This is a genomic window from Spongiactinospora sp. 9N601 (genome assembly GCF_044326295.1).
Taxonomy (GTDB): Bacteria; Actinomycetota; Actinomycetes; order Streptosporangiales; family Streptosporangiaceae; genus Spongiactinospora; species Spongiactinospora gelatinilytica.
The window spans coordinates 169,168-226,838 of sequence record NZ_JBIRBB010000011.1; the positions used below are offsets into that span (position 1 = coordinate 169,168).

At 72.7% G+C, this 57,671-nt stretch carries 48 protein-coding genes and 1 CRISPR repeat array (2 of these 49 only partly in view); of the genes, 27 read left to right on the forward strand and 21 right to left on the reverse strand.

Annotation, left to right across the window (positions count from 1 at the left end):
* Window positions 1-179: the 3' portion of a TetR/AcrR family transcriptional regulator gene (locus ACH34R_RS26525; protein WP_397564231.1), read on the forward strand. Its footprint begins 445 nt before the window's first position; 179 of the gene's 624 nt are visible here — the last part of the coding sequence; its start codon lies off the left edge, out of view; it ends in the stop codon at window positions 177-179.
* Window positions 180-251: 72 nt separating this feature from the next.
* Here ACH34R_RS26525 and ACH34R_RS26530 read toward each other — a convergent pair whose 3' ends face one another.
* From ACH34R_RS26530 to ACH34R_RS26540, 3 genes are all read right to left on the reverse strand, one after another.
* Window positions 252-2,849 (reverse strand): ATP-dependent Clp protease ATP-binding subunit, encoded by a 2,598-nt coding sequence (locus ACH34R_RS26530; RefSeq protein ID WP_397564232.1) that lies wholly within the window; start codon window positions 2,847-2,849, stop codon window positions 252-254.
* Between the two features lie 114 nt (window positions 2,850-2,963).
* Window positions 2,964-3,932, reverse strand: coding sequence for an aldo/keto reductase (locus ACH34R_RS26535; RefSeq protein WP_397564233.1), 969 nt, complete (start codon window positions 3,930-3,932; stop codon window positions 2,964-2,966).
* Between the two features lie 59 nt (window positions 3,933-3,991).
* Complete coding sequence (locus ACH34R_RS26540) at window positions 3,992-4,921, reverse strand: adenylate/guanylate cyclase domain-containing protein (RefSeq protein ID WP_397564234.1); 930 nt, start codon at window positions 4,919-4,921, stop codon at window positions 3,992-3,994.
* 212 nt (window positions 4,922-5,133) lie between these two features.
* Here ACH34R_RS26540 and ACH34R_RS26545 point away from each other — a divergent pair, with 212 nt between their 5' ends.
* The 4 genes from ACH34R_RS26545 (at window position 5,134) to ACH34R_RS26560 (ending at window position 9,013) form a co-directional block, all read left to right on the forward strand.
* Entirely contained in the window at window positions 5,134-6,093 is a 960-nt protein-coding gene (locus tag ACH34R_RS26545; RefSeq protein ID WP_397564235.1) for a hypothetical protein, read from the forward strand.
* Between the two features lie 52 nt (window positions 6,094-6,145).
* On the forward strand, window positions 6,146-7,363 hold the full coding sequence (locus tag ACH34R_RS26550) for an amidohydrolase family protein (RefSeq protein ID WP_397564236.1): 1,218 nt from the start codon (window positions 6,146-6,148) through the stop codon (window positions 7,361-7,363).
* 70 nt (window positions 7,364-7,433) lie between these two features.
* Window positions 7,434-7,967: a ferritin-like domain-containing protein gene (locus ACH34R_RS26555; protein WP_397564237.1), complete on the forward strand. Its 534-nt coding sequence runs from the start codon at window positions 7,434-7,436 to the stop codon at window positions 7,965-7,967.
* A gap of 80 nt (window positions 7,968-8,047) precedes the next feature.
* On the forward strand, window positions 8,048-9,013 hold the full coding sequence (locus ACH34R_RS26560; protein ID WP_397564238.1) for a TIGR03557 family F420-dependent LLM class oxidoreductase: 966 nt from the start codon (window positions 8,048-8,050) through the stop codon (window positions 9,011-9,013).
* A gap of 41 nt (window positions 9,014-9,054) precedes the next feature.
* Here the strand turns inward: ACH34R_RS26560 and selA are convergent, their stop codons facing one another.
* The 7 genes from selA to ACH34R_RS26595 form a co-directional block, all read right to left on the reverse strand.
* A complete protein-coding gene (gene selA / locus ACH34R_RS26565; protein ID WP_397564239.1) occupies window positions 9,055-10,338 on the reverse strand; it encodes an L-seryl-tRNA(Sec) selenium transferase in 1,284 nt (427 codons plus the stop codon).
* A 130-nt stretch (window positions 10,339-10,468) separates the two neighbouring features.
* On the reverse strand, window positions 10,469-10,720 hold the full coding sequence (locus tag ACH34R_RS26570; RefSeq protein ID WP_397564240.1) for a phosphopantetheine-binding protein: 252 nt from the start codon (window positions 10,718-10,720) through the stop codon (window positions 10,469-10,471).
* The gene (locus ACH34R_RS26575) at window positions 10,717-12,453 is read right to left on the reverse strand and encodes an acyl-CoA dehydrogenase family protein (RefSeq protein ID WP_397564347.1); all 1,737 of its coding nucleotides are present in this window, start codon (window positions 12,451-12,453) and stop codon (window positions 10,717-10,719) included. Before ACH34R_RS26575 ends, ACH34R_RS26570 begins: the two co-directional genes overlap by 4 nt.
* Window positions 12,365-13,189, reverse strand: coding sequence for a thioesterase II family protein (locus tag ACH34R_RS26580; RefSeq protein WP_397564241.1), 825 nt, complete (start codon window positions 13,187-13,189; stop codon window positions 12,365-12,367). Before ACH34R_RS26580 ends, ACH34R_RS26575 begins: the two co-directional genes overlap by 89 nt.
* Window positions 13,186-16,086, reverse strand: coding sequence for a type I polyketide synthase (locus ACH34R_RS26585; RefSeq protein ID WP_397564242.1), 2,901 nt, complete (start codon window positions 16,084-16,086; stop codon window positions 13,186-13,188). Before ACH34R_RS26585 ends, ACH34R_RS26580 begins: the two co-directional genes overlap by 4 nt.
* Window positions 16,083-17,351: an MFS transporter gene (locus tag ACH34R_RS26590; RefSeq protein ID WP_397564243.1), complete on the reverse strand. Its 1,269-nt coding sequence runs from the start codon at window positions 17,349-17,351 to the stop codon at window positions 16,083-16,085. Before ACH34R_RS26590 ends, ACH34R_RS26585 begins: the two co-directional genes overlap by 4 nt.
* A gap of 78 nt (window positions 17,352-17,429) precedes the next feature.
* A complete protein-coding gene (locus tag ACH34R_RS26595; protein WP_397564244.1) occupies window positions 17,430-20,669 on the reverse strand; it encodes an amino acid adenylation domain-containing protein in 3,240 nt (1,079 codons plus the stop codon).
* 475 nt (window positions 20,670-21,144) lie between these two features.
* On the opposite strand from ACH34R_RS26595, the gene ACH34R_RS26600 reads away from it, so the two are divergent.
* Genes ACH34R_RS26600 through ACH34R_RS26670 form a run of 15 tightly spaced genes read left to right on the forward strand, consistent with a single transcriptional unit; the run spans window position 21,145 to window position 34,268 of the window.
* A complete protein-coding gene (locus ACH34R_RS26600; RefSeq protein WP_397564245.1) occupies window positions 21,145-21,444 on the forward strand; it encodes an acyl carrier protein in 300 nt (99 codons plus the stop codon).
* A gap of 14 nt (window positions 21,445-21,458) precedes the next feature.
* Complete coding sequence (locus ACH34R_RS26605; protein ID WP_397564246.1) at window positions 21,459-22,859, forward strand: aminotransferase class III-fold pyridoxal phosphate-dependent enzyme; 1,401 nt, start codon at window positions 21,459-21,461, stop codon at window positions 22,857-22,859.
* Window positions 22,856-23,320, forward strand: coding sequence for an acyl-CoA thioesterase (locus ACH34R_RS26610; RefSeq protein ID WP_397564247.1), 465 nt, complete (start codon window positions 22,856-22,858; stop codon window positions 23,318-23,320). Before ACH34R_RS26605 ends, ACH34R_RS26610 begins: the two co-directional genes overlap by 4 nt.
* Window positions 23,307-23,828: a 3-hydroxyacyl-ACP dehydratase FabZ family protein gene (locus ACH34R_RS26615; RefSeq protein WP_397564248.1), complete on the forward strand. Its 522-nt coding sequence runs from the start codon at window positions 23,307-23,309 to the stop codon at window positions 23,826-23,828. Before ACH34R_RS26610 ends, ACH34R_RS26615 begins: the two co-directional genes overlap by 14 nt.
* Entirely contained in the window at window positions 23,825-24,988 is a 1,164-nt protein-coding gene (locus ACH34R_RS26620; RefSeq protein WP_397564249.1) for a beta-ketoacyl-[acyl-carrier-protein] synthase family protein, read from the forward strand. The genes ACH34R_RS26615 and ACH34R_RS26620 overlap by 4 nt, the downstream gene beginning before the upstream one ends.
* A complete protein-coding gene (locus tag ACH34R_RS26625; protein WP_397564250.1) occupies window positions 24,985-25,524 on the forward strand; it encodes a hypothetical protein in 540 nt (179 codons plus the stop codon). The genes ACH34R_RS26620 and ACH34R_RS26625 overlap by 4 nt, the downstream gene beginning before the upstream one ends.
* Entirely contained in the window at window positions 25,521-26,909 is a 1,389-nt protein-coding gene (locus tag ACH34R_RS26630) for a class I adenylate-forming enzyme family protein (RefSeq protein ID WP_397564251.1), read from the forward strand. The genes ACH34R_RS26625 and ACH34R_RS26630 overlap by 4 nt, the downstream gene beginning before the upstream one ends.
* A 26-nt stretch (window positions 26,910-26,935) precedes the next feature.
* Window positions 26,936-28,501 (forward strand): amino acid adenylation domain-containing protein, encoded by a 1,566-nt coding sequence (locus ACH34R_RS26635; RefSeq protein ID WP_397564252.1) that lies wholly within the window; start codon window positions 26,936-26,938, stop codon window positions 28,499-28,501.
* A gap of 9 nt (window positions 28,502-28,510) precedes the next feature.
* On the forward strand, window positions 28,511-29,197 hold the full coding sequence (locus tag ACH34R_RS26640; RefSeq protein ID WP_397564253.1) for a class I SAM-dependent methyltransferase: 687 nt from the start codon (window positions 28,511-28,513) through the stop codon (window positions 29,195-29,197).
* Window positions 29,198-29,206: 9 nt separating this feature from the next.
* A complete protein-coding gene (locus ACH34R_RS26645; RefSeq protein ID WP_397564254.1) occupies window positions 29,207-30,499 on the forward strand; it encodes a diaminopimelate decarboxylase family protein in 1,293 nt (430 codons plus the stop codon).
* A complete protein-coding gene (locus ACH34R_RS26650; RefSeq protein ID WP_397564255.1) occupies window positions 30,496-30,867 on the forward strand; it encodes a hypothetical protein in 372 nt (123 codons plus the stop codon). Before ACH34R_RS26645 ends, ACH34R_RS26650 begins: the two co-directional genes overlap by 4 nt.
* Window positions 30,854-31,681: a 2,3,4,5-tetrahydropyridine-2,6-dicarboxylate N-succinyltransferase gene (locus tag ACH34R_RS26655; protein ID WP_397564256.1), complete on the forward strand. Its 828-nt coding sequence runs from the start codon at window positions 30,854-30,856 to the stop codon at window positions 31,679-31,681. The genes ACH34R_RS26650 and ACH34R_RS26655 overlap by 14 nt, the downstream gene beginning before the upstream one ends.
* Window positions 31,678-32,748: a saccharopine dehydrogenase gene (locus ACH34R_RS26660; RefSeq protein WP_397564257.1), complete on the forward strand. Its 1,071-nt coding sequence runs from the start codon at window positions 31,678-31,680 to the stop codon at window positions 32,746-32,748. The genes ACH34R_RS26655 and ACH34R_RS26660 overlap by 4 nt, the downstream gene beginning before the upstream one ends.
* Window positions 32,741-33,889 (forward strand): saccharopine dehydrogenase C-terminal domain-containing protein, encoded by a 1,149-nt coding sequence (locus ACH34R_RS26665; RefSeq protein ID WP_397564258.1) that lies wholly within the window; start codon window positions 32,741-32,743, stop codon window positions 33,887-33,889. The genes ACH34R_RS26660 and ACH34R_RS26665 overlap by 8 nt, the downstream gene beginning before the upstream one ends.
* A 13-nt stretch (window positions 33,890-33,902) precedes the next feature.
* A complete protein-coding gene (locus ACH34R_RS26670) occupies window positions 33,903-34,268 on the forward strand; it encodes an ectoine synthase (RefSeq protein ID WP_397564259.1) in 366 nt (121 codons plus the stop codon).
* 15 nt (window positions 34,269-34,283) lie between these two features.
* On the opposite strand, the gene nrfD is transcribed toward ACH34R_RS26670, so the two are convergent.
* Genes nrfD through fdh form a run of 3 tightly spaced genes read right to left on the reverse strand, consistent with a single transcriptional unit; the run spans window position 34,284 to window position 39,155 of the window.
* A complete protein-coding gene (nrfD, locus tag ACH34R_RS26675) occupies window positions 34,284-35,219 on the reverse strand; it encodes an NrfD/PsrC family molybdoenzyme membrane anchor subunit (protein ID WP_397564260.1) in 936 nt (311 codons plus the stop codon).
* Window positions 35,216-35,980, reverse strand: coding sequence for a 4Fe-4S dicluster domain-containing protein (locus ACH34R_RS26680; protein ID WP_397564261.1), 765 nt, complete (start codon window positions 35,978-35,980; stop codon window positions 35,216-35,218). The genes nrfD and ACH34R_RS26680 overlap by 4 nt, the downstream gene beginning before the upstream one ends.
* Window positions 35,973-39,155: a formate dehydrogenase gene (gene fdh, locus ACH34R_RS26685; RefSeq protein ID WP_397564262.1), complete on the reverse strand. Its 3,183-nt coding sequence runs from the start codon at window positions 39,153-39,155 to the stop codon at window positions 35,973-35,975. Before fdh ends, ACH34R_RS26680 begins: the two co-directional genes overlap by 8 nt.
* A gap of 170 nt (window positions 39,156-39,325) precedes the next feature.
* Here fdh and ACH34R_RS26690 point away from each other — a divergent pair, with 170 nt between their 5' ends.
* The 5 genes from ACH34R_RS26690 to ACH34R_RS26710 all read left to right on the forward strand — a co-directional run bounded on the left by ACH34R_RS26690 (window position 39,326) and on the right by ACH34R_RS26710 (window position 44,012).
* Window positions 39,326-40,573: a hypothetical protein gene (locus tag ACH34R_RS26690; RefSeq protein ID WP_397564263.1), complete on the forward strand. Its 1,248-nt coding sequence runs from the start codon at window positions 39,326-39,328 to the stop codon at window positions 40,571-40,573.
* A gap of 179 nt (window positions 40,574-40,752) precedes the next feature.
* The gene (locus ACH34R_RS26695; protein ID WP_397564264.1) at window positions 40,753-40,932 is read left to right on the forward strand and encodes a hypothetical protein; all 180 of its coding nucleotides are present in this window, start codon (window positions 40,753-40,755) and stop codon (window positions 40,930-40,932) included.
* Window positions 40,933-41,071: 139 nt separating this feature from the next.
* The gene (locus ACH34R_RS26700) at window positions 41,072-41,935 is read left to right on the forward strand and encodes a GNAT family N-acetyltransferase (protein ID WP_397564265.1); all 864 of its coding nucleotides are present in this window, start codon (window positions 41,072-41,074) and stop codon (window positions 41,933-41,935) included.
* Between the two features lie 90 nt (window positions 41,936-42,025).
* On the forward strand, window positions 42,026-42,940 hold the full coding sequence (gene murQ, locus ACH34R_RS26705) for an N-acetylmuramic acid 6-phosphate etherase (protein ID WP_397564266.1): 915 nt from the start codon (window positions 42,026-42,028) through the stop codon (window positions 42,938-42,940).
* Entirely contained in the window at window positions 42,933-44,012 is a 1,080-nt protein-coding gene (locus ACH34R_RS26710) for a serine hydrolase domain-containing protein (RefSeq protein ID WP_397564267.1), read from the forward strand. The genes murQ and ACH34R_RS26710 overlap by 8 nt, the downstream gene beginning before the upstream one ends.
* Before the next feature lie 1,448 nt (window positions 44,013-45,460).
* Here ACH34R_RS26710 and ACH34R_RS26715 read toward each other — a convergent pair.
* The 4 genes from ACH34R_RS26715 to ACH34R_RS26730 form a co-directional block, all read right to left on the reverse strand.
* Window positions 45,461-46,348, reverse strand: coding sequence for a phosphotransferase (locus ACH34R_RS26715; RefSeq protein WP_397564268.1), 888 nt, complete (start codon window positions 46,346-46,348; stop codon window positions 45,461-45,463).
* Between the two features lies 1 nt (window position 46,349).
* The gene (locus ACH34R_RS26720; RefSeq protein WP_397564269.1) at window positions 46,350-46,781 is read right to left on the reverse strand and encodes a glycine-rich domain-containing protein; all 432 of its coding nucleotides are present in this window, start codon (window positions 46,779-46,781) and stop codon (window positions 46,350-46,352) included.
* Between the two features lie 46 nt (window positions 46,782-46,827).
* Window positions 46,828-47,061, reverse strand: coding sequence for a hypothetical protein (locus ACH34R_RS26725; protein WP_397564270.1), 234 nt, complete (start codon window positions 47,059-47,061; stop codon window positions 46,828-46,830).
* Window positions 47,062-47,311: 250 nt separating this feature from the next.
* Window positions 47,312-47,638, reverse strand: a complete 327-nt coding sequence (locus ACH34R_RS26730; RefSeq protein WP_397564271.1) for a hypothetical protein — start codon at window positions 47,636-47,638, stop codon at window positions 47,312-47,314.
* A gap of 173 nt (window positions 47,639-47,811) precedes the next feature.
* On the opposite strand from ACH34R_RS26730, the gene ACH34R_RS26735 reads away from it, so the two are divergent.
* The gene (locus ACH34R_RS26735; RefSeq protein ID WP_397564272.1) at window positions 47,812-49,155 is read left to right on the forward strand and encodes a hypothetical protein; all 1,344 of its coding nucleotides are present in this window, start codon (window positions 47,812-47,814) and stop codon (window positions 49,153-49,155) included.
* A 728-nt stretch (window positions 49,156-49,883) separates the two neighbouring features.
* Window positions 49,884-50,216: direct repeats of the CRISPR family, unit length 28 nt; unit sequence GGACCATCCCCGCGCGTGTGGGGAGCAC.
* 222 nt (window positions 50,217-50,438) lie between these two features.
* On the opposite strand, the gene ACH34R_RS26740 is transcribed toward ACH34R_RS26735, so the two are convergent.
* Window positions 50,439-51,128, reverse strand: coding sequence for a class I SAM-dependent methyltransferase (locus ACH34R_RS26740; RefSeq protein WP_397564273.1), 690 nt, complete (start codon window positions 51,126-51,128; stop codon window positions 50,439-50,441).
* Between the two features lie 1,167 nt (window positions 51,129-52,295).
* Between ACH34R_RS26740 and ACH34R_RS26745 the strand changes: the two genes are divergently transcribed.
* Window positions 52,296-55,394: a S8 family peptidase gene (locus tag ACH34R_RS26745; RefSeq protein ID WP_397564274.1), complete on the forward strand. Its 3,099-nt coding sequence runs from the start codon at window positions 52,296-52,298 to the stop codon at window positions 55,392-55,394.
* Window positions 55,395-55,449: 55 nt separating this feature from the next.
* On the opposite strand, the gene ACH34R_RS26750 is transcribed toward ACH34R_RS26745, so the two are convergent.
* The 3 genes from ACH34R_RS26750 to ACH34R_RS26760 form a co-directional block, all read right to left on the reverse strand.
* Entirely contained in the window at window positions 55,450-56,910 is a 1,461-nt protein-coding gene (locus ACH34R_RS26750; RefSeq protein WP_397564275.1) for a glycoside hydrolase family 3 protein, read from the reverse strand.
* A 129-nt stretch (window positions 56,911-57,039) separates the two neighbouring features.
* Window positions 57,040-57,420 (reverse strand): RidA family protein, encoded by a 381-nt coding sequence (locus ACH34R_RS26755; RefSeq protein ID WP_397564276.1) that lies wholly within the window; start codon window positions 57,418-57,420, stop codon window positions 57,040-57,042.
* Between the two features lie 7 nt (window positions 57,421-57,427).
* Window positions 57,428-57,671 carry the 3' portion of an ABC transporter ATP-binding protein gene (locus ACH34R_RS26760; protein ID WP_397564277.1) on the reverse strand. The gene runs 878 nt beyond the window's last position, so 244 of the gene's 1,122 nt are visible here — the last part of the coding sequence; the start codon falls outside the window, past its right edge — the gene reads right to left on this strand; the stop codon is at window positions 57,428-57,430.

Here is a 57,671-nt window from a genome sequence, read left to right on the forward strand (position 1 = left end):
TCCTCCTGGCCGAGTTGCGGCCGGGCCGCGAGCCCGCCTACCTGGCCGACGCCCTGCTGGCCCCGGTCGCGGCCGGCCTGATCGCCTACAACCTGCGTGAGCGGGGTGCGGGCATGGACGCCGTCCACGCGGGCCTGGACGCCCTGCTGGACGGCCTCGATCCCGAAGGACGCTCCTGACCTGACCCGCCTGGCGTCCCCGCCTGCCGGGCCCTCTGCGCACGGCAGACGGGGACGCCTCCCCGCGGACGGCTACAGGTAGAACCCCGAGGCGTCGCGGCGGCGCTCCTCCTCCTTGGCGCGACCCAGCTCGGGCCGGTGCTCCGGGGTGGCTCTGGCCTGCGGCTCCTGACCCTCGCCGGGGGCGGACTCGGTCCCTTCCAGCACGGTGAACGCCAGGTCGTGCTCGCGCACGCCGAGATGCACCCGCTGGCCGGGCCGCAGCGTGCCGTTCAGCAGCATCCGCGACAGCGTGTTGTCCACCTTGCGCTGGATGACCCGGCGCAGCGGCCGGGCGCCGAACTCGGGCTGGTAGCCCTGCCTGGCCAGCCAGTCGATCGCCACCGGGTCGATCTCCATCCCGATGTCCTGGGCGTGCAGGCGGCGCCTGCTCTCCTCCAGCAGCAGGCCGGTGATCTGCCGCAACTGGACGTCGTCCAGGCTGCGGAAGATGATGATCTCGTCGATCCGGTTCAGGAACTCCGGCCGGAACGCGTGCCGCAGCAGCCGGCTCAGGTGGCCGCGCAGCTCGGCCGCCGCCTCGCCGGGATGGGCCATGATCACATCTGCGCCGAGGTTCGAGGTCATGATCAGCACGGTGTTCTTGAAGTCCGCCGTACGGCCCTGCGCGTCGGTGAGCCGCCCGTCGTCCATGACCTGGAGCAGCAGGTTGAACACGTCGGCGTGGGCCTTTTCGATCTCGTCCAGCAGCACCACCGAGTAGGGCCGCCGCCGCACCGTCTCGGTGAGCTGCCCGGCCTCCTCGTACCCCACGTACCCCGGCGGCGCGCCGACCAGCCGGGACACCGTGTGCCGCTCCTGGAACTCGCTCATGTCGAACCGGACCATCCGGTCCTGGTCACCGAACAGCGCCTCGGCCAGCGCGCGGGCCAGTTCGGTCTTGCCCACGCCGGTCGGGCCGAGGAAGAGGAAGGACCCGATCGGCCGGTTCGGGTCGCCGAGCCCGGCGCGCGAGCGCCGCACCGCCTCGGCCACCGCCTCCACGGCCTCGTCCTGGCCGACGACGCGCTGGTGCAGCCGTTCCTCCAGGGCCAGCAGCCGGTCCTTCTCCTCCTGGGTGAGCCGGGCGACCGGAATCCCGGTGGCCCGCGAGACGACCGCGGCGATCTCCTCCGCGGTGACCTCCGGCACCCCCTGCTGCTCGTCCTGGGAGTCGTCGATCTGCCGGCGCAGGTCGGCGATCTCGTCCCGTAGCTCCCTGGCCCGCTCGTAGTCCTCGCCGGAGACCGCCTGGTCCTTCTCGCGCAGCAGGCCCTCGACGCGTTCCTCCAGCTCGCGGGTGCCGCCCGGCGTCGTCTTGGTGCGCAGCGCGACCCGCGCGCCGGCCTGGTCCATCAGGTCGATGGCCTTGTCCGGCAGGAAGCGGCCGGTCAGGTACCGGTCGGACAGCTCGGCCGCGGCCACCAGGCACTCGTCGGTGAAACGCACCTGGTGGTGGGCCTCGTACCGATCGCGCAGCCCGCGCAGGATCGCGATGGTGTCCTCCACCGCCGGCTCCGGCACGAAAATCGGCTGGAACCGCCGCTCCAGCGCCGCGTCCTTCTCGATGTAGCGGCGGTACTCGTCCAGCGTCGTCGCGCCGATGACGTGCAGCTCACCGCGTGCCAGGGCGGGCTTGAGCATGTTGGAGGCGTCGATGGCCCCCTCCGCGCCGCCCGCGCCGACCACCGTGTGCAACTCGTCGATGAACACGATCAGGTCGTCGGCGTTGTCGCGGATCTCGTCCACGACGTTCTTCATCCGCTCCTCGAACTCGCCGCGGAACTTGGTGCCGGCCACCATCCCGGCCAGGTCCACCTGCATCACCCGCTTGCCCGCGAGCGTCTTCGGCACCTCGCCGTCCACGATGCGCTGCGCGAGCCCCTCGACGATGGCGGTCTTGCCGACGCCGGGCTCGCCGAGCAGCACCGGGTTGTTCTTGGTGCGCCGGGACAGCACCTCCACGGTCTGGGCGATCTCCTCGTCCCTGCCGATGACCGGGTCGATCCCGCCGTCCCTGGCCGTCTGGCACAGGTCGCGGCCGTACTGGTCGAGCGTGGGCGTGCTGCTCGGCCGGGGAGCGGCCGGGGCCTCGCCCCGCTCGACCGCCTCCGCGCCCAGGGACTGCGGGGTGACCCGCGCGTCGCGCAGCAGGCGACCGGCCGTCGAGTCGGGGTTGGCCGACAGGGCCACCAGCAGGTGCTGCGCCCCGATGTAGGACGCGCCCGAGGCCCTGGCGATGTCGCGCGCCGCCAGCAGGGCCCGCTTGGCGGCCGGGGCCAGCGGCATCGGCCCCTGCCGGGGCTCGCCCCGCTCGACCTGCCGCGAGATCGCCTCCGCGAGCGCGTCCGGGTCGGCCCCGGCCCGCGAAAGCAGGCCGCGCGTCGAATCCAGCCTGGTCGCGGCCCACAGCAGGTGCTCGGTGTCGAGGTACTGCGCGCCCTGCTCGGACGCCTCGTGCACCGCCTGGCGGAGCAGGTCGACGGCGTCCTCGCTGAGCAGGCGGCCGATGTCCACTCGCCGCCGGGACTCCGCCCCGGCCTGCTCCGGCGGTCCGAGCCCGCCGAAGAACCTCGCCAGCAACTCGTCCAGCGGGCTGTAGCCGTACGGCCAGAAGTCACCGCTTGTCATCGTCGTTCCCCCTCGGGCGCGGCGGGCGCCCAGCTACGTCGATGTCGTCTCGCTTGTCCGGCTGAACCACCCGCCTACCCGTGACCGCCCGGCATAACCGCCGGGCGGGTCCTTTCAGTCGGGACGGGGGCCGGTCACCGGGCTCGCCGCGCTCGCGATCCGGTCGATCTCGGCGAGGTCGTCGCCGGTCAGCTCCAGGTCCACCGCGCCGGCGCTCTCCTTGAGGTGGGCGTGCCGGCGCGAGCCGACGATCGCCGCGTCCACCGCCGGCGCGGCGAGCACCCATGCCACGGCGAGCTGCCCGACCGTCGCCCCCTTGCGCCGGGCGAACTCCCGCAGCAGGCCGACCACCGCGAGGTTGCGGCGGAAGGTCTCGCCGGTGAAGTCGGGGCTGACCGAGCGCCAGTCGTCGGCGGGGAAGGTCGTGTACTCGTCGAAGGCCCCGCCGAGCAGGCCGTGCGCCAGCGGGCCGTACGCGAGCACGCCGATGCCGCGCTCCGCGCAGTACGGCAGGACGTCGGTCTCGATGTCCCGCTCGAACAGGTGGTACGGCGGCTGCAAGGTCTCCACCCGCAGCGTCTCCCCGAACTCCCGCATCTCCTCGACGTCGAAGTTGGACACCCCGGCGTGCCGGATCAGCCCCTCCCGGATCATGTCGCCGAGCGCGGCGGCGGTGTCGGCGAGTGGCGTGCGAGGGTCGGGCCAGTGGATCTGGTACAGGTCGATGTGGTCGATTCCGAGCGCGGACAGGCTCTGCTCCACCTCCTGGCGCAGCCAGGCCGGGCTGGAGTCGCGGGACAGCACCCCGCCGTCCTCGCGCAGCCCGCCCTTGGTGGCGATCACCACGGAGTCGCGGGAGGTGCCCAGCTCATCGGCCAGCGCCCGGCCGAGCAGCCGTTCCGACACGCCGAAACCGTAGCCGCGGGCGGTGTCGAAGAAGTTGATGCCGAGGTCTCTGGCTCCCTGGATCGCCTCGATCGCGGCCCGCTCGTCCACGGTCCCCCAGTCGCCGCCGAACTGCCAGGTGCCGTAGCAGATCGGCGTGACCAGCAGCCCGGTACGGCCCAGCGGCACGGTGCGCATCGTCGGGCCCCCTTCCCTCCGAAGTCGCGATCTCGCTCCGCTACCCCGCAGACGGAGGGCTAGGCCGTCCGCCGCCGGCGGCGGATCACGAAGGGCGTGACCTCGCCGACCCCGCGGACGGTCACCCGCTCGCCCGAGCGCAGCGTGAAGGCGGCGTCGTCGGCCAGCGCCTCGGCCATCGACTGGTCGGCCAGCACGCTGCCCGCCTCGGCCAGCGCGGTGAGCCTGCTGGCCAGGTTGACCGGGGCGCCGAACACGTCGCCCATCCGGCCGATGACCTGCCCGATGGCCAGGCCGACGCGGAGCGCGGGCATGCCGCGGGTGCGGCCGTGCACCTCCAGCAGCCGCAGCGCGATCTCCGCGGACTCGTGCGCGGTGTCGGTGACGAACAGCACCGAGTCGCCGAGCGTCTTGACCAGCCGCCCGCCCGAGGAGGCGATCACGTCGGCCGACCGGCCCTCGAACCGCTCGACCAGCCCGGCCAGCTCGCCTTCGGAGATCTGCCTGCTGAGCCGGGTGAACCCGACGAGGTCGGCGAACCCCACGGCCAGCCGCACGGCGTTGCTCTCCTGATCGACCAGCCGGCCGGCCGCCGAGGCCAGGTGCCGCCGCCAGGAGTAGATCAGCAGCTTCTCCAGGTCGGGAAGCACCCAGGCGGCCCGGCCGCGCCAGGCCGCGCCCCGCTCGGCCAACGGCACCCCGGCCGTGGCCAGCGCCTCCGCGCCCAGCTCGGCCTGGGACTCGGCGAGCCTGGCCGTGTAGCTGCCGAGCGACCTGGTCATCAGCAGCAGGTGGTCATCGTCGTAGGCCCCGGCGGTGACCATGCCGACCAGCGTCTTGAGCGCCTCGACGTCGGCCTGGGTGAACTCCACGGCGTCGTCGGGGACGTTGGCGAAGCCGAGCGCACGCCACAGCCGGCGGGCGCGGTACATCGGCACACCGGCCATCGCGGCCACCTGCCGGCTCGTGTACCGGCGATGCCCGCTCAAGAACGTCTCACTCAGGCCGGCCGAATCCGCCGGGTTGTCCCGCCCCATGACCCTTCTGCCCGTCGTGTCACCACCCTCGCACCCGAAACATACCTCCTGCGGGTGACATTCCGAATCGAAGTCCGGATACCCAGGCTGACCTGTCATAAGATGTCCGATCAAGCTCTTACATCTCGTTCTTTCGGGCTGCGCGCCAGAGGGGCGGACCACAGGTGGATCTCTTCGGAGAGCGGCACGAGCCGGGGGAGGGGGAGCGGTGGCGGCCTTTCTCCAAGGTCGCCATCTGCGGGTTCCTCGCCGCGCTCGCCTTCATCCTGACCGGCTCCGCCGTGGGCTGGAACAGCAGCGCGCCGATCTTCGTGGCCGCCGCGGTCTTCGTGGTCCCCATGCTGCTCGGCCTGCGCGGCCTCAGCACCGACGTGCACCCTGACATGGGCTTCGACGATGAGGACGAAGCGCCCGCCCGCGAAGCGGGCTGGGCCGACCTGGCGGGCCTGGACATCGAAGGACGGGCGCTGTACGACCGCGCGTGGCGGGCCGTCGCCATGGTCCAGGAATCGCGGGCGAGCCGGATGGGCCTGCTCGACGACGTGGCCAACGACGTCGTGCTGCCGCGCCGCCTGACCGAGATCCAGGACGTGCTGTGGGAGCAGGCGGTGCTGCGCGCCGAACAGGCCGACGCGATGCACGAGGCGATGACCCCGGAACTGCGGGCCGTGCTCGGGCCGCAGCGGGAGGCGCTGGCCCGTTCTGTGCGCGCGGTGACCCGGCAGGTCGAGGGTCTGGAGGAGTACGCCCGCAGGGTCCAGAACGCCGACTCCGCGCTGCGCGCGCACGACCTGCTGGACAGCAATCACAGATACCTGGACCTGCTGGCCAGGACGGAGGACACCGAGGGCGTGCGGGACCTGACCGCCCAGGCCGCCGATCTGGAGGCCGCGCTGGCGCGCAGCGTCCGCGACGCGGTGAGCGCGGGCCGTTTCCTGGCGCTGCCCGCGGCCGGCGACGACCCGCCGACGCTCCCCGACCTGTCCGCCGTCCAGGACGCGCCCCCCGGCCCCGGCCCGCCCACCCTGCCCGGTCTGCCTCCCGTCCGGGACGTGGAGTCCGGGCGGGCGACCCTCCCAGAGTGGCCGCCCGGTGCTCAGGAGGGGCCCCCGTTCCGGTCCTGACCTGGTCACCGGCAAAATGTCAGGCGATGCCGAGTAGACGGGGGACCTCAGCGTGAGCTTGACGATCGTCAACGTGAGGGTGTTCGACGGGGAGTCCGGGGACCTGAAGGAAGGCCCGGTCCACATCTCCGATGGGAAGATCGTTCAGGTGGGAGGCGTCCCGCCGCAGGCCGATCAGGTCCTCGACGGGGGCGGCGGCACGGTGGTGCCCGGGTTCATCGACGCCCACTTCCACGCCTACGGCACCGCCCTGGACCTGCTGACGATCGAGTCCAGCCCGCTCAGCTACATGGCGCTGGCCGGCGCGCGGCGGCTCGGCGCGGCGCTGGCCCGCGGCTTCACCACCGTCCGCGACGTCGCCGGGGGAGACCCCGGCCTGGCCAAGGCCATCGCCGAAGGGCTGATCCCCGCGCCGCGCTACCTGTACACCGGGCCGGCGCTCAGCCAGACCGGCGGGCACAGCGACCTGCGGCCCGCCGACGCGGACCTGTGCGCCTGCTGGACGCACATGGGCGAGGTGGTGGACGGCGTGGACCCGCTGCGGCGGGCCGTACGCGACAGGTTCCGGCGCGGCGCGCACGCCATCAAGATCATGGCGTCGGGCGGGGTCGTCTCGCCGACCGACCCGATCCGCGTTCCGCAGTACTCCGCCGAGGAGATCCGCGCGGTCACCGACGAGGCCGCGCGGCGCGGCAGCTACGTCGCCGCGCACGCCTACTCGCCTGAGGCCATCGCCCATGCCGTCGAGAACGGCGTGCGCAGCGTCGAGCACGGCAATCTGATGGACGCCGCGACGGCGGAGCTGATGGCCGAGCGCGGCGCGTTCCTGGTGCCCACGCTCGCCACGTACGACGCGATGGACCGTCGCGGCGCGGAGGTCGGGCTCGCGCAGGTCTCCCAGGACAAGAACCGCGAGGTCCTGGACGCCGGCCGCAAGGCGATCGAGCTGGCCAGGCGGGCCGGGGTGCGGATCGGCTTCGGCACCGACCTGATGGGCGTGCTGGAGGACGAGCAGCTCAACGGCCTGCGCCTGCAGAGCGAGGTCGAGGGGCCGCTCGCCGCGCTGCGCGCCGCCACCAGCGTCAACGCCGACCTGATCGGCCGCTCCGACCTCGGCAGGGTACGGCCGGGCGCCGTCGCCGACCTGCTCGTGCTGCCCGGCGACCCGTTCACCGACCCCGCGGTGCTGTGGTCGCACCCCGGGCACCGCACGGTGATCCAGGAGGGGACGGTCGTCCAGGAAGGGACCGCGCGACACGCCGCCGGCTAGCGCGAGGCCGGGCCGATCGCCTCCTATCCTGCCGATGAGCAGGCAGAACACCGTTCGGGGGGCAAGCGGCATGAGCGATGACTTCGTACTCGACGTGACGAGGATCCGCGAGCAGGCACGGCAGAAGATGGCCGAAGGGCCGGTGACCGAGGGCTACGGCAAGGACCGGGAGCGCGTCGTCGAGATCCTCAACGACGTGATCGCTACCGAGGTGGTGTGCTGGCTGCGTTACACCCGGCACGCCATCTCGGCGGTGGGCGTGGACCGGGCGCAGGTGTCGGCCGAGTTCACCGAGCACGCCAAGGAGGAACTCGACCACGCGCTGCGCGCCGCCGAACGGGTCTCCCAGCTCGGCGGCGAGCCGGAGTTCGACCCGGCCAGGCTGGCCGAGCGCGCGCACACCGACTACACCACGCCCGCCGACCACGACCTTCAGCAGATGCTGCGCGACAACCTGGAGGCCGAGCGGATCGTCATCGCCACCTACCAGGAGATCATCCGCTGGCTGGGCGAGGGCGACCCCACCACCAGGCGGCTGATGGAGTCGATCATGGAAGAGGAAGAGGAGCACGCCGACGACCTGCTGGACCTGCTCGGCGGCTGAGCGGGCCGCGCCGCCGCCACTTGGCCGACCTGGGCGAAGGCTTGGCGTTGTGCGGGGCGAACCACGGGTAGGTGCCCGGCATGGCAGAGATCGGTTACACGATGATGTGCGAGCAGACCTCGCCCGGCCGGCTCGTGCGCGACGTCGCGACCGCCGAGCGGATCGGTTTCGACTACGCGGTCATCTCCGACCACTACTTCCCGTGGCTTGAGGAGATGGGGCACTCGCCGTACGCCTGGTCGGTGCTCGGCGCGGCGGCGCAGGCGACCGAGCGGCTGCCGTTGATGACCTACGTGACCTGCCCGATCATGCGGTACCACCCGGCGGTGGTGGCGCAGAAGGCGGCCACCATGGGGGTGCTGTCGGAGGGCCGCTTCACGCTGGGACTGGGCTCGGGGGAGAACCTCAACGAGCACGTCGTGGGGCACGCCTGGCCGTCGGTGGACACCAGGCACCTGATGTTCCGCGAGGCCATCGAGATCATCCAGCGCCTGTTCGGCGGCGGCTACCGCGAATATCGCGGGGAGTTCTTCGACCTCGACTCCGCCAAGCTCTACGACCTGCCCGAGCGTCCGGTCCCGCTGGCGATCGCGGCCTCGGGACCGCGCTCGGCGGAGATCGCCGCGGAGTACGGCGACGCCCTGGTGGCCACCGAGCCCGACGCGGACCTGGTGACCGCCTTCGCGGCGGGCGGCGGCCAGGGCAAGCCCGTGTACGGCCAGCTCCCGATCGCCTACGACACCGACGCCGCCGCCGCCAAGGAGCGGGCCCACCGGCTGTGGCGCTGGTCGGCGGCCGGCTGGAAGGTCATGGCCGAACTCCCCGGACCGGTCAACTTCGCCGCCTCCGCCGAGACCGTCACCCCCGACGACGTGGCCTCCACAGTGCCGTGCGGATCAGACGTCGGCGCGGTCGTCGAGGCCGTCCGCAGGTACGTCAACGCCGGTTTCACCCACATCGCCCTGGTACAGGTCGGCGCCGAACACCAGGACCCGTTCTTCGCCTGGGCCAAGAGCGACCTGCTCCCCGCCCTACGCGAACTCTGACCACCACGGGGATCATGTTCCTCGTGCTGTGCGGGATGTGATCATCTGACGGCGGCGGTGATCGCCTTTACCAGGTCGCCGTCACGGCCTTCGGGCACCGCTCGCAGGTCGAGTAGCAGCCGGCCGTCCTCCACCCGGCCCACGACCGGGGGTTCGCCGGTGCGCAGCGGGGTGGCGAACCGGGCGGGCAGGCTCACTGCCGCGCTGGGCAGGCGTACTCCGGGCGCGCCGCCGCCGCCCACGGTGGCCGCCACGTCCTCCACCGTGATGTCCAGGTGGCCCAGTTGGGCGGCGATCGCGGCGGCGCGCTCGCGTAGCGCCCCGGCCGTCGCGCGCAGCGCCCGCCGTACGGGGGTCTCGGGGGCGTGCAGGGTGGCCTCCAGCGCGGCCAGGGTGAGCTTGTCCACCCGCAGCGCCCGCGCCAGCGGGTGCCGCCTGAGCCGTTCGACCAGGTGGGCCCGTCCGAGTAGCAGCCCGGCCTGCGGCCCGCCGGCCAGCTTGTCGCCGCTCGCGGTCACCAGGTCGGCCCCCTCGCGCAGCGCGCCGCGCACCGAGGGCTCGTCGGGCAGCACCGGCTCCGGCTCCAGCAGCCCCGAGCCGACGTCGGCCACCACCGGCACGCCGAGGCCGGTCAGCTCGGCGATTCCGGCCGCGCCGGTGAAGCCCTCCACGCGGAAGTTGGAAGGGTGCACCTTCAGCACGAACCCGGTCCGCGGGCCGACCGCCGCCGCGTAGTCGGCCGGGGTGGTGCGGTTGGTCGTACCGACCTCGCGCAGGGTCGCGCCGGTCGCGGCCAGCAGTTCGGGGATGCGGAACCCGTCGCCGATCTCGACCAGCTCGCCGCGGCTGATCACGATCTCGCCGCCGTCGGCGGCCAGCGCGGTCGCGGCGAGGACCAGCGCGGCGGCGTTGTTGTTGACCACGTGGACGTCGCCGGCCTCGGGGACGGCGGCGGCCAGCGCCGCGAGCGCGCTCCTGCCACGCCGCGCCCTGCGGCCGGTGACCAGGTCGAACTCCACGTCGGCCGGACCGGCGGCGGCGGCCACGGCCTCGATCGCGGCCTCGGCGAGGGGAGCGCGGCCGAGGTTGGTGTGCAGCAGCACCCCCGTGGCGTTGATCACTGGGCGCAGCGGCGCGGCCGGGGCCAGCGCCGTCAGCGCGCTCTCCACCACGTCGGCGGGGGCGATCTCACCGGCCCTGGCCCGCTCCTGGGCCGCCGCGACGGCCGCCTTGACCTGCGCCCGGCCCAGCGCGGACAGCACCGCGCGCATCCGCGGGTCGGCCAGCACGGCGTCCGTACGCGGAATCCGCCTGCGGTGGTCCATGTCGATCAAGGATACCGGCGGCGAGCACGGATCCCCGGCACCACCCCACCGCCGCGCGTCCACCCATCGGCGACCGCGCGGCGGTGGGGTGGCGGGCGGGGCCGTCGGATGAGGGAGTGGACCGGTCCGGTCAGGGGTCCGGCGGGGGCAGGGTGGTCAGGGCGGTGGTCAGGGTGGCGATGGTCGGGTTGTCGAGGATGAGGCGTATCGGGACCTTCAGGTCCGCCGACTCGCGCAGGCGGGCGGCGATGCGGATGGCGGTCAGGGAGTGGCCGCCGAGTTCGTAGAAGTCGTCGTCCGCGCCGATCCGGTCCAGGGCGAACACCTCGCGCCAGATTTCGGCGACCAGTTCCTCGATGTCGTGCGGGCGATGAGTGGTCACGATCCGCTCCAGTGGTCGTGGGGGCCGATCAGGAAGTCCAGGGCGCCGTCGTCGCGCAGCCAGGCGTCGCCGAGGGCCGCAGGGCCGGGGCCGTGCCGTACGGCCTCGCCCGCGAGCTGTGACCAGAGCTGGTCCAGGCGGTGCGCGGACGCCGCGCAGGCGACGTCCGCCAGGTCGAGCGCCGCCGTCTCGCCCGGCCGGGCGAGGCCGGCCGCGCGGGCGAGTACCACGCACGCGCCGAGCAGTTCGGTCGCGATCCGGCCGAGCAGGGCGAGCGGGCGCTGGCGGGTCAGCAGTTCCGCGAGCGGGAGTTCGCCGGTCATGGCCCGGCACCGCTCGGCGAGCCGGTCCGCGTGCGACTGGACGAGACGCGCGTGGTCGCGCAGCCCCGCCGGGAAGCCGGGCGTTGGGACCGGCTCCGGCCCGGCCGCGGGCGGCCCGCCGGGCTCGTAGAAGGGCCGCAGGTTCGCCTCGGCCGACCACAGGTCGAGCATGAACTCGACGCCGCCCGCCACCCGCAGCCCGCGGGCGTCCCGGAAGCAGCGCTCCACCGGCAGCGGCGGCGCGCCCCGCGCCGCCTTGCTGCCGGCGGTCTCGTACCCTTCCGCGCCCAGGAGCGCCATCGTCCCGTCCACGGCCCGCCAGGCGGCCAGCGCCATCAGGTTCTTGGCGGCGGTCAGGTCGGGGCAGGTGTCCGCGCGCCCGGCGCCGAGCAGGCACCAGGTCAGCAGGCTCTCGATGTGGAAGACCTCGGCGGCGTTCTCCGCCACCCGGCGGCGGATCTCCTCGTACTCGCCCAGCGGCCGCTCGTTGATCGTCCGCCTGCCGACGAAGTCGCGCGCCCACAGCAGCGACGCGCGGGCCACGGCCAGCGAGACGGGCGCGATCAGCAGGTGCCGCCCGAAGAGGGCGAGCAGCCCGAGGTCGGCGGTCGCCGTCTGCGCATCGGCCCTGTCACCGGTGGTGGTGGGCTGCATCCGCCACGCGCCGGAGGTCTCCGGCATCATGTGCTCGGCCGGTACGCGCACCCGGTCCAGGCGCAGCCGCCCGAACGCCGCGCCGCGCAGCCCCATGAACTCGTGCGTACCCGCAACCTCGAACCCGGGGCTCGCGGTGTCCACGAAGAACAGCCTGACCTCCTCGCCGCCGTCCGCGTCCGTGACGGTCGCCGACACGTCCACCAGCTCCGCGACCGGCCCGTTGCCGATGAACACCTTCTCGCCGCTGATCAGGTACGCCGCCCCGCCCTCGACGGGGACGGCGACCGTGGTCCGTCCCCGGTTCCCCGCGCCCGCCACCTCGGCGTCGGCGGTGCCGGAGACGAGCCCGGCGGCGACGCGCCCGGAGATGAGGTCGCGCAGCGGCCCCGGCGGCAGCGCCTGGAGGTACACCCCGGAGCCGAAGCCGTTGTGGATGGCGAGCGTGAACGCCACCGGCGTGGACCAATCCGCCGCCGCCTCGACCACCCGGCAGGCGTTGAGCCAGGACAGGCCGAGACCGCCGAGCGCGGGGTCGATCATCAGCCGGAGCAGACCGGCGTCCTGGAGGGCGGCGAGGAAGCCCTCCGGCAGGCGTCCGTCCCGCTCCACGGCGGCCGGATCGACGTGCTCGGCCAGGAGCCGGCGCAGCCTGGCGAGCGCCTCGTCACCCGCGCGAAGGTCCGCCTGATCCTGCTCGGGGAAGGGAAGCAGCAGGTCCCACCGTACGCGGCCCAGGTACAACTCCCGCAGCAAGCTCGTCGAGGCCGGTGGCGAGGTATCGGAGAAGGTCATCGGTGCGCTCCCGGAAATAGAAGTGGTCTCCTGGGAAGGTCCGTACGGTGCAGGGTCCGGTGGTGTACCGGGCCCACGCGGTCAGCGCCTCGCCGCTCTCCTCGTCCTCCTCGCCGCCGAGAACGACGAGCGGGCAGGTCAGCGGTTCGGCGGGGGAAGGGCGGTAGCCCGCGACGATCTTCAGGTCGGCCCGTACCGCCTTCAGGGCCGCGGCCAGGACCTCCGGGTCGGCCTTGACCTCCTCGGGCAGCGGGCCGTGCGCCCGCTCCACCGCCGCCGCGAGGGCCAGGTCCGGCAGTTCGGCGAGCCCCGGCTCGGGTTCGTGCAGGTGCGGCGCGCGGTACCCGGACAGGTACAGCGCGGCCGGTCCGGGCGCGCCCCGCTCGCGCAACGCCAGCGCCGTCTCGTACGCCACGAGCGCGCCCAGGCTGTGCCCGAACAGCACGTACGGCGCGGCGAACGCCACCTCCGACACCAGCGCCCCGACCAGCTCCGGCATCCCGCCGGGCGGTTCCTCCGCCCGCCGGCTCCCGCGCCCGGCGAACTGCACCCCCCATACCTCCACGCCGGGAAGGGCCCCCGACCAGCGCATGTACTCGCCCGGCGAGCCGCCGCCGTGCGGCAGGCAGTACATCCGCAGCGGGGCCCGCGGGCGGCGTTCGCGGCACAGCAGCCAGCGCGGCCCGGAGCCGGTCACGATCCCTCCCGCTCGCCGAGTACGGACGCCAGCGCGGCCACGGTGGGCGCGCGGAAGAACGCGCGGACGCTCAGCTCGACCCCCAGCTCCGCGCGCAGGCCCGCCACCAGGCGCGTCGCGATCAGCGAGTCGCCGCCCAGGTCGAAGAAGTCGTCGTGGACGCTCAGTGACGCCATGCCGAGGGCCGTGCGGAAGGCGGCGGCGACGACCTCTTCGGTGCGGGTCCGCGGCTCGACGAGATCCATGCCGTGCTCGGGTACGTCGGCCGGATCGGGTACGTCCGCGGGGTCCGGCCCGTCCAGGCGGAACCGCCTGCGCTGGAACGGATACGCCGGCAGCGGCACGCGCCGCGGCCGGCGGCCCTGGTGCAGCGCGGACCACTCGATCGGCACCCCCGCCTGCCACAGCAGGCCGGTGGCGTGCAGCAGCGCCGCGGCCCCGCCCCCGCCGTCGGCGGCGTGCGGGAGGCTCTGCGCCACCGGCGCGCCCGCCCGGTACTCGGGGTGCTGCCTGGCCAGCCCGGTCAGCGTACGGCCGGGGCCGACCTCCAGCAGCGCGTGGTCCCCGGCGGTGAGCAGGGTCCGCAGCGCGTCCGAGAAGCGCACGGTGTCGCGCAGGTGGGCCGCCCAGAACGCCGGATCGCACGCCTGCTCCGCCGTGACCGGCTCCCCGGTGGTGTCGGAGATCCAGGGGATCGCGGGGGGCCGCGGCGTGACCTTACCGACGATCGCGGTGTACCCGGCCAGGGCGGGCTCCACCAGCGGAGAGTGCGCCGCCGCGCCGATCCGCAGCGGGCGCGCGGCCACGTCCTGTTCCAGGAGGCGGGCCAGCAGCCGTTCGACGCCCGCGGCCGGTCCGGTGACGACGCACTGTGCGGGGCCGTTGACGGCGGCGATGGTCAGGCCGTCCGCCAGCATCGGCAGGACCGCCGCCGCCTCCATGGGCACGGCCAGCATCGAACCGGCCGGCAGGTCGTCCAGGATGCGCCCGCGGGCGAGCACCAGCCTCAGGGCGTCGGCCGGCGTGAGCACCCCGGCCGACGCGGCGGCGGCGTACGCGCCGAGGCTGTGGCCGAGCACGACGGCGGGCCTGACGCCGCGCGCCCGCCACAGTTCGGCCAGGCCGTGCTGGACCGCGAACAGCGCCGGCTGGCACACCGACATCGTCTCCAGCCGCGCCTTGGCCATGGGCACGGCGTCCGCGCCGGGGTACAGCACGTCCCGCAGGTCGAGCCCCAGTTCAGGCGCGGCCTGCTCGGCGCAGGCGTCGATCGCGCCGCGGAACACCGGCTCCCGCTCGTACAGCTCGCGGGCCATCCCGACGTGCTGGCCGCCCTGCCCGGGGAACAGGAAGGCGACATCGGGCGCGGTGGCGGCGGCCCGGCCGGTCACCAGGCGGTGCGGCACGGCCTCGCGCAGCGCGTCCACCGCGTCGTCCATGTCCTGGCACACCGCGAACGCCCGGTGCGCGAAGTGCCTGCGGCCGGTCTGGAGCGTCCAGGCGACGTCCGCGAGCGGCTCGCCGCCGGTCGCCAGGCGCTCACCGAGCCGGCTCGCCTGTTCGGCGAGGGCGGGCCCGGTACGCGCGGCCAGCACCAGCAACTGCGGCCCGGCCGGGGGGTCCGCCGCCGGGGCGTCCCATTCCTCGACGACGACGTGGGCGTTCGTGCCGCCGAGCCCTACGGAGTTGACCCCGGCCCGGCGCGGGGCCCGCCCGCTCGGCCAGGGCGTCGCCTCCCGCCGCACCACGAACGGTCCGGAGTCGAAGTCGATCTCCGGGTTCGGCCGGTGGAAGTGCGCCGTGCCGGGGAGGAGTTCGTGCCGGAGCGACAGGACGACCTTGATCAGCCCGATCACGCCGGCCGCGGTGTCGGTGTGCCCGATGTTGGACTTGACCGAGCCGAGCAGGCAGAAGCCCGTCTCCCGGGTGCCGAGCCCGAACGCCTTGGCCAGCGCCCGCACCTCGATGGGGTCGCCGACCGGGGTGGCGGTGCCGTGCGCCTCGACGTACCCGATGGTGGCGGGGGAGACCCCGGCCAGCAGGTGCGCCGCCCGTACGGCGGCGGCCTGCCCATCGACGCTCGGCGCGGTGAACCCCACCTTGCCCGCGCCGTCGTTGGTGATCGCGGACCCCCGGATGACGGCGTGGATCCGGTCGCCGTCGGCCACCGCGTCCGCCAGCCGCTTGAGCACGACGATCCCCGCGCCGTCGCCGGACACGGTTCCCGCGGCGTCCGCGTCGAACGGACGGCAGCGTCCGTCGGGCGCGAGCACGTCATCGTCGCCCTGGCCGTCGGTGGGATGCGGCACCCGGATCGTCGCGCCGCCGGCGAGGGCGAGGTCGCACTCGCCCGCGAGCAGTCCCTGCACGGCCTGGTGGACGGCCACCAGCGAGGTGGAACAGGCGGTCTGCACGGTCACCGCGGGGCCCTTCAGGTCCAGCTTGTAGGCCACCCGGCTGGTCAGGAAGTCCGCGCCGCAGGCCAGCCGGAACTGCCAGTCGGTGACGCCGGGGAACAGGTCGCGGCGGGCCTGGAGCCGGGCGAGGTGGTCGGTGTCCCCACCGCCGCCGTACACGCCGATCGCGCCGCGGTACCCGGCCGGGTCACAGCCCGCGTGCTCCAGGGCCTCCCAGGCGCACTCCAGGAAGACCCGGTGCTGGGGATCCAGCATCAGCGCCTCGCGCGGGGAGAGCCCGAAGAAGCCCGCGTCGAAGAGGTCGGCGTCCGGTACGACGCCGTAGGCGGAAACGGTGCCGTCCTCCCGCGGCGTCCGCGTGATGGACTCGCGTCCGGCGGCGAGCCCCGCCCAGAAGGCGTCCACGTCGGCCGCGCCGGGGAACCGGCCCGCCATCCCGATGATCGCGATGGACGTCTGCTCCACGTCCGGGGACGTCATGACGGCTCTCCCGTCCGCGCGGGCTCCGGACCGGCGTCCGCGCCGGACGGCACCGCGTCCTCCCGGAAGCCGCGCACCGGGGAGAACAGCGGCGGCAGCAGCGACACGATGTTGAGGACGGCGGCGATCCAGAAGACCCCGCGCAGCCCTATCGGGTCCGCCAGCAGCCCGCCCACGGCCGCGCCGAGCGGGATCACGCCCCAGGTGACGAACCGGAAGACGGAGTTCATCCGGCCGAGCAGGTGTCCGGGCGTCACGATCATGCACAGGCTGACCTGCAGCACGTTGAAGATGTACGCCCCGACGTAGACCACGAACAGCCCGGCGGCGAAGCTCACCGGGCCGGTGGACAGCGGCAGGATCGTCGCGCCCCCGCTGAACAGCAGGATCGAGATGATGAAGGTGGGCCCGGTGCCGAACCGCCTGGCGGCGGGTTCGGCGATGAGCGCGCCGACGAGGCCGCCCGCGTTGCCGACCGCGAGCACGACGCCGATCACGCCCGCGCCGAGGCGCAGTTCGTCGGCGGCGAAGACGACCTGGAGCGCGAGCACGGCCGCGAACGCGAGTTCGGCCAGGGTGGCGCAGAGGATCAGCGGGCGCAGCAGCGGATGGGAGAACACGAAGCGGAGGCCCTCGGCGATCTCCCTGCGCAGCCCGAGCCGCTCCGCGGGCCCGGGTTTTCGCTCCTCGCCCTTGATGAAGAACAGGAACACCGCGGAGGCCAGGTAGGTGACCGCGTCGGCGAGGATCGCCAGGGGCGCGGTGATCAGCTCCACCAGCAGGCCGCCGGCCCCCGGGCCGCCGAGCTGCGCGACCGAGCGGGACAGCTCCAGCTTGCCGTTGGCGTCCACGAGCCGCTTCTCCTCGACCAGCTCGGGCAGGTAGGACAACTGGGCCACGTCGAAGAACAGCGTGCCCAGCCCGATGGCGAAGGCCACCGCGTAGATCAGCGGCATGCTGAGCGCGTCCAGCCACACCGCGACCGGTACGGCGAGCAGCGCCGCGGCCCGCAGCAGGTCGGTGAGGATCAGCACCGGCCGCCGGGGCAGCCGTTCCAGCCAGACGCCCGCCGGCAGGCCGATGACCAGGATGGGGACGTACTCGATCGCCCATACCAGGCTGATCTCCAGCGCCGAGGCGTCGAGCAGCAGCAGCGCGGTGAGCGGCAGCGCCAGCAGGGAGATCTGCGTGCCGAACAGACTGACGGTCTGGGCGGCCCACAGGTTGCGGAATCCGGCGACCCGGATCAGGCTCTTGCCCGCCACCTCACGCCACCTCGCCGGGGCGCGTCGTGGCGGCGGCGGCGCGCCGCCGTGCGGCGTTGTCGTGGAACACCAGTGGTCTCACTCCTCTGGGGTGGCGCGGTGGTCATCGATGCGGCGGCGTTGAAGTCCGAGGCGGGCCCGGCCGGCCGCCCGCCGGTCCGCGGGTTCGATGGGTTCGGCCGGCCCTTCTTCCTCACCGAGGTGGCGGGCGAGGGCCGCGATGGAGGGGAACTCGAAGAGCGTCACCATCGGCACCCGCCGGCCCAGCGCCTCGGTGAGCCGGGCGTGGACGGCGGCCAGGGTGAAGGAGGTGCCGCCGAGGTCGAAGAAGTTGTCGTGCGCGCCGATGTGGTCCAGCTCCAGGACCTCCTGCCAGATCCGCCGCAGCAGGCGCTCCCGTTCGCCGCCCGATGCCGCCTCCCGCGGCCGGTCGGGGGCGCCGGTGGAAGGCAGCGGCCACGGCAGCGCGTCCCGATCGACCTTGCCGGAGGTCCGGATCGGCAGGTCGGCCACGACCGCGAGGCGCGGCACGAGCGCGGCGGGCATGGTCCGGCGCAGCCCGGCGCGCGCGGCGCTCTCGTCGAACCCGGCGTCCGGCACGATGTAGCCGACCAGGATCTGATGGCCCAGGCGGGTCGTGCGGACCGCCGCGGCGGCGGCGGCCACGCCGGGCAGCCGGCGCAGCGCCGCCTCCACCTCGCCCAGCTCGACGCGCCGGCCGCCCAGCTTGACCTGCTCGTCCATCCGCCCGGCGAAGACCAGGCCCTCCGGTTCGGCCCTGACCAGGTCCCCGCTGCGGTAGGCCCGCCGCCACCCGAGGGAGGGCAGCGCGGCGTACTTCTCCGCGTCCTTGCCCGGGTCCAGGTACCGGGCCAGGCCGATCCCGCCGATCACCAGTTCGCCCACCTCGCCCATGCCCACCGGCTCGCCGTCCGGGCCGATCACGGCCAGGTCCCAACCGTCGAGGGGCAGCCCGATCCGCACCGGGTCTCCGGAATTGAAGGGCGTGGCGCACGAGGTCACGGTGGCCTCGGTGGGGCCGTAGCTGTTCCACACCTCGCGGCCGGGGGCGGTGAGCCCTTCGATCAGCTCGGGAGGGCACGTCTCCCCGCCCAGGATCAGCAGCCGCACGCCGTCGAACGCGTCGGCCGGCCAGCGCGCGGCCAGGGTGGGCAGCGTGGAGATGACGGTGATGCCGTTCTCCTTGATCCACGGGCCGAGGTCCGCGCCGGTGCGGACGAGGGCGCGCGGCGCGGGCACCAGGCACGCGCCGTTCCGCCAGGCGAGCCACATCTCCTCGCAGGAGGCGTCGAAGGCCGCCGAGAGCAGCGCCTGCACGCGGTCGCCCGGCCCGATCGGCCGGTCCTTCAGGAACAGCCGGGCCTCGGCGTCCACGAACGCCGCCGCGCCGCGATGGGTGGCCACGACCCCCTTGGGGGTGCCGGAGGAGCCGGAGGTGAAGATGACCCAGGCGTCGTCGTCCGGGTCCGGCCGGGCGGCTCCCCCCGGCCCGGCCGGTCCGCGCGACCGGCACCGGTCCGTGACCGTGATGTGGCGCCCGCCGGTGATGACCCCGTGGACCCCGGCCTCGCCGAAGATGAACTCCCTGCGTTCGGCCGGGTCCTCGGTGTCCACCGGGACGTAGGCGGCCCCCGCCGCGAGGACGCCCAGGATCGAGACGTACAGCTCGGCGGTGCCGGAGGGCAGGCACACCCCCACCCGGTCACCGCGCCGCACGCCGGCCGCCCGCAGCCGGTCGGCCAGCGCCCCGGCCTCCGCGCGCAGCCCCGTGTAATCCAGCCGGATCCGCCCGTCGTCCAGCGCGGCGGCCTGCGGAAAGCGGTCCGCGGTCGCCTCCAGCACGTCGAGCAGGGTGCGGGGGGCGGGCGCGCGCCCGGCCGCGGAGAAGACCGAAGGGGCTCGCTCGCCCGCCCCGATGCCGGGCGAGGCCGCCGTCACGGGGGCGTCGGGGTCGGCCACGGCGGCGGCGAGCACCTGGCGGTAGCGTTCGCCGATGGCCCGGACGGTACCGGCGTCCACCAGGCCGGTGTCATAGGTGATGGTCAGGTCGAAGTCGTCGCCGGTGGGCGCGGCCCGGAAGATCGTGAAGTCGAGGCCGGCCTTGGGGCCGGTCGGCATGAGGTCGATCATTGACGCGGTGAGGCCGGCGAAGCGCGGCTCGGCCATCGGGGTGGGCTCGAAGCTGAACAGGGCCTGCACGAGCGGGTTGTGGTGGGGGTCGCGGTCCGGAACGAGCGTCTCCACCAGCGTCTGGAACGGCACCCGCCGGTAGGCCAGCAGGTCCGTCACCGACTCCCGGGTGCGCCGCACCACCTCGGCGAACGACGGGTCGCCGGACAGGTCGAAGCGCACCGGCAGCGTGTTGACGAAGAAGCCGATCACCGGTTCCAGCTCCGCCGCGTCCCGCTCGTTGACCGGGGTGCCGATCAGCAGGTCGCGCGCGCCGGTGAGGTCGCCGAGCGAGACGGCGTAGGCGGCGATCATCGGCACGAACGGCGTGACCCGCATCCGCCGGGCGAGCGCGAGCACCCCTCCCATCAGCGACCCCGGCAGCCGGACGTGATGGTTCGCGCCGGTCCGCCGCCGGGCCGGTCCGCCGGTCACGTCGCGTACCGCGCCGGGGCGGAAGTCGAGCACGGTTGGGGCCCCGGCCAGCCGTTCCCGCCACCACGCCGTCTCCGCGGGGTCCGGCGGACGCCACCGGGCCGCGTACTCACCGAACCGCACGGCGAGCGGCGGCGGCTCCGGCTCGCCCGCGTAGCCGCGGGCGAGCTCGTCGAACAGCACGTGAAGTGACGGCCCGTCGCAGACGAGCTGGTGCAGGAACAGGCCGAGGACGTGCCGGTCGGCGTCGAGCCGGACCAGCCTCGTGCGGACGAGCGGCCCGGCCGTCACGTCGAAGGGCTCGTCGGCCCACCGCCGCAGCATCTCGCCGGCGATGTGGTCGCGGCGGCCGGGCGGTTCTCCGGTCAGATCGACCGGCCGCAGGTCGATGGGCGGCGGCGCGGGCGCGACCCGCTGGTACGGCTCCTGGCCGCCCATCGGGAACGTCGTCCGCAGGACGTCATGCCGGGTCAGCACCCGTCCGATCGCGCGGCCGAGCGCCGCCACGTCCAGCGGGCCCTCCAGCCGTACGGCCAGGGGCACGTTGTAGGCGGAGTCGCCGGGGTGGATCTGCCCGAGGAGCCACAGCGCCCGCTGCGCGACGGTGAGCGGAGCCCGCCGGTCGTCGTCCCCGCCGGGGGAGAGGCCCGGGTGCCGCCCAGGAATCATGTCGCCGTCCACGCGTGAATCCACCGCCTCAAATGTCGTGGTGGTCAAAGAACCGGGGTCCCCGCAGGGAATGGGTCGCCTCGGGCACGGCGGGCGAACGACTTTTTACATTCCTGTCGTCCAATGGCGCGCCAGGTTTTCCCGGAATTGGGGGGAAGTCGTCCCGATCGTCCGGCGGCAAGGTTAATCAGAGGTTGCCGGAAATGATGCGATCGGAAACGAGGGGGTGGCCATGTCGGAGACTCGTGTATGACTTGTTCACCCTGAGTGGAAATTCGGTCAGGAGCTGGGATGTTGTAATGGCGTATTGTCACGGGCTGATCGGCTAGGTATCGTCTGTTCGGGCAAAGCGAGAAACTTGCAGGTCAAGCCCGTATCCCTTGCGCTCGACGGCTTCGTGCCGCGGCATCACCATGTCGCGTAAAGCGCGGTGTTCCGCATGACCGCGCTATTTTCCACGCCTTATGACCATCCCTCCTGAGTAAGGAGTGCCGGCCGTATGTCATCCATTCAAGAGACCGCTGAGATCGAGCAGGCGATCAGGTCGATTCTGATTAAGGAGCTGTTCGTCGAGGTGCCGGATATCGGCCTTGACGACGGCCTGAGAAGCATTGCTGGGCTCGATTCCCTGGGCTACGTCGAGCTGCGCGTCCAATGCGAGGACAGGTTCGGTATAGCCATCTCGGAGAAGGACTTCACGCCGGAGAACTTCGCCACCATCCGCTCCCTCACCCGGCTGGTCGGGGAGCTGCGGGCCCGCGCCGGCGGGCCCGGCGCGGGCGCGGACCCGGCCCAGTGAGAGGGCCGCACCGGATGCTCGACGAAGACCGCACCCGTGTCCTTCCGGACGAGCCCGGGGCCGGCGGGCCGGACCTCGGGTTCGATCGGTCGGTGCACATGGACCACTACGGAACGAGACCGCCCTTCTGCTGCGTCGGGGCCAAGGGGATCGTCCAGCGGTTCGTCGAACTCGGCGGCCCGCACGCGGGGCGGTCGCTGGACGTGCTCGACGCGAGCGGCGGGTACGCCTCCGCGTGCCTCGGAGCCGGTTCACCGGTGATCGCCGGCGCGCTCCGGCGGGCCATCGAGGACAGCGGATACGTGACCGACGAGATCGCCTCACCGGAACGTGGTCGGCTGCTCGCGCGCCTGTTCGGCCCCGGCGGGCTGTGGTCCGACCGGTTCCCCGCCGACGAGTACCACGTCAGCGGCCGTAACTCCGGCTCCGAGGGGATGGAGCTGGCGCTGCGCCTGGTGCTGGAGTCCCGCTTCGACCGCCGCCGGCTGCGGGCCGCAGAAGGCCGGGAGGGCCGAAACGTCATCCTCGCCTTCGAGGGGGCCTGGCACGGCTGGACGGGCGCGCTGCTCCCGCTGATCAACCGGCGGCACTACCGCGCCGGGCTGCCCACCCTGGCCGCGGACCCGTACGGCGTCACCGTCGAGCACATCCCGTTCGGCGAGATCGAGGCGGCCAGGGAGTACTTCGCCGGCAACGGGCACCGGCTGCTGGCCGTGTTCATCGAGCCCGTCCAGGGCGACGCCGGCATCCTCACCCCGCCGCCCGGCTACCTGCGCGAGATGGCCCGGCTGTGCCGGGACGGCGGCGCGCTGCTCGTCGCCGACGAGATCCTGACCTTCGCCAAGACCGGCGGGTTCTTCGGCATGACGGACGACGAAGGGCCCATCCCCACCGACGTCACCGTGCTCGGCAAGAGCCTCGGCATGGGCGTGCTGACCACGTCCATGGTCGTGGCCCGCCGCGATCTCACCGTACGGGAGACCGGCGCGGTCGCCACCTCCGACCTGCGCCCGATCACCTGCGCCGTGATGGGCGCGGGCATCGGCCACATCCACGCCGAGGGCCTGCTCGAACGCTCGCGCGAGGTGGGGGAGCACCTGGGGACCCTGCTCCGGCGCGAGGTGGTGGAACGCTTTCCCGACCTCTACCGGGAGGCCAGGGGGCTGGGCGTGATGCACGGCGTGGAGCTGACCGAGTCGGCCGCCAGGGACGTCCCCGCGTTCCGCGAGCACATGATCAGAAACGGGGTGTACGTGGAGTTCATGGCGGGCGCGGGACGGCGCTCGCACGGCCTGCGCTACGTCTTCCCGACGATGCGGGTCGCCCCGCCGCTCATCATCACCGCGCCCGAGGCGGAGTCGATCGTCGAGCGGATCGCCGCCGGCTCCCAGGCGATCCGCGAGGAGGCGAGGTGAGTGCCGCCCCCGCGCCCGGTACGCTCGTCCCGGCCGCCGTCCGGCACCGCGTCGAGCACGTGGACATCGACGCCTCCGGCGTGGTCCACTTCGCGCGCCACGCGTCCCTGCTCGAAACCGCCGCCCTTACCAATCTGGACCGCCTCGGCGCCGGGATCGACGTCCTGGCCGGGCTCGGCCTCGACCTCGTCGTGGCGGACCTGCGGATGCGCTACCACGCCCCGGCCCGCTTCCTCGACCACCTGGACCTCGCGGTCGATGTCCTGCACGTCGGCGCGGCGAGCTTCCGGCTGTCCGGCAGGATCTCGCGCGTGCCGTCCGGCCCCGAGGCCGAGCCCCAGGTGCTGTCCACCGGGGTGTTCGTCTTCGGCGTGGCCGGCCGGGCGTGCGGCACGGCCCGCCCGCTCCCGGAAAAGCTCCGCACACAGCTCAAGGAGTGCCGCCGACATGCAGACACCTGAGCCGGTCAGCACGGCTCCCGACGGCCCGGCCGGACCGGCGGCAGAGGCCAGGACCATGGGCTTCACCGAACTGAAGCAGTGGCTCCGCCACCGGCATCCCATGATCTACATCGACCGGGTGCTGGACTACGCGCCGGGCTCGCACCTGACCAGCAGCCTCCTGGTCTCCGGGACGATGGACGTCATCGCCGGGCACTTCCCGGAACGCGCGATCTTCCCGGCCAGCCACCTCACCCAGGCGTTCGCCCAGTCGGGGATCATCCTGTACCAGGTCAGCACCACCCCCGTCGCCGACGACGAACTGACGCTCATCGGCTCGATGAAGTCGCGGTTCACCCGCATCGTGGTCCCCGGCGACCAGGTGGTCTTCCGGGTGCGCAGCGAGCGGATCGAGGACGCGGCGTTCTTCTTCTCCGGCCGGGCGACGGTGGAGGACCGGCCCGTGGCCGTGTTCAGCGGCACGCTCGTGCGGGTCAAGGTCGCGGACCTGGGGAGGATGCTGTGGTGAGCGGCCCGCCCGCCGCCCGGGACCGGGAGCGGCCGGAGGTCTGGGTCACCGGAATGGCGTGGTCCACCGCGCTCGGCTCGGGCCTGCGCGAGGTGTGGGACCGCCTGCTCGGCGGCGCCGGCGGCATCCGGCCGGTGCCCTCGCCGCACCCGCTGCGCAACGACGGTGCCGCCGTGCTCGCGGACCTCCCGCTGGAGGAGGATCCGCGCAAACGGCAGCACGTCCTCACCCGCGGCACCGTGGCGGACGCCGTGGCCGACGCGGGACTCGAGGTCACCGACCCGCGGCTGCGCACGGTCTTCGGGACCAGCTTCGCCGCCCATCTCGACACCACCGGCGTGACCTCCCTGGACGACTGGTGCGCGGAGGTCACCGGCGCGCTGGGCATGGCCCACGCCCCGGTCTCGCTGACCACGGCCTGCTCCTCGGGCTCGGACGCCCTCCTGGTCGGCGCGGAGCTGATCGGCGGCGGGGACGCGGAGATCTGCCTCTGCGGCGCGGCGGACGTCCTCACCCCGGCCAAGCGGCTCGGCCACTCGGCGCTCGGCACCATGTCACCGACCGCGCTGCGGGCGTTCGACCGGGCCCACGACGGGACGCTGCTCGGCGAGGGCGCGGCCTTCCTGGTGCTGGAGTCCGGCCGTTCGGCCAGGGCGCGCGGGGCCCGGCCGTACGGATACCTGGTGGGCGCGGGCTCGGCCAACGACGCGGTGAACACCGCGGCCCCCGACCTGTCCGGCGACAGCGTCGTGGCGGCGGTAGGGCGGGCGCTGCGCTCGGCCGGCCGGTCGGCCGCGGAAGTCGCCGTGATCAACGCGCACGGGTCCGGCACACCCGTCAACGACCTGGTGGAGTGCCGCAGCTACGCACGCCTGTTCCCCGGGGGCGGCGCGGCGGGTACGCCGCCGCTGGCGTTCGCGACCAAGGGCGCGTTCGGGCACACGCTCGGGGCCACCGGCGCGCTGGAGGCCGTCGCCGTGCTGCTGGCCCTGCGGGACGGGGTCGTGCCGCCGGTCCACGGCCTGACGAACGTCATGCCGGGCTTCCCGCTCCGGCTGCCGCTGGGCGGCCCGGCCGCGTTCGAGGGCCGGATCGGGCTGAGCGTGACGCTCGGCTTCGGCGGGTTCAACACCTGCCTGGCCTTCGAGGCGGCGCGATGAACGAGATCAGCGCCGCGTTCGGCCCGATCGGCGGCGAGGGCGTCGTCGTACTGGCGACGGGGGAGGCCACGCGCGCCGAACTCCGCCCGGTGCGCAGCCGGATCCCCTCCCTGTACGCCGACCCGCTCGCCTGGCTCGTCCTGGACGCCGTCGAGGACGCCCTGTCCACCTGCTCTGACGAGCTGTACGAGGCCAGGGACGAGGTGGCCGTCATCCTGATCAGCCCGTTCTGCACGCTCCAGACGATGGAGGCGGTCGCGCGGTCCGCGCCGAGCGGCCGGGTGTCCCCGCTCCGGTTCGCCGGGGCCGCCCCGGGCGGCGGGGGCAGTCTCACCTGCGTCGCCCGCGGGTTCAGAGGGCCGTCGCTCACCCTGGCCACCCGTCCGGGCGACGGGCTCCCCGTCGCCCGGACCCTGGCCCGCTCCTGGCTGCGCTCGGGGCAGGCCGCGTACGCCGTGGTCAGCGCGCACGAGGCGATGGCGGAGGGCGGGCACCGGGTGCGCACCGCCGTGCTTCAAGCGGAGCCGGGCCGATGAGCGCGATCCAGGTGGACGACCTTCCCGGCCAGGACGAGCTGCACGCCTTCCTCGCCGGGGTCGTGGACCTCGCCCGGCCCGGCCCGGCGGCGCCGCTGTCGTCCGTCGTGGACGACGTGGCGGGCCTCGGCACGCCGCCGGGGACCCCGGTCCTCATCGCCATGCCCAACGGGACTCCGCTGCTCGCCTGCTTCTTCGCGGTCCTGCTCACCGGCGGGGTGCCGGTCCTCGTGCCCCCGTCGGCCGGCGCGGCGCGGATCGAGGCGATCGGCCGCCGGTTCGGGGCGGGCGCGCTGATCGCGCCGAGGGTGGACCCCGGGCGGTACGGCGCGGCGGCCAAACGGCGGGCCGGTGACGGCGAGGCCGTCCTCGCGTCCTGGCCGGAACGGTGCCGGTACGAGCCCGGCGAGGTGATCGTGATGACGTCCGGCACGTCCGGCATCTTCAGCGGTTGCCTGCACGGCATCGGCTCCCTGCTGCGCAACGCCGGCCTGCACGCGCGGGCGATCGGCCAGCGCGGCGGCGACACGATGCTGCTCAACCTCCCGCTGCACTACTCCTACGGCCTGGTGGCCCAGGCGCTGGCCGCGCTGGTCACGGGCACGCGCCTGGTGGTGTGCGGGCCGCCGTTCACCCCCGCGGCGTACGCGGCGGCGCTGCGCGAGCACGGTGTCACGCTGTCGTCGCTGACCCCGGCGCTGGTCGTCCGGCTGGCCGGAACCGCGGCCTGGTCGCGGCCCCTGCGGGTGCTCACCGTCGGCGGTGACCGCCTCGGCCCGGAACACGTCGGGCGGGTGCTCGCCGCGCACCCCGGCCTGGAGCTGTACCTCACCTACGGCCTCACCGAGGCCGGACCACGGGTCTCCACCCTGGCGGCCCACCTGGAACCCCCGCACCGGCACGCCTCGGTGGGCCTGCCGCTGCCCGGCGTCACCACCGCCCTGCGTCCTGCCCCGCGCGGCGACGGCTCGCGCGAACTGCTGGTGAGGTCGCCCACGGTGCTGCGCCGGCGGGTGCCGGACGACCGGCCGGACCCCCTGGTGGCCCCCCGGACGATCGCCACCGGCGACCTCTTCGAGATCGACGAGGACGGCTACCACTACTACCGGGGACGGCTGTCGGACTCGCTGGTCGTCAACGACGAGAAGGTCTGGCTGCCGTCGGTCCGGGAGCTGGCGGCGTCCATCCCCGGCGTGCTGCGGGCCACCACGCGGGTGTACCAGAACGACGACGAGCCCCGGTACGACCTCGACCTCTACGTGGACCGCCCGGACCAGGCCCAGGCGCAGGAGATCGAACGCACCCTGCGCCGGCTGCTGCTGCGGGCGGAACGGCCCTCCCGGATCGTGCTGCACCCGATCTCGGACGCGGGCTGGCACAAATGAGCACCGCATCGACGGCGGGAGAGACGATGCACGACCTTCGACACGCGACCGGGACGCCCCCCGTGCTGCGGGCCGTGGCGGACCGGGTCCGTGCGGCCCCGGACGCCGAGGCGGTCACGTCCGGCGGGCGCTCCATGACCTACGGCGAGCTGTGGGAGGCGTCCGGCGACGTGGCCGGCCGCCTCGCGGCCCTCGGCGGGAACGCGGGCACCCGGATCGGGGTCTGCCTGGACCGGTCGGCCGAGCTGGTGGTGGTCCTCGTCGGCGTGCTGCGGGCCGGCGGCGTCGCCGTCCCGCTCGACCCGGCCTACCCGGTGGAGCGGCTGCGGTACATGTGCGCGAACGCCGGCGCGGACATCGTGGCCGGGCACCCGGGCCCGCTGCGCAGGCTCGGCGGATTCGATCCGGTGGCCGCCGAGGGCCCGCTGCTCTACGCCCGGCGGGCCGGGGACGGCGACGAGCCCGGCCGTACGCCGGACGCGCCGGACGACGACCTCGCCTACATCGCGTACACCTCCGGCTCCACCGGCGTGCCCAAAGGAGTCATGTTCCGGCACGAGAGCCTGGCCAACCTGATCTCCTGGCAGATCGGCGCGAGCGGCTGCGGCCCGGGGGACCGCACCCTCCAGTTCTCCCCGGCCGCCTTCGACGTCATCTACCAGGAGGTCCTGACCACGCTCGGCGAGGGCGGCGTCGTCGTCTGCTGCGCCGAGGACGAACGCCAGGACCCGCAACTGCTGTGGGACCTGATCGCCCGCGAGCGGATCAACCGGCTGTTCGTGCCGTTCGCCATGCTCCGCTCGCTGGCCCTGTTCGCGCACGACGTCACCCCCGGGTCACATCCGCTCCGCGAGATCTATTCGACGGGCGAGCAGATGCAGTGCGGCGACCGGCTGCGCGCCATGTTCCGGCGGCTGCCCGGCTGCCGGCTGGCCAACCAGTGGGGGACCACCGAGACACATGTCGCGACCAACCACTGGCTGCCCGCGGACGTGGCGGCATGGCCCGCGCTCCCGCCGATCGGCGAGCCGATCAGCCGCACCCGTGTCCTGGTCTGCGGCGAGGACGGGAGGCCGGTGCCCGCCGGGCGGACCGGGGAACTGTGGATCGCCGGGGCGGGCGTCGGCCCCGGATTCGTCAACCGGCCCGACCGCACGGCGCGCGACTTCGTACCCGATCCGCTGGACCCGGCCGGCCGCGCGTACCGGACCGGCGACCTCGGGCGCGTCGGCCCGGACGGCGAACTCGAATGCCTCGGCCGGGGCGACGGCCAGGTCAAGGTGCGCGGCTTCCGGGTCGAGCTGGGCGAGATCGAGACCCTGCTCTGCTCGATGCCCTCGGTGGCCGAGGCGGTGGTCGCGCTGGCCGGCGCGGACCCGCAGGAACAGCGGCTGCTGGCGTTCGTCGTGACCACGGCCGTGCCGTTCGACCGGGACGAGGCGCTGGCCGCGCTGCGCGACCGGCTGCCGGAGCACATGGTGCCCTCGCGCGTCGAGGTGGTCCGCGAACTGCCCAGAACCGCGAGCGGCAAGCTCGACCGGCTGGCCGTCGGCCGGCCCGCCAGAACACACGACGAAGAGACACGGACCTGAGTGAATGCCATGAATCGCCAGTTGGAGAACCTCGAAAAGGTCTATCTTCCCCCCGCCGAGGGGCAGCCGAGCCTCTTCCAGATCTGGGAGCAGGGCGGCGCGCGCGACGACTCGGTGACCCCGTCCACCTACTCCGCCGAGTACCGCGCCTGGATGACGGGCACGCTGACGGCCGCGCTCGACCGCGCCCCCGGCGGCGGCCTGCTCAGCCTGGGCTGCGGCAACGCGGCGGTGGAGGCCGAGATCGCCCGGCGCGGCTACCGGGTGCTCGGCGTCGACGCGATGGCGGAGGCGGTCCTGCTCGCCAAGGCCAAGGGCGTGGAGGCCGTGTGCGCGGACATCGGCCGCTGGTCCCCGGACGCGCACTGGCCGGTGATCTACATGGACGGCGTGCTCGGGCACCTCTACGAGCCGGGCGCCGGCCTGTGTCCCGTCCTCTCGCGTATCCGTTCCTGGCGCACGCTGCCGGGCGGCGGCGGCGCGACGCTGGTCGCCTCCAACGACGCCCCGAACGACGGGGCGCCCGCCCAGCCGGCGCCGGGCGTCCCCGGCTTCCACTGGCTGTCCGGGGAGTACATGCGCGACCAGGCGCTCGCCGCGGGCTACGACGACGTGGCGCTGGAACAGGTCGTCTACCGGCGTCCGCGGTCAGGGGACCGCGTCCGGTCGATCATCATCGCCCGTGCCCATGCGTAGGGAGCCCCCATGCCGATGAGTCCCGCCTTCGAGCAACGCCTCACCGCGGTGCTGCCCGCTGTCGTCGAGCGGTTCGGCACGCCGTTCCACATCTACGACGCCACGGGCATCAGCCGGACCTGCGAGCACTTCGAGCGCGCGTTCGCGGGCATCGACTGCCGGGAGTACTTCGCGGTCAAGGCGCTGCCCAACCCGGCGGTGCTGCGCCTGCTGGCCCGGCACGGCCTGGGCTTCGACACCAGCTCACCGGCCGAGCTGACCCTGGCCCGCGCGGCCGGGGCCACCGGCCGCGACATGTGCTTCACCTCCTCCAACACCAGCGCCGCCGAACTGGCCGCCGCGCTGGACGCCGGCGCGATGATCACCGTGGACGACGAGGCGGTGCTGAACACGCTGGCCGACCGGCTCACCGTCCCCGGCGAACTGGCCTTCCGGGTGAACCCCGGCCGGAACCTGCCGGGGGAGGGCGACCGCCTGTTCGGCGACCCGGAGGCCACCAAGTTCGGGGTGCCCACGGACCGGCTGACCGCGCTCTGCGCGAGGGCGCGCGACCTGGGTGTGCGGGAGTTCGGCCTGCACATGATGGTGGCCTCCAACGTGCTGGGCGCGGACCCGCTCCTGTTCACCCTGGACTTCCTGCTGGAGCGGGCGGGGGAGATCGAGGCGGCGACCGGGACGCCGGTGACGTCGCTCAACCTCGGGGGCGGCATCGGCATCCCGTACCGCCCGCAGGAGCAGCCCTTCGACCTGCCCGCGTTCGGCGCGGCGGTACGTGCCCGCCTGGCGGCGTGGGGGCCGCCGGACCGCGCCCGGCCGGCGATCCGGTTCGAGTGCGGGCGCTACATCACCGGCCCGCACGGGGCGCTGGTGACGCGCGTGACCAACCGGATGGCCAAGTGGCGGACGTTCGCCGGGGTGGACGCCGGCATGGTCGCCCTGATGCGTCCCGCGCTGTACTCCTGGGCCTACCACCACATCACCGCGCCGTTCGCCGAGGGACGCGAACGCGAGGTGGTCGATGTGGTCGGGTCTCTGCCGGAGAACAGCGACCGGCTCGGCAGGGACCGCGACCTGCCGGTCCTGGCCGAGGGGGACATCCTCGTCGTCCACGACACGGGCGCGCACGGCCACGCCATGGGCTTCAACTACACCGGGCGGGGCCGGCCGCAGGAACTGATGCTGCACCCGGACGGGTCCGTCGAGCTGATCCGCCGGGCCGAGACCGAGCAGGACCTGTTCGCGACGCTCGAGTTCGCGCCGCGCCGCCTGGCGGCCCCGTCCGGGCAGGAGGTCCCGTCGTGAGCGGGGCCGCCGCGGTCGAACCGGCCAGGCGGGGGGACGACGACCACGCCGCGGGCCTGCGCGCCCGCACCGCGCGGCGGCTCGCGGGGCTGGTCGAACTGCTGGACGCGCACGGCCTGCCCGGCGATCACCCCGAGGGCGGCCCGTTCGTGTGGCTGCCCGCGCCCGGCGGGGACGGCGTGGCGTTCGGCCACGCGTTCGCCGCGCGCACCGGCCTGGTGGTCGCGCCGGGGATCGGCTACGGCCCATCAGGAGGCGGCCATGTCCGCCTCGCCGCCGTACAGGAACCCGAAGTCCTCCGGCCACGGCTCGCCGCCTGGGCGAACGGCCCCGCGAAGGAAAGGAACCAGCCGTATGCCGTCAAGTGACCTGCCCGCCGAGATCGACGCCCTGTGGGCCGGACGGGAGGCTCTCGGCCCCGCCGACACCGGTGCCCGCGACACGGTCGTGGCCGCGATCGACCTGCTCGACCGCGGCGCCGCGCGGGTGGCGTGGGTCGATCCCGGCTCTGACCGGGTCGTGGTGGACGAACGGGCCAGGCGGGCGATCCTGCTGTCGTTCCGCCTGCTGGAGGTGGCGGAGTCCACCACCGGACCGTTCCGGCACCACGACCGGATCCCCCTCAAACGCGACTTCCCGGGCGTGCGGGTCGTCCCCGGAGCCATCGCGCGCTGGGGCAGCCACCACGAGCCCGGCGTGGTGCTCATGCCGTCGTTCACCAACATCGGCGGGTACGTCGGCGCGGGCACGCTCGTGGACACCTGGGCCACCGTGGGCTCGTGCGCCCAGATCGGGCGCAACGTGCACCTGGCCGGAGGCGTGGGCATCGGCGGCGTGCTCGAACCGCCCACGGCGGCGCCCGTGGTGGTCGAGGACGACTGCTTCGTCGGCTCCCGGTCGCTCGTCGTGGAGGGGGCCCGGGTGCGCACCGGGGCGAAACTGGGCGCGGGCGTGGTGCTGACCGGCAGCACCCGCGTCTACGACGCCGAGACCGGCGACGAGCTGCCCCGGGGCGAGGCGCCGCCCTGGTCGGTGTGCGTCGGCGCGACCCGCCCCCGCAGCTACGGCGGCGGCGCCTTCGGCATGTCCTGCCTGCTGGTGATCAAACGCCTGGAACCCGGAGAGGTACACGACAAGCTGGCCCTGGACCTGCTCTTCCGCTTGCACGGGGAGGCGGAATGAGCCCCGGTGGGCGCCCGGGCCTGTGGCTGCGCCGCGAGGCCGGGCCGACCGAACTGCGCGCGCCGATCGCCCCCGCCGCCGCCCGTGCCCTGATCGCGGCCGGCATCGCGGTGACCGTGGAGGACTGCCCGCGGCGGATCTTCCGCACCGAGGAGTACGCGGCGGCCGGCTGCCGGATCGCCGGGCCGGGCACCTGGCCGGACGCGCCGGACGACCACTACGTCATCGGGCTGAAGGAGCCGGAGGACGATCCGCTCCCGCTGCGGCACCGGCACCTGTTCTTCGGCCACGCCTACAACGGGCAGCGCGGTGCGGGACGCCTGCTGCGCCGCTTCGCCGCGGGCGGCGGCAGCCTGCTCGATCTGGAGCACGTGACGGACGCCGCCGGGGTGCGGGTCGCGGCGTTCGGCCACTGGGCCGGGTACGTGGGCGCGGCGCTCGCCGTACTGCGCGCCGGGGGACTCCTGGACGCGCCGCTGCGCCCGATGTCCCTGCCCGCGCTGGAGGCGGCGCTGCGGCGACCGCGCGAGCCGGTCGCGACGGCGCTGGTCATCGGGGCGCTCGGCCGGGGTGGGCGCGGGGCCTGCGACGCGCTGGCCACCGCCGGTGTCGCCACGACCCGCTGGGACGTCGAGGAGACCCGCGACCTGGACCGCCATGCCCTGCTCGGCCACGACCTCCTGGTCAACGCCGTGTCCACCGCCGAGCCCGCGCCCCCCTTCCTCACCACGGCCGACATCGCCGACCCCGGCCGCCGGCTGCGCGTGATCAGCGACGTGACCTGTGATTTCACCTCCGACCGCAACCTGCTGCCGATCTACGACCGGCCCACCGACTGGCACCGGCCGGTACGGCGGCTGCGCGCCGAGCCGGTGCCGCTGGACCTCATCGCGATCGAGAACCTGCCGTCCCTGCTGCCCCGGGAGGCGAGCGCCGCCTTCTCCGCGGACCTGCTGCCCCACCTGATGACGCTGGGCGAACGGACGCCGGTCTGGCTGCGCTGCCAGGAGATGTTCCACGCCGCTGGCCGTCCGGCCGCGGCCGTCATGGAGGAGACCGATGTCTGACCTGATCACCCCCACCGGACGGGTCCACTGGGTGGGCACCGGCCTTTCCACCGGCAGCGGCCTCGGGCTGGTCTGCGACCGCGCGGCCGGGGTCGTGCTGTGGGGCCGTACCCGGCAGAAGGCCGAGGACCGCCTGGCCGCGCTCGGCCTGGCCGGGCGCGCCGAGACGCGGGAGTTCGGCATAGCGTCGCTGGCCGCCGAGGTCGAGGCCGGGGACCTGGTGGTCTCCATGCTCCCGGCCGCGCACCACGCCGGCCTGCTGCGGCGCTGCCTCGGGAGCCGGGCGCACTTCGCCGCCTCCAGCTACGTCTCCGCCGAGATCTCCGCCCTGGCGGCCGGCGCCGCCGAGGCGGGCGTGGTGGTGCTCACCGAGGCGGGCCTGGACCCCGGCATCGACCACCTGCTCGCGCACCTGCTGGTCGCCGAGGCCAGGGCCGCGGTCGGCGACGGGGCGGCGTCGGCCGTGTTCACCTCCTACTGCGGCAGCAACCCCGCCGAGCCGAACGACTTCCGTTACCGCTTCAACTGGGCGCCGCGCGGTGTGCTGACCGCGCTGCTGACCCCCGCCCGGTACATCGACGGGGGAGAACGGCGGGCCGTGGACCGTCCCTGGGAGGCCGTCGGTGACCTGGTGCTCGGCGAGGAGCGGTTCGAGGTCTATCCGAACCGGGACAGCGTGCCCTTCGTCGAGCAGTACGGGCTGCCCGGCTCGTGGCGGCTGGACACCTTCGTGCGCGGGACCATCCGGCTGAGCGGCTGGAAGGAGGCGTGGGCCCCGGTGTTCGCCGAACTGCGCGACGCGGACGACGAGCGGATCGGCGACCTGGCGCGGCGGCTCGCCCTGCGGTACCCGGGCACCGAGACGGACCACGACCGGGTGCTGCTCTCCGTCGCGCTGCGCGTGCGGGGCGACGACGGGTCCGCCTGGTCGGGGGAGTACGTGCTGGACGCGGTCGGCGACGAGAAGGAGGCGGCGACGCCGCGCCTGGTGTCCACGGCGCTGGCGTGCGGGATCGGCGACATCCTCGCCGGGCTGACCCCGCCCGGCCTGCACCGGGCCGCGGAGGAGCCGGAGGCGGTGCGCCGCTGGCTGACCGCCCTCGAAGGCCATGGCATCACCTGCGCGTTCCGGCGACCCTGAGAGGAGCCCTTTCATGATCTTTCGCAACATCGCCGACATCCAGCACACCGAGCGGGACGTCCACCACGAGTACTACCGCAGCACGCGGCTGCTGCTCGCGGGGGACGGGGCCGGCGTCGGCCTGACCGACACCACCCTGCACCCCGGCGTCAAGGGCACCTACGGATATCCCGACCGCACCGAGATCGCCTACTGCGTCAGCGGCGCGGCCACGGCCGTCGATCTGGAGACCGGCCAGGAGCACGCCATCGCGCCCGGCGTGCTATGGGTCGCGCCCCCCGGTTCGAGGTTCACGCTCACCGTCACCGAGCCCACCCGGCTCATCTGCGTCTTCGACCCCCCGATCGAAGGGACGGAGACCGGCGTCCTGGACCAGTGAGGCGGCGGGACCGGGCTAGCCGCCCGCCCGGTTCCGCTCCCGGGCGGCGACCCGCTCGCGCTGCGGGACGACCGTGTACTTGGGGTCGGCGGCCGACGCGCGGCCCGCCCGCAGTACGCCGAAGCGGGCGCACAGCGACCCCGCCGTCAGCGCGGCGGCCGACAGGACGGACGGCGTCCGCCATTTGGTCAGGCCGGAGACCGCCGCCAGCGCGCCCCCGGTCACAGTGAGGACCCGCGCTGCGCGCATCAGCCGCCCGGCAGACCCCTCGCGGTACGGCTCGGAGAGGATGCCGAGCCGCCTTTCCAGCACCTCGCTCGCCACGGTCTCCACCGCCGCGCCGATCACCGCCATCCGCCGGGCCGGACCGGCCTCCCGGTGCGGGGCGGCGACCATGGCGACCGCCCCGGCGCTGGCCAGCGCGCTGCCCGCGAACAGGAACGCCAGCTCCCGGTGACCGGCGTGCCAGGACGGCACGGCGGTGTCGGACACCAGCACCGCCGTGTAGGTCGCCATCATCGGGCCGGTGACCCCCGTGGCCAGCCCGGCGGCCCGGCCGACGGCGGGCAGCAGGCCGGTGACGGCCGAGCCCGCGGCGACGGCGGCGAGGCCGCTCTGCGCGGCGAGGATCCACGAACCGACGCTCATCGGGGAGGTCGGCTTGAAGACCCGCAGCATGTTCAAGAAGCGCTCCGGGCGGCCCAGTTCGGCGACCAGGAACGCCGCGCCCGCCGTTCCCGCGGCTGCGGCGGCGATCTTGGCGGGGGCGGCCAGCCGGTCCCGGCCGGTCAGCTCGCACCCCGCGGCCAGCAGCGAGGACGCCCCCGACAGGCCGCCGAGGTACAGGTAGGCGGGCATGTGCGGCTCGTGCCAGAGCGGGCCCTTGATGATCGGCTGCCCGTAGTAGGAGCGGAACTCGGCGTCGGGCACCATCGCCCGCTCGCGGCTCATCGGCGCGGCCCGCGGGCGAACGCGCCGAAGCAGGCGGCGGCCATGGACACCGCCGCCGCCCCCGCCCACAGCCACATCGACGGCAGGTCACGGGTGGTCACCACGGGGTCGGGGGGCAGTCCGTACACCTCGGGTTCGTCCAGGAGCAGGAAGAACGCGCCGTCGCCGCCCACGCCGTCGTCGGGACGCTCGCCGTACAGCCTGGCCTCGGCCACCCCGGCCTCGTGCAGCGTGGCCAGCCGCTCCGCGGCGCGCTCGCGCAGTTCCTCAAGCGGGCCGAACTGGATCGAGTCGGTCGGGCACGCCTTGGCGCAGGCGGGTTCCAGGCCGTCGCGCAGCCGGTCGTAGCACAGCGTGCACTTCCACGCCCGGCCGTCGTCCTCACGGCGGTCGATCACCCCGTAGGGACAGGCCGGGACGCAGTAGCCGCACCCGTTGCAGACGTCGGCCTGCACCACGACGGTGTCGAACTCGGTGCGGAACAGCGCGCCGGTCGGGCAGACGTCCAGGCAGGCCGCGTGCGTGCAGTGCTTGCACACGTCGGAAGACATCAGCCAGCGGTCGCCGCGCTCGGTGAAGTCCTCGATGAACGCCACGTGCCGCCAGGTGCTCGCGCCCAGGCCGCCGGTGTTGTCGTACGACGTGGCGCGGAACACGAACCCGTCGTCGGGGACGTCGTTCCACTCCTTGCAGGCGACCTCGCACGCCTTGCACCCGATGCACACGCTGGTGTCGGTGAAGAACCCCACCCGTTCACTCACGCCGGTACTCCTCGATCAGGGCCCGCAGCGCCGCGCCGCGCGGCCGCCGCCCGGGCAGCACGTCGCAGGTGGCCGCCTTGCTCTCCTGGATGTAGACGTTGGGGTCCAGCACGATCCCCAGCAGGTCGTTGGCCGCGTCGCCGGTCACCAGGCCGCCGCCCGCCCAGCCCCAGTGGTACGGCACGCCGATCTGGTGGACGGTCCGCCCGGCCACCCGCAGCGGCCGGACCCGCGCGCTGACCAGCACCCTGGCCTCGATCGCGGCCCGGCTGGTGATGATCGTCGCCCAGCCGCCGTTGTCCAGCCCCAGCTCGGCGGCGAGCTGCGGGGACACCTCGCAGAACATCTCCGGCTGCAACTCCGCCAGGTGCGCCAGCGAACGGCTCATGCCGCCCGCCGTGTGGTGCTCGGTCAGCCGGTAGGTGGTCAGCACGTAGGGGAACCTGGTCCCGCCGGCGGGGTTGGCCGGGTTGTCAGGGCGCCGGTAGGTCTTCCTGGCGGGGTTGGCGCGGGTGCCGTACAGGGTGTTGGGCACCGGCGACTCGTCCGGCTCGTAGTGCGTCGGCAGCGGCCCGTCGGCGAGCCCGGCGGGGGCGAACAGCCAGCCCTTGCCGTCGGTCTGCATGATGAACGGCGCGTCGCCGGCGATCGCGGCCTGCGCGGTCGCGCCCGGCGGCGGCACGTAGTCCGGCGGCTTGTGCTTTTCGAAGTCCGGTACGTCGGGGCCGGTCCACTCGCGCCGGTCCGGGTCCCAGAAGATGTAGGACTTCCGTTCGCTCCACGGACGCCCCTGCGGGTCGGCCGAGGCGCGGTTGTACAGGATGCGGCGGTTCAGCGGCCAGGCCCACCCCCACTCCGGGGCGACCAGCGACTGCTCCCTGCCGGGCTTGCGCCTGGCCGCCTGGTTGACCTCGTCGGCGAACACGCCGCAGTAGATCCAGCAGCCGCAGCGGGTGGACCCGTCGGGGACCAGGTCGAGGTAGGACGACAGGGCCCGCCCGTCCGGGCCGGTCCCGTTGATCTCCCGCAGCACGGCCTCGGCCGAGGGGTCGGCGTGCTCGCCCTCCTCCGGGTAGTCCCAGGTGAGGTCGCGCAGCGGCGCGTCCATCTCGGTGTCGCCGGCCCGCGCCCGCAGCAGTTTGCCCAGGTGGTAGTAGAACCACAGGTCGCTGCGGCAGTCGCCGGGCGGCTCGACCGCCTTCTCCCGCCACTGCAGCAGCCGCTGGGTCTGGGTGAACGTCCCCTCCTTCTCCACGTGCGAGGCCGCGGGCAGGAAGAAGACCTCGGTGCCGATGTCGGCGGTGCGCAGCTCGCCCGTCTCGATCTCCGGCCCGTCCTTCCAGAAGGTCGCCGTCTCGACCGGGACGAGGTCCCTGACCACCAGCCAGTCCAGGTTCGCCAGGCCCAGCCGCTGCGCCCGCCCGCCGGCCGAGCCCACCGCCGGGTTCTCACCGATCACGAAGTAGCCCTTGACCGTGCCGTCGATCTGGCCGAACACCGTCGCGTAGGTGCCGTGGTCGCCGGTGATCCGCGGCATGTAACCGAAGCGGAAGTCGTTGTCGGCGGTGGCGGAGTCGCCCCACCACGCCTTGAGCAGGCTGACCATGTAGGAGCGCTTGTTGCCCCAGAAGCCGGTGTCGCCGGCGGCGTAGCCGAGGTAGTCGTCCAGGGTCTCGTGCAGTTCGGCGTGCGGCATCGGCATGTAGCCGGGCAGGATGTTGAACAGCGTCGGGATGTCGGTGGAGCCCTGGATGCTGGCGTGGCCGCGCAGGGCCAGGATGCCGCCGCCCGGGCGGCCGATGTTGCCGAGCAGCAGTTGCAGGATCGAGGCCGCGCGGATGTACTGCGCGCCGACCGTGTGCTGGGTCCAGCCGACCGAGTAGACCCACGCCGTGGTGCGCTCCCTGCCGCTGTTGGTGACGATCGCGTCGGCGAGCCGCTGGAAGTCGGCGCGCGGGATGCCGCACAGCTCCTCGACCAGCTTGGGCGTGTAGCGCGCGAAGTGGTGGGCGAGCAGTTGGTACACGCACCTGCGGTCGGTCAGGGTGGGATCGGTGTGGGGCGCCGGGTGCGCCGAGGGCCCGCCGGAACCGTACTGGTCGGCGCTGGCGGCCCCGGCGTGGACGCGCCCGCCCCGGGCCTGCTCCTCACGCTCCCTGGGGATGTCCTCGCCCTCATAGGACCAGCTCGCCGGGTCATAGGAGGCGTTGTCCGCCTGGAAGCCGGAGAACAGGCCGTCGAGGTCCTCGGTGTCGCGGAAGTCCTCCGAGATGATGGTGGCGGCGTTGGTGTAGGCCAGGACGTACTCACGGAAGTCGTGCGCGCCCTTGAGCACATGGTTGATCAGCGCGCCGAGCAGCACGATGTCGCTGCCCGCCCGGATGGGCAGGTGCGCGTCCGCCATCGCGCTGGTGCGCGTGAAGCGCGGGTCGATGTGGAACACCTTGGCCCCGCGCGCCTTGGCCTCCATGACCCACTGGAACCCCACCGGATGGCACTCGGCCATGTTGGAGCCCTGGATCACGATGCAGTCGCTGTTGACCAGGTCCTGCTGGAAGGTGGTGGCGCCGCCGCGCCCGAAGCTGGCCCCCAGACCGGGGACGGTGGAGGAGTGTCAAATGCGCGCCTGATTCTCCACCTGTATCGCGCCGAGCGCGGTGTACAGCTTCTTCATCAGGTAGTTCTCTTCGTTGTCGAGCGTCGCCCCGCCCAGGCTCGCCAGGCCCAGCGTGCGCCGCACGACCCTGCCGTCGGCGGTCTCCTGCCAGGTCTCCCGCCTGGTGGCCATCACCCGATCGGCGATCATGTCCATCGCGGTAGCGAGGTCCAGGCTCTCCCACTCCGTCCCGTACGGCCTTCGGTACAGGACCGTGGTCTGCCGCCCCGGATGCGTGACGAGCTGCTTGCTCGCCGCCCCCTTCGGGCACAGCCGGCCGCGCGAGATCGGGGAGTCCGGGTCGCCCTCGATCTGGGTGACCTGACCGTCCTTGGCGTAGACGAGCTGACCGCAGCCCACCGCGCAGTAGGGGCACACCGAGCGCGCGACGGTATCGGCCTCGGCCGTGCGCGGACGCAGCGCGTCGGTGCGCGCCGAACGGGCCGCCGATCCGCGTCCGTCCTCGCCGCGGAGCTGCCGGATGACCGGCCAGCGGCCGATCAGACCGCGAAGGTCCATGCCATGGGCTGTGCCCCGATTGCGGGGGCTTTATGCAGAGTCATTCTTGCGGCCGGTCCTAGCTGTTCGTCAAACTCCGGAGTGAACCCCTGATTCGGTCATCGAGGGCGTGACCTTCTGGCATGATCGCTGGAATACACTCAGGCAACGAGACTGACGGACAGTGACGAATGCCCTCCATCGATGAGATAACCACCTTCGCAGCACAAAATCCGGTCGGAACAGTCGTCGTAAGCGTCATCGCTCTCGCCCTGCTCGGCGTGGCCGTCCTGGCCCTGCGCGCAGGGGGCCGTGCGGGGGCGCGGCTTTTCAATAGGTTCGTCGCACCACGTCCCATCGAGGACATCCTCACCATACTGGCCGCGTGCATCGCCACGGGCGTGTCCGCGCAGGGCATGTGGCGCTTCTCCAGCGACGTGCTCGGCTTCGACGGCCCGCTGCGGCTGCTGCTGTTCGCGTTCATCGAGGTCGCGGTGATCACCAGCGCGGTCCGCGCCCGGCGCAGCATGCGGGAGAACTTCTCGGCCGGCATCGACGGCATCGCGGTGTGGGCGCTCACCGGGCTGACCGCGATCCTGTCCAGCATGGACGCCCGCAGCCTGCCCGAAGCCGTCTTCCGGCTCGCCGCCCCGCTGGTGGCGGCCTGGCTGTGGGAGCGCGGCATGGCGATCGAGCGGCACCGGATCACCGGCCGCGGCAAGATCAACTGGCGGCTCACCCCGGAGCGGATCATGGTCCGGATCGGGCTCGCCGAGGTCAGCGACCGTACCGCCTCCGAGGTGGACGCCCACCGCAGGCTGACCAAGGTCGCGCTGGCCGCCAAGCGGGCCCGCGCGCTGCGCGAGAGCGGGGCCTCCGAGCGCAAGATGCGGCAGGCCCTGGCCAAGCTGGACCAGGCGATGGACCGCGCCGTGGAGCACACCGGGCTGGCGGTCGACTCCGCCCGCCAGGAGGCGCTGCTCTCCCAGATCGGCGCGCTCTACAACACCAACGTGCTGATCGACCTCAAGCCGCCGGTGCCCTGGGATCCGGAGCCCGTCGCGCACGCGCTGCCGTCCACCTCGGCGCTGCCCCGTCCGGACGACGAGGACGAGGAGTTCGAGATGGTCGGCGGGGCCCAGGTGCCGCAGCAGCCGATGGACACCGCGCAGCGCGCCGCGCTGATGCGGGCCGCCCGCCGCTACTGGGACGAGCAGATCGAGCGCAAGTACGTGCCCCGCGCGGACGACATCGCGGCGGAGACCGGCATCTCGCTGGCCACCGCCCGTGAGTGGCGCGCGCTGTGGAAGCTGGAGCCCAAGGCGTACGCGCTGCTCCAGGCGGCCTTCAACGAGCACGGCATCATCGACACCGGCACCTTCCCGGCGATCGTCACACCCGACCCGGTGCTGACCGTGAACGGTTCGGCGAGCCGCTGACCTCGCCCGCGGCCGGTCGGCGATGGCCGGCCGGCCGTGCGTTCGCGGTCGATTTACGACGTTGGTAGCAACGATGTAAAGGGGCTCCTACCGTCCGCGTCCCCGAACCGGAGGATCCCTACCTGCTGGTCAACCGGGGCGTCACCGGGGCGCTGGACCTGGAGGCCGACGTACGCGACATGGGCGCGACCCGGGTGGGCCTGGCCGCCTGCCTCGCCGAGGACGACCCGCACCGGGTCAACGGCCCGGGCGCGGAGACCGTGGTCCCGCGGTCCCTGCCCGGCGTCCGCATCGACGCCGGGGTGCTGCGTGCGCGCCTCCCCGCTCTGTCCTGGAGCCTGGTCCGTCTGCACGCCTGACCCCCAGGTGTGTTCATGATCACTGCCTGGTGGCGCTGGGTATCCTGGCCGTGTCGGCGACCTCGGTCTCGACGGCACGGCCCCGGCGGGGTGACTCCGCACGGGCCGGTTGGACGCGACCTCCGGAGGATGACCAGGCATGACCGTCCGCACCGCCACCGGCGCAGACCGCGCCGCGATCGCCGGGCTGGCTTCGGCCGCGCTCGACCTCGACGCCGCGGCGGCCCCCGCCCTCACCGCCCGCCTCGCCGCCCCGCCGCCCGGCCGGCTCTGGACGGCGCTGCTGGCCGGTGAGGACGGCGTGGTGTTCGCCTCGCTGTCGCAGGCCGATCCCTCGATCGGGCACATCGACCTGCTGGCCGTACATCCCAGGGCCAGGGGCCGGGGCCTCGGCAAGGGGCTGGTGGGCGCGGCAGAGCACTGGCTGCGCGACAACGGCGCGGCGCAGGCCCGGATGGCCGGCAATCCGCCCTGCTACGCCTGGCCCGGCATCGACGTGCGCGCCACCCCCGCCGCCTGCCTGGCCGAGAGCCTGGGCTACGAGCGCTACCACACGGCCTTTAACATGACCGCCGACCTGACCTGCGACCTCGGCGTGGGGGATGACCTGGATCGGCTGGCGAAGGCCGGCGTCACCGTGCACAGCGCCCCGCCCTGCGACCGCGAGCGCGTCGCCGCCTTCGGCAGGAAGCACTGGAACGACAACTGGGCCTGGGAGATCGAGCACGCCACCGGCTGCCAGTACGCGGTACGCGCCGGTGAGGTCATCGGGTTCGCGGCGTGGGGCGCGCGGCCGGAGTGGTTCGGACCGATGGGCACCGCCGAGGAGGCGCGCGGGCTCGGCGTGGGCGGTGTGCTGCTGCGCCGCTGCCTGGCCGAGCAGCGCGACCGCGGTCACTCCACGGCGCAGATCTCGTGGGTGGGTCCGATGCGCTTCTACGCCAGGGCGATCGGCGCCCGGGTCGAGCGTGTCTTCTGGCTCTACCGCCGCGACCTGCGCTGATGTGGCCCCGGAGGGCACCCCGCCGTACCATTGGGCGAAGCTATTTTGCATAATGGAAGTCTTCGGTGAAAGTTAGCGACATGGGATGACATGACTGAGCAACTTGCCGCACTATCCACCGAGCAGAGCGATCCGCGCTACCGGCGGATCGACAGGCTCCCGACGGAAGAGGTGGCCCGGCTGATGAACGCGGCCGACGCCACCGTGCCCGCCGCGGTCGCGCGGGCGATCCCCGCGATCAGCGCGGCGATCGACGCCATCGCCGCGCGGATGGACGCGGGCGGGCGCCTGATCTACGTGGGCGCCGGTACATCGGGGCGGCTCGCCGTACTGGACGCCTCGGAGTGCCCGCCGACCTTCGGCACCGACCCCGAGCTGGTGCAGGGCGTGATCGCCGGGGGAGCGCCCGCGCTGACCCGCTCGGTGGAGGGCGCGGAGGACGATCAGGCGGAAGGCGTCCGGTCGATCGCCGAACTCGGCATCGGCCCGCTGGACTCGGTGGTCGGCGTGTCGGCCAGCGGGCGCGCGCCGTTCGTGCTGGGCGCCCTCGCCGAGGCCGCCCGGCGGGGCGCGCTCACCGCGGCGCTGTCCTGCAACGCGGGCACGCCACTGTCGGCGGCGGCCGAGCACCCCATCGAGGTCGTCGTCGGGCCGGAGGTCGTCACCGGCTCGACCAGGCTCAAGGCCGGGACGGCACAGAAACTCGTGCTCAACATGGTCTCGACGATCGCCATGATCAGGCTCGGCCGCACCTACGGCAACCAGATGGTCGGCCTGTCGGCGATGAACACCAAGCTCGCCGACCGCGCGGTGCGGATGGTCGCCGGGATCACCGGGATCGAGCCGGACGTGGCCCGGCCCGTCGTCGAGTCGGCCGGGTGGGACGTCAGGACCGCCGTCGTGATGATCGAGCGGGAGGTCGGCGCCGAGGCCGCCCGCGCGCTGCTGCGCACCCACGGCGACCGGCTGGACGCCGTGCTCGCCGCGGAACCGGGCGGTGCCTGAACCCGGCCCCGCCGCTGAGCGGTTGGGGGCGGCGCTGGCCGTGGCGGTGCCGGGGGTGTGCGCGGGCGCGGTGGCCGCGGTTGCCGTGCGGGGGCGGGTCGTCGCGGTCGCGGCGGGCGAGCTGGTCAGGTACCGGGACGCCGCCGGGGCACTTGCCGATGATCGCCCGCGGGTGCGTACCGACTCGATCTTCGACCTGGCCTCGGTCACCAAGATCTTCACCACCGTGGCGATCCTCTCGCTGGTGGAGCAGGGCCTGCTGAGCCTGGACGAACCGGTCGCCGCCCGGCTGCCCGCCGGGTACGGCGGGCACCCCGAGGCCACCCTGCGCCACCTGCTCACTCACACCGCGGGCCTGCCTGCCGGCCGCAAGGTCCACGAGGAGATCCCCGGGACGGCCGCGCGGATGGAACTGATCCTGTCCACCGCGCCCGTGGGTCCATGCGGCGGGCCTTATCTGTACTCCGACATCGGCATGATCACCGCCGGGCGGGTGGCTGAACTGGCCGCTGGTGTGTCGCTCGCGGACCTGGTCCGCGACCGGGTGACGGGGCCGCTCGGGCTCGCGAGCACGGGGTACCGCCCGCCCGCTGGACTCGTGCCGCGAATCGCGGCCACCGAGTACAAGCCGGGGCGGCCGGGCACCGGATGCGTCAGGGGAGAGGTCCACGACGAGACCGCGTACGGCCTCGGGGGAGTGGCCGGGCACGCGGGCCTGTTCGCCACTGCCGGCGACGTGCTGCGGCTGGGCGAGGCTCTGCGTATGGGTGGCGGGCCGGTACTGAGCGGGTGGACGGTGGCCGAGATGACCCGCGACCAGGGCGTGCGGGGCGCCGGCTTCCGCCACGGCCTCGGCGTACGGATCGGCGACCCGGCCGCGAACGGCCCGCTGACCGCCGCCTTCGGCCACTCGGGCTTCACCGGCACCGCCCTGCTCGTGGCCCCCGCCCACGCCCTGACCGTGGTGCTGCTCACCAACCACGTCCACCCTGTGCGCGGCCGTCCGGGCCTGACCGCCCTGCGCCACACGATCGCCACCGAGGCCCTGCACCTGGCCCGCATGGGCCAATGAGCCGGAGCCACACTCCGCGCCCTGGCCGGTACGGCGGAGCGTAGTACTCGCCGAAGCCCCGTCCCCGGCCACACCCTGCTGCCCGGCCCCCCGCGCGCGCCGCACCACCTCCCCGCCCCATCCCTTCCCCCACACACCACCTGCCAGCAAGCCACCACCCCCACCCCCGCCTTCGGCAGGAGCAGCGCTTCGCGCCAGGGGTCCGCCTCCGGCGCGAGGTGGCGCTTCGCGCCAGGGGTCCGCCTGCGGCGGGAAGTCGCGCTTCGCGCCAGGGGTCCGCCTCCGGCGCGAGGCGGCGCGCCGAGCCCGAGGTCCGCCTGCGGCGGGAAGCAGTGCTTCGCGCCAGGCCCCGCCTCCGGCGGGGTGATGCGCTTCGCGCCAGGGGTCCGCCTCCGGCGGGGTGATGCGCTTCGCGCCAGGGGTCCGCCTGCGGCGGGGTGATGCGCTTCGCGCCAGGGGTCCGCCTGCGGCGGGGAGTCGCGCTTCGCCTGCCGCCGCGCTACCGCGCGCAAAGGCCCTCGCTGACGCTCGGCCTGTTCTTCCCCAAGTCGGGCTCCGCCCGACGCTGGCGCCCCCAGCCGATCACCCACACCCCAAATCCACCGGCAACGCCCCCGACAGGCAGAAACCATAGAAGTGGATCACCGACAAACCCCGACATCACAACACCGCAGGTCGGCTGTATTGTGGCTGTTCACCAAGGGTGCTCCCCACGAGTGTGGGGGTGAACCGCATGAGCGGGGAGAGAGCTACCCCCACGTGCAGTGCTCCCCACGAGTGTGGGGGTGAACCTCACTGACCGCCGGGCCCCTACGACTCCTATGGGCGCGCGGCCGGTCCGGCGATCCGGAGTACGGGATGCGCCGTACCCTCCTACGCAACTGCGAAGACCTGCACCCTGATCGGTTCACTGTGATGTGAACACCTACCTCGACGCCGATCCGTACGGTCACTATGTCATCGCCCGCTTAGATCGCCAAAGAAGGACTGAGTCGGTATTCACCGCCACCAGCCTGGGCCGGGTCCCCCGCTGGCTGTTCCGCTCCCCTTCTTTGTGCGCCACTTACGATCACATTCCCGGGCTGGTCACTCTCGCCGAAACCGTCAGACGGGGGCGTGAGCACATCGCCGCCGCGATCCTGCTGAAGGTCCCCAACGCCAAGAGGGAGGACACCAACTGCGCATCAAGCTCGTCGCCCGGATCGCTTTCGGGTTCCGTACCCCAGCCAGCCCGCGCCGCCGATCCCGCTGCGCCGCAACCCGGATCACTCGACGGTCGCCAACAGCCGATCACGCCCCGTGGCCGACCGAGAAACATAGCCCCGGTCGAATATGAAGACCTGGTAATGACCACCTACGACTCTGCGAATCCACGACTCGCGCGTAAATCGGAGAGAACGAAAAGAGCCCCGCCGGACCGGCTCCGATGGGGCTCGCTCATGGAGCGGTCAGCCGAGTCGGTACCTCAACCACGCGTGTCCGGCCGCCGCGGCCCGGCCCCGGAACTCCCTCATCTCAGCCGGGCCGTGCATGGCCTTGTAGACGCGGAACAACGTCCACAGCGCCACCAGCCCGGTCACGCCGTCGCTGGGCGCGGACCGCCACGCGGGCAGCAGGTTCATCAGCAGTTCTTCGACGCGCTCGGGCGTGTGCCCGGCCTCGATGAGCCGCGGGGCGAGCATCGCTGGCTCGCCCCAGGCCGCCCCCTGGCAGGCGAAGCCCCAGTCCAGGACGAACACCTGGTCGCCCACCACCTTGAGGTTCCCGGTGTGCAGGTCGTAGTGCAGCAGGGTCGTGCCTTCCAGGCTGGCGACGTCCCATTTGTCGAGCGCCGCGACGTACCGGGCCTGATCGGGCAGAGTCCCCCGGTCGAGCAGGTGGCGGCCTTTGGCCAGCAGGGCTGAGGCGTTCCCGGAAACCGGCGGCGCGTCGTCGCCGGGGTATGGCGTGAGGTACGACCCGAGTTCGGCCACCAGCCCGAGCATGGCGGGGACGTCGGGCGAGCCCGGCGACAGGTCCACCGCCCGCCCGTCGATGAACGTGTGGAGCATGGCAATCCACCCGTGCTCGGTACTCGACCAGCGCAAGCGCGGGGTGGGAACCGCAGCGGGCAGGACGTGGCCCGCCCACAGCTCCCGTTCGTACAGCGTGGCCGCCGGGTGATCGGCGGGGCACGCCTTGAGGAACACGCTGCCGCCATTGCCGAGGTACAGCCGGGCGGCCACCCCGGGCATGAGCCCGGTCGCTGCGGTCTCGGCCTTCACCACCGGCCCGGCGTGGTCCTGGATGGCGTCGCGTACGGCCTGGGGGAGGTCTTCCCATTGGAATCGGGTCACGTCAGGTCCTCGGGTCGTCGACGCAGCCCTGGTAGCACTGGCTGCACTCACTGGACGGAACCCACAACTCGCCATCGACCGGCAGCCCGGCCGCGCGCATCGCCTCGACGGTGGCCCCGACCCGGCTGGCACCGGTCTCCGGCTCGCCGGGGTGATGGTGGATGAAACGTCCCGCGATGCGCTGGCAGAACTCGCCATACTCGCGGGTGAACAGCAAGAACGCGTGCCAGCCCTTGTCCACCTCGCCGGACGGGGACAGACCGGCGTGCGGATGGATCGAGCAGGCGATCAGGAACGCGAGCGCCTGTTCCATGATGCGCGTCGCGCGCTCGGCGGGCATCTGGTACTGGTCGGCGATGCGGGCGAACAGGTCCGCTCGGATCGTGTTCCGGGGGGATGCGATGTGGTCCGGCCGGGTGGCCAGGGTGGTCATGTCGGCTCCATGCTGATCGGTGACTACGGCGATGGTGCTTTGAAGTTCAGGCCGCGCCCATGCGGCTGAGGATGCCGAGTTGTCCGGTGAGCGCGGCCACCGGTTCCAGCGGTCCGGGCCGGGCGAACTGGTGCAGTACTCCGGCGGCCTTCTGCGCGGGGGTGGGCGGGGAGTGCTTGGTGGCCCACCAGCAGCGGTTTCGTACGAGGATGCGCCAGCCGGGGAAGGTGGTCTCGATCGCGGCGAGGTGGGCGCCTTCCCACAGGCTCAGGCGGTCCACTGCACGCCCTTTGGTGGAGTGCGCGGGCGGGCGGTTCTGGGTGTGGGGTGCCCGCCCGCGCGGGCACGGGGGCTACCGACTCCCCGTGCGGCGCGGTACGGCCCTGGGCGATGGGAAGGGGGCCGCCGCGCAGACTGTGGAGTGGCGCGGGCGAGGAGAACACCTCGCACCCGCCCGCGCCCGGCGGGCCCGCGCCGGCCCGCCGTACGGCACGGCGACGCGCAAGCCCTCGCCACGCCGCCGTACCCGCTCAAGGGGTGTCCTCCCACGCGTCCCCGGCGATGGAGGCGGTCACGCCGTCCGCCCGGTGCGCGGTGATGAGGGTCGTGCCGTATCGGTAGTCGTAGACGGCGCGGGGCGCCGGGGCGAGCCGCGCGTACCGGACCCGGCCGCGCCCGTGCCGGAAGGTTGCGAGAGCACGCAGCATGTCCTTCTCGGCGGTGGCCTCATCCTTGGTCACGCCGCTCTTGCCGTCGCCGCCGGCTTGCACCTCCCAGACGAGGAACAGGCCGTCGTCTTGGGCGGTGAATCCGACCATGCCCCCTTTGGGCACTACGTGCGGTCTATCATCGCTCACGGGTCGCACCTCCATTGTGCGATCAAGGAACCCGTCGAGCGTTGCGACCGTCTCGGCGGGTTCCGCCTTTGCGGCGGGGGTGAGCCCTAGGAAAACCCATCTCGCCTGCGCACTTCCACCCCCGAGCCGTAGTCTCGCCGTAGTCTCGCCGATACCGAGCGTTGGGACGCCTCATGACTGCTGCTCCGCTCCTCGCGCATCCGTTGACGTCCATCCGCACCCAGCACGGGTGGACTCTCGGCGAAGTCGCCGAGATTGTCGCTCGCCGTTCTGGCGTCAATATGGCCCAAGGCAAGCAGAAAGTGTGGAGATGGGAACATAGGCGGGCCGTGCCGGAGATGGCCGCGCAGCTCGCTTTGGCCGCCGAACTGAAGATCCCGCCCTGTCACGTCCAAAAGTGGTCATGGCCCGACTGGCTCCACATCGCCTACGGTGTTGAGCTGGAACGGCCATGGGATATGCACTGGGCGTTGATGGCGCTGATGGGGAGCGTGGATGCAGCGATGGACAGACGGCGTTTTCTGACGCTGTCCCAGGAGTCGGCGTGTGCTCTCGCAGGGGCGTGGGCCATTGCCCCTGAACAGATCGTCCGGGGAGCGTTCGGCAGGCGCGTAGATCCGGAGGTCGCGGACTGGATAGAAACCCGAATCGCCGAGCTGTGGCATCTTGACGACCTGGTCGGAGGCGAGTGCTGCCTCGATCTCGCCGTATCCGAGTTGCGCCTTGCTATCCGGCTCCTATCGCGCGGTCTGTACTCGGGGGAGGTTGAACGACGGTTGTACATCTCGGCTGCCGAGCTGTGCCGTTTCGCCGGGTGGGCCGCGTTTGATGCAGGGCGCCATGCAGCAGCCGAACGATACTGGCATGCTGGGCTACGCGCGGCAGCGACGGCGGCTGAGCCGGGAGTGGGAGCGTACATTCTGAGCCAGATGGCGATGCAACGCACCTATGCCGGGGATGGGCATGGCTCGGTAAGGCTGCTGAAAACCGCCCGGGAAAAGGTAGGCCCCGGCTACTCCCGCACGGTCCACGCAATGTTGGACGCATGGCAGGTACGGGCACACGCGGTGGCAGGGGAGGCTCGCGAAGCCGCTCGCGTCCTGCTCCAAGCGGATGGCCATTGGGGCAGGCGCCATCCGGAGGAGGACCCTCCGTGGATCTACTGGATGCGGCGGCCTAGTACGACCATTGAGGTGGGGATGGCTTTCGCAAGGCTGGGGCAGCCGGAGACAGCCGAGGAGCTGATCAGCGACGGAATGGCGGAGCGCACCAGCGACTACGAGCGCGATCGTGTGCTGGGGTGGACAGCGATCGCTCTCGCACGTCTTGATCAAGGAGAAGTTGACGGTGCGCTGACGGCGGGGCGGCAGGCGGCAGCGGCAGCGGCGTCGATTGACTCCAGTCGAGTCCTGGACGAGATGGACGCGTTCACGTCGCGACTCCCCGGAAAGGAGCGTGAAGTGTTCAAGGCAGAGATCGACGCGATTATGAAGCCATCGCCGACCGATGCGGAATAACCTTTGGACACGCTGCAAGATCGGCCCCCGCCCTAACAAGGCAAGGGCCGATATTCCGGGTTTCCTCCTTCAAATGGGGGCCGATTTCCTACATACAACAATGGCTCCGCCCCCGACTACTGGAGAGATTGTTGGCGAAGTAGGTCAAAGGGAAGTAGCCCCGTGATCACAAATGTAACCACGAGGCCGCTATCGCCGTTCCTGCTCGCGGGTGGAGTCATGGGTGTCGCTGCGTTCCGGCTGTAGTTGCTGATCGGCCTGTTCGGGCTCGCAGTGCCGGCGGCGGTCATCGTGAACAAGGCGATAAGCCTGGTCGCTTCATAGACGCCATGACCGCCGAATCCATCGTCGGCGCTGTGCTGGGTGGCCTCCTACTCGGCATCATCCCTGACCTCGTCGTCATCCCCGTTCTCGCGGGCGTCCTGCTGGTCTCAGCGGTCAAGCTCGCTCGACACGGACTTCCTAACACATAAAACGCCCCATGATAACATTTGTGATAACGGGGCTACTTCCGCTCGATCTACTTCACCAACAGTCTCTCCGCTCAAGAAAATTGGGAGCCGTGGCGACGCGGGCATTGAGTAGATCGTTTGGGGGCTGGAGGGTATATCAAAGGCACCCGCTGGAACGGGGGGCCAGCCACCTGGACCAGTAGACGGCGCGATCACAGACTACCGGCGGCGAGGATTCCCGGCCGGGATGCGCATCCGAGCCGGGGGCCTCACCCAGGACTACCCCCGCGCGTGTGGGGAGCACGGTGACCAGGTGTCGGGTCACCACCGGACACCAGGACCATCCCCGCGCGTGTGGGGAGCACCGGCGCGGGCGGGACACCGTACGGGTGGCGGCCGGACCATCCCCGCGCGTGTGGGGAGCACGCCTTGGGGGCCACGCCGAGCTGCCGACGCCCCGGACCATCCCCGCGCGTGTGGGGAGCACACTTGCGTCCTCGGCCTCAAGCCGTGCGAACCCGGACCATCCCCGCGCGTGTGGGGAGCACGCCGATCTGGGGCCCGACGTCGGACATGGTCAGGGACCATCCCCGCGCGTGTGGGGAGCACACTTGTTGACCTGCGGGCTTTCCTGGCGCTGGCCGCGATTTCATTTAGTTCGAAAACGATCACACCACTGACTGGTCTCAGAGCATCGCGGTTCGGCGAGGATGATCTCCTCTTCGGCGGTGGGGATGCGGGTGGAAACACAGGAACGATATCTCGCGAGGGCATACGGGCCGGATGGCTTGCCTGAAGTTGGTGAGGGCTCATGGTCATTGAGGCCGGGGTCTAGCTACTACGAAGCCTTCCTGTCGGGTAGGCGGTGAACCAAGAGCGGTCAGGAGTGAGGAAGCGGCCGAGGCGGAGGCCGGAGTCTGCCAGCGCGGCGGCCAAATCCTTTTCGCTGAGCGCCCTGTCGGTGAAGGACTGCGTCCACACGCGGCCGCCTGTCTCGTAGCGCATAACGGCGGCGAGCAGGCCGGGACCGATCGGGGTGACTTCGGCGAGTGTGATCGTTACTTCACCTGCCGTACGGGTGAGTCCTGGGGACCATGCGGCCCGGGCTTGCGGGGTGACCCATTGGATCAGGACCTGTCCGCCAGGCGCTACATGGCGACGGCAGCAGTCGAGCAACCCGCGCCTGACCGCATCATCAGGGGTATTGATGAGCTGGGAGGCCAGTAGCACCGCATCGAAGGTGCGGTCCATGGCTAGGTCTTCAATGCGCGACCGGACCGTCTGGGCGCCACGGATCTGCTTCAGCATGTCGGCGCATTCGTCGACTGCCACAACGTCGAAGCCGAGGTCCAGCAGTGGACGGGTGATCCGCCCTGCCCCAGAGCCCAGCTCAAGGATCGAACCGCCCGCAGGGACGACGGCGCGGATAACCTCAGGTTCGCCCGTGGGGGGAAGCGCGGCGTAGAACTCGACTGGAGAGCCGTCCCGGGCGATGGGACCGGGACCTGTACCGGTGTTCATGGCTTCACGCTATGGCTGTGAACGGCATATCGGTATCGAACGTGGGTGTGGCTCGTTCTCAGGAACTGTATTGATCAGGCTGGGGGGTGTATCCGTCGGTTGTCCAGCGCTGAAAATGCCGACGAAGTAGGCACTGACCGACGATCTACGACAACAACACCCTGTCGCTGGGGTGCAGGTTGTTGATCGCTCGGGGATAGCCGTGCGCGGTCGTGTGGATCGGCGAAGGTCTCGATCGTGGTTGGTGGCTGTGGTGGGTTGAGGCGGGTATCGGTGTGCTGGTGGCGGTAGCGCCGGGCGGAGCCCGGCCTTGGGAAAGCAGGCCGAGCGTCAGCGAGGGCGATTGTGCGCGTTAGCGCGTACTGAGGTGGCGCGCGGAAGCGCGCTTGCCTGCCGGAGGTCGGGGGAGCGCCCCGGAGGACGGGATGGTGTCCCGTTGAGCGGTGTTATCGGGAACGCTCAAAGCGGACATTGCGCAGGTCGGCTACAGTAGTCGGCTCTGGAAAACAGACCGAGCGAAGCGAGGGCGATTGCGCGCGGTAGCGCGCGTTGCGACGACGCTCGGTAGCGCGGTGGCGCCGGAAAAAGCGCAGGCCGAGCGAAGCGAGGTCCAAGGTCTCGATCGACCCGAACGTGCGGCTGCTGCGGCTTGCCGTCGGCCGCCGCCCGGTTGGCCTGAGCCCCCGCACAATTCGATCCACTCGATGCGGGAATCGTGCGTTGGAAGGTAACAATCTGACGGGCGGAGGGCCGTTGCGGCTCGCCCGGTCGACGGATTCTTCGCCATCCCGGGAGTATTATGACAGCCGATTTGCTGCCGGGAATCGTCGGTGACCACGTTTTGCGGCGTGACTTTACGGCTCGTGGTTTTGGCAGCTCACCGATATTCGCCAAAGTCGGTGCCGATGTGCCGTCCCCTCTTGCCTGTGGCGAGGATATCCTCCATTATTTCCCCGGTAAGGCGGAAATATCCTACTATGTAAGGGAGTGTCGCCTATGAGACGCTTTTCGGTAATCACGGCGGTCGCACTGGCAGTGACGACCGCGGCGACCGGAGCGGCGAGCGCGAGCGCGAGCGGGCCCCCGGGTGCGTCTGAGGGGCAGGACCGGCTGGTCAGGCCGGGATCCCACGCTCTATGGGCCGCCGCCGGAGCAGCCGTAGGAGGCGTGAAGACCGTCACGCTCATCACCGGCGACAAGGTCACGGTCTCCCCCTCCGGCCATTCGATCCGGCCGGGCAAGGGCCGTAAGGTGCAATTCTCCGCGATACGGAAGAAGGATCATCTGGTGGTCCTCCCGTCCGACGCGGCTCCGCTGGTCGCGCGGGGGCTACTGGATGAGCGGCTGTTCGATGTCACGCAGCTCATCGAGTGGAAATACGACGACGCGCACCGCAAGGACGTCCCGGTCATGGCCCGGACGACCGGTGCGGCGGCGGCGACGTTCCGGTTATCCGGCGCGCCCGCGCCCACCTGGCGCAGTGGGGCCCTGGGGCTGGCGGCTGTCAAGGTGCCCAAGAAGGACGCGACGACGGCGTGGCAGGCGCTGAGCGGTGGCGCGGGTGCGCGGTCGCTGGCGGGCGGGGTCGGGCGGCTGTGGCTGGACGGCAGGCGGATGCCGTCTCTGGACACGAGCGTGCCGCAGGTCGGCGCGCCGGAGGCGTGGAAGAGCGGGTACACCGGCAAGGGTGTGACCGTGGCCGTTCTGGACAGCGGCTATGACCCGGCCCACCCTGACCTCCAGGGCGTGGTCACGCACAGCAAGAGCTTCAGTTCGCTGGAGCCGGACGTCAACGACCGCGACGGTCACGGCACCCATGTGGCCTCCACGATCGCGGGGACGGGCGCGGCCTCCGGCGGGAAGTACCGCGGTGTGGCACCGGATGCGAAACTCGCGGTCGGCAAGGTGCTCGGCGAGTTCGGCGGATTTGAGTCGGAGATCGCCGCCGGTATGGAGTGGGCGGCCAACGAGGTCAAGGCCAAGGTCGTCAACATGAGCCTCGGCGGGACGGACAGCCGCACGCTCGATCCGCTCGAAGAGGCGGTGAACGTCCTCAGCGAGCAGACGGGCACGTTGTTCGTGATCGCGGCCGGTAACTCCGGTCCGGGAGAGGGCACGATGGACAGTCCGGGCAGCGCGGATGCGGCGCTGACCGTGGGCGCGGTGGACAAGCAGGACCAGCTCGCGGATTTCTCCAGCCGTGGCCCGCGGATCGGTGACGGCGCGATCAAGCCGGAGATCACCGCGCCGGGGGTGGGGATCACGGCTGCGGTGCCGGGGACCGCCGAAGGCGGTTATGCGGCGTATTCGGGTACCTCGATGGCGACGCCGCACGTCGCGGGCGCGGCGGCGATCCTGGCCCAGCGGCGGCCGGACTGGCGGGCGGATCGGCTGAAGTCGGCGCTGATCAGCAGCGCCACCCCCAAGACCGACGCCAACGCGTTCGAGCAGGGGGCGGGACGCCTGGAGGCGGCCAAGGCGCTCACCCAGACCGTCGTGGCCCTCCCGGGCAATGTGTCCTCGGAGCTCAGATGGCCGCACGAGAAGGGCCAGCAGACCACCAAGACCATCACCTACGCCAACACCGGCGATGCGCCGGTCACCTTGGCGCTGGCCATCGCGCCCGTCGGTAGCGGGCCGCTCCCGGCGGGGGTGCTCGGCCTGTCGGCCGACCGGCTCACCGTGCCCGCCAAGGGTGAGGCGTCGGTCACCGTCACGGCGGCGGCCGATGGGGTCGAACCCGGCGCGTACGCCGGAGTGGTCACCGCGACCGCGGGCGACACGGTGGTGCGCACCCTGGCCGGCGCGTACATCGAACCGGAGTCCTACGACCTGACCGTCACCACGAAGGGCGGGGAGCCCGGCCAGTCGGGATACGTGGTCGCCTTCAGCCTCGAAACGGGGTGGGTGGAGCTCTTCGAGCTTCGTGACGGCGCCGGCACGGTCCGGCTGCCCGCGGGCGAATGGTACTTGCGCGCCCTGGTCTCCGAAGGAGATGACAAGGTGACCCTCGCCCAGCCGCCGCCGGTCCGGCTCAGTGAGCAGACCAGGTATCCGACGATCGACCTCGGCGCGGGCAAGGAGATCGTCCAATCCATCGACGATCCGACCGTCCGGCGGGCCGCCCATAGCATCTCGGCCGTTCAGCGCAGCGGGGACGCATGGAAAGACTTCTACCTGCTGGCCCCCACGGGCAAGGTTTTCGTTGTGCCGTCGCAGGTGCCCGGTCTGTCGTTCATGGCACAATCGACGCTGGTCAAGGCGGATGCGACGCCCAGCCCCTACCGGTACGACCTGATCAACACCGCCGAGGGCGGCCTTCCCGGCGACCCGGTGTACAAGGCCGCGAAAGCCGACCTCGCCAAGGTCACGGTGAACTACCGGGGCGCGGGCGTACCGGCGAACGGCGGCGCGCGGGTCGGCCCGGACGGCGGCTGGCTCTTGGACGCCCCCGTGCGCGTGCCTGCCACGGTCGTCCACTACCGGTCCGTCATCAAGGGCTTCAAGTGGGGATCCCAGCTCTCGCTGCACGAGGAGAGCGGCGGGCAGACGCTTGTGGACTCGGGCAGGGAGGTGACCCGCAAACCGGGCACCGAGCTGTGGAACACCGCCGTGTTCGGCGCGGCGCCGTCCCCCTGGTCCATCCGTGAGCGGGATCTCCTCCAGCTCGACAGCACCCTGTTCTCCGACTCCGGGGCCGGACGCGCCGGCCGGGAGGACAACTCGTCGGTCACTCTCAGCCTGGCCAAGGACGGCAAGGAACTCGCCAGGGAAGCGTGCGAGCCTCCGAATGGAGGATCATGCTTCATCGGCACGGAGGTACCCGCCGGCGAATCTGTCTACACGGCGACGATGTCCGGACGGCGGCAGGTGCCGTACGCCGCGCTGTCCACCGCCGTGGACGCCAGGTGGACCTTCCGCTCCGGCACCACGGCGGAGATCACGCCACTGTCCATGCTCCACGTGCGGGCGGCCCCCCAGGGCCTCGACGAGCTGAACCGGGCCAGGCGCTCCGCGCTCACCCCGATCCGGCTCCTGGTCGAGCAGCCGGGGGCGGACTCGGACGGGATCCGGCCCAAGGCCGAGGCGTCGTTCGATGAGGGCAAGACGTGGGGGCCCGCCCCGGTGGCCCGTGTTCACGGCCAGTGGACGGCGCTGGTCCGCAACCCGGCGGCGGGCGACTTCGTGTCGCTGCGCGTGTCGGCGGGCTCGGGTGACACCACCTTCGCCCAGACCGTCATCAGGGCCTACGGGCTGACCTCGTAAGCCTCAACCGAGGGTTCGCGGGCGCGCGTCACGGCGAGCGCGCCCGCGAACGACCCTAGGTCAGCCGGTGGGCCACCGCCCGGAAGGAGGCGCGGGAGACGCCATGGGTGGCGATGTGGACGGCTCCGACAGGCGGCCCCGGGATGCCGGTTTCGATGACGATGAGGTCGGGGCGCAGGCGTACCGCCTCGGCGGTCAGGTCGGCGACCCACGCGTGGCGTACCGCGTCGTGCGCCACGAGGACCACCGGGCCCGGCGCGCTGAGGTCGGGCAATCGTGGGTCGGCGGCGGTGACGGTGTGGGAACGGGTGCCCGGCAGGGCCTCGGACAGTGCGCCCGCCAGCCCGGACGGTACGTCGTGATCGACGGCGAGCGTCATACGCGGGGCGAGGTCCACGACCAGCGGCGGCGTGGAGAGGACCGGATCGGGCAGCGGGCCGGAGGCGGTGACGCGCAGCGCGGCCCGGGCCGCCGCGAGGCCGAGTTCGTGGTCGGGCGCGCCGGTGTCGGGGGTCGCCTCGGCGTGCCAGCGGGCCAGGGCGAGCACCCGGGAGGCGGCCTGCGCGAGCCGGGACTCGGCCAGCCTGCCCGCGTGGACCGCCTCGACGATCGCGTCGCGCAGCGCGAGGACGCTCTCCCCATCGGGTGAGGTGACGCCCGCGCAGATCGCGTCGGCCCCTGCGGCGAGCGCCCTGACCGCGATCTCGCCGGGGGAGTGCAGGGCGGCCACCGCGCGCATCTCGATCGCGTCGGTGACCAGCAGGCCGGTGAAGCCGAGTTCGTCGCGCAGCAGCTCGGTCAGCATCCGGTGGCTGAAGGTGGCGGGGTGTTCGGGGTCCAGCGCGGGCACCAGCAGGTGCCCGCACATCAGCGCGCGCACCCCCGCGGCGACCGCCGCGCGGAACGGCGGCAGGTCCCGCTCGTGCAGCAGGGCGAGCGGCGCGTGTACGGCCGGCAGGCCGTGGTGGGAGTCGGTGACGGTGTCGCCGTGCCCGGGGAAGTGCTTGGCGCACGCCGCCACCCCGGTGCTCTGCAACCCGGCCACCCAGGCCGCGGTGTGCGCGGCCACCGGCCCCGGCTCCGCGCCGAAGGAGCGGATGCCGATCACCGGGTTGGCCGGGTTCGCGTTCACGTCGGCCACCGGGGCGTAGTCGAGTGTGATCCCGGCCCTGGCCAGCATGCGCCCGATCTGGCGGGCCACCCCCTCGGTGCGGCCGGTGTCGCCGCCCACGCCGAGCGCCAGGTTGCCCGGCCAGGAACTGCCCGTCCGGGCCTCCATCCGGGTGACGACGCCGCCCTCCTCGTCCACCGCGACGACGACTTCGGGATTGTCGGCGCGTAGCGCGGCGACCAGCTCGGCGGCCTGGTCCGCGTCCGTGATGTTCCTGGCGAACAGCACCGCACCGCCCAGCCCGGCACCGAGCGCCCGGCGCAGCCAGGTGGGCGGGGTGGTGCCATGGAAGCCCGGCTGTAGCACGGTCATGGCCAGCCTGCCGAGGTCAGGGCTGCGGTGCATTCAACTCCCCCGCCGTGTAGGAAATCTACGCGGACTTTACCGTGATGAAAACGCCCGCCGTGGGGGAATCCGGCGAGCGCGCGCCCGCCGGCCGTCGCGCGAGGCGAGGGCCGGCGGACGCGCAGGTGCTCAGTCGCCGGTGTAGAGGATGGCGTCGATCTCGATGTCGAAGCCGTTGAGCGCCACCGGCAGGGTGGTCCTGACCGGCGGGTCGGGGTGGCCGAAGTACTCGGCGTAGATCTCGTTCATCTCCGCGAAGTCGGCGAAGTCGCGCAGGTACACGCCGACCCGTACGGCCTGCGTCAGGTCCGCGCCCGCCGCCTCCGCGACGCGCGCCAGGTTGTTGAACGCCGCCCTGGCCTGGTCGGCGAACGGCCCGCGCACCCAGGTGCCGTCGGGCAGCACGGGGCAGGCGCCGGCCAGGTACACGTGGTCGCCGGCGACGACCGCCTGGGAGTACGGGCCTCCCGGAGGAGCCGCCTTGTCCGTGCTGATGGCCTTCTTGGGCATGAATCGTTCACCTTTCTCTTGTGATGGACGGGCGCGGGGCGGAGTCGAGCCGCCTTCCGGTGCGCCGGTCGAACCAGGAGGCGCCGGCCAGGTCGGGCCGTACGCGGCAGGGGTCGCCGGGGGCGAAGGGGGCGTCGCCGGGCATCCGGGCATGGTGGAGATCGCCGGGCCGGCCCGGCGGGCCGAGCCGGAAGGCGACCACGGTCTCCGCGCCCCGCCGTTCGACCCCGGCCACGCGCGCGGGCACGCCT

Excerpts from the sequence above, each read along its gene's own strand:
- ACH34R_RS26665 (WP_397564258.1), top strand. The coding sequence starts at position 32,741 with ATGTCTGACCTGATCACCCCCACCGGACGGGTCCACTGGGTGGGCACC.
- ACH34R_RS26735 (WP_397564272.1), top strand. The coding sequence starts at position 47,812 with ATGACTGCTGCTCCGCTCCTCGCGCATCCGTTGACGTCCATCCGCACC.
- ACH34R_RS26695 (WP_397564264.1), top strand. The coding sequence starts at position 40,753 with ATGGGCGCGACCCGGGTGGGCCTGGCCGCCTGCCTCGCCGAGGACGAC.
- ACH34R_RS26555 (WP_397564237.1), top strand. The coding sequence starts at position 7,434 with ATGAGCGATGACTTCGTACTCGACGTGACGAGGATCCGCGAGCAGGCA.
- ACH34R_RS26720 (WP_397564269.1), bottom strand. The coding sequence starts at position 46,781 with ATGACCACCCTGGCCACCCGGCCGGACCACATCGCATCCCCCCGGAAC.
- ACH34R_RS26640 (WP_397564253.1), top strand. The coding sequence starts at position 28,511 with ATGAATCGCCAGTTGGAGAACCTCGAAAAGGTCTATCTTCCCCCCGCC.
- nrfD (WP_397564260.1), bottom strand. The coding sequence starts at position 35,219 with ATGAGCCGCGAGCGGGCGATGGTGCCCGACGCCGAGTTCCGCTCCTAC.
- ACH34R_RS26655 (WP_397564256.1), top strand. The coding sequence starts at position 30,854 with ATGCCGTCAAGTGACCTGCCCGCCGAGATCGACGCCCTGTGGGCCGGA.
- ACH34R_RS26585 (WP_397564242.1), bottom strand. The coding sequence starts at position 16,086 with ATGACGTCCCCGGACGTGGAGCAGACGTCCATCGCGATCATCGGGATG.
- ACH34R_RS26530 (WP_397564232.1), bottom strand. The coding sequence starts at position 2,849 with ATGACAAGCGGTGACTTCTGGCCGTACGGCTACAGCCCGCTGGACGAG.
- ACH34R_RS26690 (WP_397564263.1), top strand. The coding sequence starts at position 39,326 with ATGCCCTCCATCGATGAGATAACCACCTTCGCAGCACAAAATCCGGTC.
- ACH34R_RS26635 (WP_397564252.1), top strand. The coding sequence starts at position 26,936 with ATGCACGACCTTCGACACGCGACCGGGACGCCCCCCGTGCTGCGGGCC.
- ACH34R_RS26700 (WP_397564265.1), top strand. The coding sequence starts at position 41,072 with ATGACCGTCCGCACCGCCACCGGCGCAGACCGCGCCGCGATCGCCGGG.
- ACH34R_RS26670 (WP_397564259.1), top strand. The coding sequence starts at position 33,903 with ATGATCTTTCGCAACATCGCCGACATCCAGCACACCGAGCGGGACGTC.
- ACH34R_RS26615 (WP_397564248.1), top strand. The coding sequence starts at position 23,307 with ATGCAGACACCTGAGCCGGTCAGCACGGCTCCCGACGGCCCGGCCGGA.
- murQ (WP_397564266.1), top strand. The coding sequence starts at position 42,026 with ATGACTGAGCAACTTGCCGCACTATCCACCGAGCAGAGCGATCCGCGC.
- ACH34R_RS26660 (WP_397564257.1), top strand. The coding sequence starts at position 31,678 with ATGAGCCCCGGTGGGCGCCCGGGCCTGTGGCTGCGCCGCGAGGCCGGG.
- ACH34R_RS26750 (WP_397564275.1), bottom strand. The coding sequence starts at position 56,910 with ATGCACCGCAGCCCTGACCTCGGCAGGCTGGCCATGACCGTGCTACAG.
- ACH34R_RS26625 (WP_397564250.1), top strand. The coding sequence starts at position 24,985 with ATGAACGAGATCAGCGCCGCGTTCGGCCCGATCGGCGGCGAGGGCGTC.
- ACH34R_RS26600 (WP_397564245.1), top strand. The coding sequence starts at position 21,145 with ATGTCATCCATTCAAGAGACCGCTGAGATCGAGCAGGCGATCAGGTCG.
- ACH34R_RS26560 (WP_397564238.1), top strand. The coding sequence starts at position 8,048 with ATGGCAGAGATCGGTTACACGATGATGTGCGAGCAGACCTCGCCCGGC.
- ACH34R_RS26630 (WP_397564251.1), top strand. The coding sequence starts at position 25,521 with ATGAGCGCGATCCAGGTGGACGACCTTCCCGGCCAGGACGAGCTGCAC.
- ACH34R_RS26645 (WP_397564254.1), top strand. The coding sequence starts at position 29,207 with ATGCCGATGAGTCCCGCCTTCGAGCAACGCCTCACCGCGGTGCTGCCC.
- ACH34R_RS26755 (WP_397564276.1), bottom strand. The coding sequence starts at position 57,420 with ATGCCCAAGAAGGCCATCAGCACGGACAAGGCGGCTCCTCCGGGAGGC.
- ACH34R_RS26605 (WP_397564246.1), top strand. The coding sequence starts at position 21,459 with ATGCTCGACGAAGACCGCACCCGTGTCCTTCCGGACGAGCCCGGGGCC.
- selA (WP_397564239.1), bottom strand. The coding sequence starts at position 10,338 with ATGGACCACCGCAGGCGGATTCCGCGTACGGACGCCGTGCTGGCCGAC.
- ACH34R_RS26535 (WP_397564233.1), bottom strand. The coding sequence starts at position 3,932 with ATGCGCACCGTGCCGCTGGGCCGTACCGGGCTGCTGGTCACGCCGATC.
- ACH34R_RS26740 (WP_397564273.1), bottom strand. The coding sequence starts at position 51,128 with ATGAACACCGGTACAGGTCCCGGTCCCATCGCCCGGGACGGCTCTCCA.